Source organism: Longicatena sp., from assembly GCF_982403165.1.
This window is the reverse complement of sequence record NZ_CEVYEL010000010.1, coordinates 1-57,671: the sequence shown is the minus strand read 5'-3', so window position 1 is coordinate 57,671 and position 57,671 is coordinate 1. Positions and strand designations below refer to the sequence as shown.

At 37.9% G+C, this 57,671-nt stretch carries 59 protein-coding genes (1 of these 59 running past the window's edge); 53 read left to right on the top strand and 6 right to left on the bottom strand.

The window, feature by feature from the left end; genetic code table 11:
- Together AC1VS3_RS03650 and AC1VS3_RS03645 are read right to left on the bottom strand one after the other, a co-directional pair.
- Positions 1–406: the 5' portion of an ECF transporter S component gene (locus AC1VS3_RS03650; protein ID WP_034798014.1), read on the bottom strand. Its footprint begins 89 nt before the window's first position; only the first 406 of its 495 coding nucleotides appear in the window; it begins with the start codon at positions 404–406; its stop codon lies beyond the left edge, outside the window.
- A 5-nt stretch (positions 407–411) separates the two neighbouring features.
- The gene (locus tag AC1VS3_RS03645; RefSeq protein WP_008688908.1) at positions 412–927 is read right to left on the bottom strand and encodes an ECF transporter S component; all 516 of its coding nucleotides are present in this window, start codon (positions 925–927) and stop codon (positions 412–414) included.
- Positions 928–1,046: 119 nt separating this feature from the next.
- Between AC1VS3_RS03645 and pdxR the strand changes: the two genes are divergently transcribed.
- The 29 genes from pdxR to AC1VS3_RS03500 all read left to right on the top strand — a co-directional run bounded on the left by pdxR (position 1,047) and on the right by AC1VS3_RS03500 (position 28,223).
- Positions 1,047–2,414, top strand: coding sequence for a MocR-like pyridoxine biosynthesis transcription factor PdxR (gene pdxR / locus AC1VS3_RS03640; protein WP_008688905.1), 1,368 nt, complete (start codon positions 1,047–1,049; stop codon positions 2,412–2,414).
- 280 nt (positions 2,415–2,694) lie between these two features.
- Positions 2,695–3,366: an MgtC/SapB family protein gene (locus AC1VS3_RS03635; RefSeq protein ID WP_008688903.1), complete on the top strand. Its 672-nt coding sequence runs from the start codon at positions 2,695–2,697 to the stop codon at positions 3,364–3,366.
- A 164-nt stretch (positions 3,367–3,530) separates the two neighbouring features.
- On the top strand, positions 3,531–4,922 hold the full coding sequence (locus tag AC1VS3_RS03630) for an MATE family efflux transporter (RefSeq protein WP_008688902.1): 1,392 nt from the start codon (positions 3,531–3,533) through the stop codon (positions 4,920–4,922).
- 127 nt (positions 4,923–5,049) lie between these two features.
- On the top strand, positions 5,050–5,727 hold the full coding sequence (locus tag AC1VS3_RS03625; RefSeq protein WP_008688900.1) for a response regulator transcription factor: 678 nt from the start codon (positions 5,050–5,052) through the stop codon (positions 5,725–5,727).
- A complete protein-coding gene (locus AC1VS3_RS03620) occupies positions 5,724–6,722 on the top strand; it encodes a sensor histidine kinase (protein ID WP_008688898.1) in 999 nt (332 codons plus the stop codon). Before AC1VS3_RS03625 ends, AC1VS3_RS03620 begins: the two co-directional genes overlap by 4 nt.
- 90 nt (positions 6,723–6,812) lie before the next feature.
- A complete protein-coding gene (locus AC1VS3_RS03615) occupies positions 6,813–7,496 on the top strand; it encodes an ABC transporter ATP-binding protein (protein ID WP_008688897.1) in 684 nt (227 codons plus the stop codon).
- On the top strand, positions 7,493–10,084 hold the full coding sequence (locus tag AC1VS3_RS03610) for an ABC transporter permease (protein WP_008688896.1): 2,592 nt from the start codon (positions 7,493–7,495) through the stop codon (positions 10,082–10,084). Before AC1VS3_RS03615 ends, AC1VS3_RS03610 begins: the two co-directional genes overlap by 4 nt.
- Positions 10,085–10,178: 94 nt before the next feature.
- A complete protein-coding gene (glpK, locus tag AC1VS3_RS03605; RefSeq protein ID WP_008688895.1) occupies positions 10,179–11,660 on the top strand; it encodes a glycerol kinase GlpK in 1,482 nt (493 codons plus the stop codon).
- A 203-nt stretch (positions 11,661–11,863) separates the two neighbouring features.
- On the top strand, positions 11,864–12,283 hold the full coding sequence (locus AC1VS3_RS03600; RefSeq protein WP_008688894.1) for a hypothetical protein: 420 nt from the start codon (positions 11,864–11,866) through the stop codon (positions 12,281–12,283).
- Between the two features lie 190 nt (positions 12,284–12,473).
- On the top strand, positions 12,474–12,893 hold the full coding sequence (locus tag AC1VS3_RS03595; protein WP_008688893.1) for an FMN-binding protein: 420 nt from the start codon (positions 12,474–12,476) through the stop codon (positions 12,891–12,893).
- 456 nt (positions 12,894–13,349) lie between these two features.
- Entirely contained in the window at positions 13,350–13,730 is a 381-nt protein-coding gene (locus AC1VS3_RS03590; protein ID WP_008688891.1) for a NusG domain II-containing protein, read from the top strand.
- The gene (locus tag AC1VS3_RS03585) at positions 13,730–14,224 is read left to right on the top strand and encodes a Gx transporter family protein (RefSeq protein WP_017144630.1); all 495 of its coding nucleotides are present in this window, start codon (positions 13,730–13,732) and stop codon (positions 14,222–14,224) included. Before AC1VS3_RS03590 ends, AC1VS3_RS03585 begins: the two co-directional genes overlap by 1 nt.
- A gap of 17 nt (positions 14,225–14,241) precedes the next feature.
- A complete protein-coding gene (locus AC1VS3_RS03580) occupies positions 14,242–14,508 on the top strand; it encodes a TIGR03905 family TSCPD domain-containing protein (RefSeq protein ID WP_008688889.1) in 267 nt (88 codons plus the stop codon).
- Between the two features lie 64 nt (positions 14,509–14,572).
- Positions 14,573–16,384 (top strand): ABC transporter ATP-binding protein, encoded by a 1,812-nt coding sequence (locus AC1VS3_RS03575; protein ID WP_017144631.1) that lies wholly within the window; start codon positions 14,573–14,575, stop codon positions 16,382–16,384.
- Positions 16,353–18,200: an ABC transporter ATP-binding protein gene (locus AC1VS3_RS03570; protein WP_008688884.1), complete on the top strand. Its 1,848-nt coding sequence runs from the start codon at positions 16,353–16,355 to the stop codon at positions 18,198–18,200. The genes AC1VS3_RS03575 and AC1VS3_RS03570 overlap by 32 nt, the downstream gene beginning before the upstream one ends.
- Positions 18,201–18,513: 313 nt before the next feature.
- A complete protein-coding gene (locus tag AC1VS3_RS03565; protein ID WP_008688883.1) occupies positions 18,514–19,029 on the top strand; it encodes a dCTP deaminase/dUTPase family protein in 516 nt (171 codons plus the stop codon).
- Positions 19,030–19,294: 265 nt separating this feature from the next.
- Positions 19,295–20,011, top strand: a complete 717-nt coding sequence (locus tag AC1VS3_RS03560) for a C39 family peptidase (RefSeq protein WP_008688882.1) — start codon at positions 19,295–19,297, stop codon at positions 20,009–20,011.
- Between the two features lie 217 nt (positions 20,012–20,228).
- Positions 20,229–20,558, top strand: coding sequence for a PadR family transcriptional regulator (locus tag AC1VS3_RS03555; RefSeq protein WP_008979005.1), 330 nt, complete (start codon positions 20,229–20,231; stop codon positions 20,556–20,558).
- Positions 20,545–21,540: a DUF1700 domain-containing protein gene (locus AC1VS3_RS03550; protein WP_008688880.1), complete on the top strand. Its 996-nt coding sequence runs from the start codon at positions 20,545–20,547 to the stop codon at positions 21,538–21,540. Before AC1VS3_RS03555 ends, AC1VS3_RS03550 begins: the two co-directional genes overlap by 14 nt.
- Before the next feature lie 4 nt (positions 21,541–21,544).
- Positions 21,545–22,006, top strand: coding sequence for a hypothetical protein (locus AC1VS3_RS03545; RefSeq protein ID WP_008688879.1), 462 nt, complete (start codon positions 21,545–21,547; stop codon positions 22,004–22,006).
- Between the two features lie 101 nt (positions 22,007–22,107).
- The gene (locus tag AC1VS3_RS03540; RefSeq protein WP_026006710.1) at positions 22,108–22,671 is read left to right on the top strand and encodes a GNAT family N-acetyltransferase; all 564 of its coding nucleotides are present in this window, start codon (positions 22,108–22,110) and stop codon (positions 22,669–22,671) included.
- Positions 22,672–22,764: 93 nt separating this feature from the next.
- Complete coding sequence (locus AC1VS3_RS03535) at positions 22,765–23,094, top strand: PadR family transcriptional regulator (RefSeq protein WP_008688877.1); 330 nt, start codon at positions 22,765–22,767, stop codon at positions 23,092–23,094.
- Positions 23,091–23,474, top strand: coding sequence for a DUF2812 domain-containing protein (locus AC1VS3_RS03530; RefSeq protein ID WP_008688875.1), 384 nt, complete (start codon positions 23,091–23,093; stop codon positions 23,472–23,474). Before AC1VS3_RS03535 ends, AC1VS3_RS03530 begins: the two co-directional genes overlap by 4 nt.
- A 63-nt stretch (positions 23,475–23,537) precedes the next feature.
- Positions 23,538–24,293: a hypothetical protein gene (locus tag AC1VS3_RS03525; protein WP_008688874.1), complete on the top strand. Its 756-nt coding sequence runs from the start codon at positions 23,538–23,540 to the stop codon at positions 24,291–24,293.
- Positions 24,294–24,714: 421 nt separating this feature from the next.
- On the top strand, positions 24,715–25,194 hold the full coding sequence (gene lspA / locus AC1VS3_RS03520; protein WP_008688872.1) for a signal peptidase II: 480 nt from the start codon (positions 24,715–24,717) through the stop codon (positions 25,192–25,194).
- Entirely contained in the window at positions 25,182–26,099 is a 918-nt protein-coding gene (locus AC1VS3_RS03515) for an RluA family pseudouridine synthase (RefSeq protein ID WP_008688870.1), read from the top strand. Before lspA ends, AC1VS3_RS03515 begins: the two co-directional genes overlap by 13 nt.
- Positions 26,100–26,103: 4 nt before the next feature.
- Positions 26,104–27,348, top strand: coding sequence for a rhomboid family intramembrane serine protease (locus tag AC1VS3_RS03510; RefSeq protein ID WP_008688869.1), 1,245 nt, complete (start codon positions 26,104–26,106; stop codon positions 27,346–27,348).
- A 5-nt stretch (positions 27,349–27,353) separates the two neighbouring features.
- Positions 27,354–27,839, top strand: a complete 486-nt coding sequence (locus tag AC1VS3_RS03505; protein WP_008688867.1) for a deoxycytidylate deaminase — start codon at positions 27,354–27,356, stop codon at positions 27,837–27,839.
- A gap of 228 nt (positions 27,840–28,067) precedes the next feature.
- Positions 28,068–28,223 carry a hypothetical protein gene (locus AC1VS3_RS03500; RefSeq protein ID WP_008688865.1) on the top strand — a complete coding sequence of 52 codons (156 nt, stop codon included), beginning with the start codon at positions 28,068–28,070 and terminating at the stop codon, positions 28,221–28,223.
- Positions 28,224–28,406: 183 nt separating this feature from the next.
- Here the strand turns inward: AC1VS3_RS03500 and rnhC are convergent, their stop codons facing one another.
- Complete coding sequence (rnhC, locus tag AC1VS3_RS03495; RefSeq protein WP_008688863.1) at positions 28,407–29,300, bottom strand: ribonuclease HIII; 894 nt, start codon at positions 29,298–29,300, stop codon at positions 28,407–28,409.
- A gap of 293 nt (positions 29,301–29,593) precedes the next feature.
- Between rnhC and AC1VS3_RS03490 the strand changes: the two genes are divergently transcribed.
- The 17 genes from AC1VS3_RS03490 (at position 29,594) to AC1VS3_RS03410 (ending at position 48,207) form a co-directional block, all read left to right on the top strand.
- Positions 29,594–30,253, top strand: a complete 660-nt coding sequence (locus AC1VS3_RS03490; protein ID WP_008688861.1) for a CvpA family protein — start codon at positions 29,594–29,596, stop codon at positions 30,251–30,253.
- On the top strand, positions 30,250–32,577 hold the full coding sequence (locus AC1VS3_RS03485) for an endonuclease MutS2 (protein WP_008688859.1): 2,328 nt from the start codon (positions 30,250–30,252) through the stop codon (positions 32,575–32,577). Before AC1VS3_RS03490 ends, AC1VS3_RS03485 begins: the two co-directional genes overlap by 4 nt.
- A gap of 4 nt (positions 32,578–32,581) precedes the next feature.
- Positions 32,582–34,363, top strand: coding sequence for an excinuclease ABC subunit UvrC (gene uvrC, locus AC1VS3_RS03480; protein WP_008688856.1), 1,782 nt, complete (start codon positions 32,582–32,584; stop codon positions 34,361–34,363).
- Positions 34,356–34,604: a helix-turn-helix domain-containing protein gene (locus AC1VS3_RS03475; RefSeq protein WP_008688854.1), complete on the top strand. Its 249-nt coding sequence runs from the start codon at positions 34,356–34,358 to the stop codon at positions 34,602–34,604. The genes uvrC and AC1VS3_RS03475 overlap by 8 nt, the downstream gene beginning before the upstream one ends.
- 232 nt (positions 34,605–34,836) lie before the next feature.
- The gene (locus AC1VS3_RS03470; protein WP_008688853.1) at positions 34,837–35,328 is read left to right on the top strand and encodes a hypothetical protein; all 492 of its coding nucleotides are present in this window, start codon (positions 34,837–34,839) and stop codon (positions 35,326–35,328) included.
- A gap of 126 nt (positions 35,329–35,454) precedes the next feature.
- A complete protein-coding gene (locus AC1VS3_RS03465; protein WP_008688851.1) occupies positions 35,455–36,522 on the top strand; it encodes a M15 family metallopeptidase in 1,068 nt (355 codons plus the stop codon).
- Between the two features lie 305 nt (positions 36,523–36,827).
- A complete protein-coding gene (locus tag AC1VS3_RS03460) occupies positions 36,828–37,640 on the top strand; it encodes a hypothetical protein (protein ID WP_008688848.1) in 813 nt (270 codons plus the stop codon).
- Positions 37,641–37,921: 281 nt separating this feature from the next.
- The gene (locus tag AC1VS3_RS03455; protein ID WP_008688846.1) at positions 37,922–38,890 is read left to right on the top strand and encodes a GerMN domain-containing protein; all 969 of its coding nucleotides are present in this window, start codon (positions 37,922–37,924) and stop codon (positions 38,888–38,890) included.
- 157 nt (positions 38,891–39,047) lie between these two features.
- Positions 39,048–39,533 (top strand): metallophosphoesterase family protein, encoded by a 486-nt coding sequence (locus AC1VS3_RS03450; RefSeq protein WP_008688843.1) that lies wholly within the window; start codon positions 39,048–39,050, stop codon positions 39,531–39,533.
- Between the two features lie 57 nt (positions 39,534–39,590).
- On the top strand, positions 39,591–40,781 hold the full coding sequence (locus tag AC1VS3_RS03445; RefSeq protein ID WP_008688842.1) for a coenzyme F420-0:L-glutamate ligase: 1,191 nt from the start codon (positions 39,591–39,593) through the stop codon (positions 40,779–40,781).
- 167 nt (positions 40,782–40,948) lie between these two features.
- On the top strand, positions 40,949–41,686 hold the full coding sequence (locus AC1VS3_RS03440) for a sigma-E processing peptidase SpoIIGA (protein WP_008688839.1): 738 nt from the start codon (positions 40,949–40,951) through the stop codon (positions 41,684–41,686).
- A complete protein-coding gene (gene sigK / locus AC1VS3_RS03435; protein ID WP_008688838.1) occupies positions 41,686–42,402 on the top strand; it encodes an RNA polymerase sporulation sigma factor SigK in 717 nt (238 codons plus the stop codon). The genes AC1VS3_RS03440 and sigK overlap by 1 nt, the downstream gene beginning before the upstream one ends.
- A gap of 267 nt (positions 42,403–42,669) precedes the next feature.
- A complete protein-coding gene (locus AC1VS3_RS03430) occupies positions 42,670–43,419 on the top strand; it encodes an N-acetylmannosamine-6-phosphate 2-epimerase (RefSeq protein WP_008688836.1) in 750 nt (249 codons plus the stop codon).
- 16 nt (positions 43,420–43,435) lie between these two features.
- Positions 43,436–45,706, top strand: coding sequence for a pyruvate formate lyase family protein (locus AC1VS3_RS03425; protein ID WP_008688833.1), 2,271 nt, complete (start codon positions 43,436–43,438; stop codon positions 45,704–45,706).
- Positions 45,699–46,595 carry a glycyl-radical enzyme activating protein gene (locus AC1VS3_RS03420; protein ID WP_008688831.1) on the top strand — a complete coding sequence of 299 codons (897 nt, stop codon included), beginning with the start codon at positions 45,699–45,701 and terminating at the stop codon, positions 46,593–46,595. The genes AC1VS3_RS03425 and AC1VS3_RS03420 overlap by 8 nt, the downstream gene beginning before the upstream one ends.
- Before the next feature lie 545 nt (positions 46,596–47,140).
- Positions 47,141–47,920 carry a SigB/SigF/SigG family RNA polymerase sigma factor gene (locus AC1VS3_RS03415; protein ID WP_008688829.1) on the top strand — a complete coding sequence of 260 codons (780 nt, stop codon included), beginning with the start codon at positions 47,141–47,143 and terminating at the stop codon, positions 47,918–47,920.
- Positions 47,921–47,964: 44 nt separating this feature from the next.
- Positions 47,965–48,207, top strand: coding sequence for a PRC-barrel domain-containing protein (locus AC1VS3_RS03410; RefSeq protein WP_008688827.1), 243 nt, complete (start codon positions 47,965–47,967; stop codon positions 48,205–48,207).
- Between the two features lie 96 nt (positions 48,208–48,303).
- Here the strand turns inward: AC1VS3_RS03410 and bcp are convergent, their stop codons facing one another.
- The gene (gene bcp, locus AC1VS3_RS03405; protein ID WP_008688826.1) at positions 48,304–48,777 is read right to left on the bottom strand and encodes a thioredoxin-dependent thiol peroxidase; all 474 of its coding nucleotides are present in this window, start codon (positions 48,775–48,777) and stop codon (positions 48,304–48,306) included.
- A 133-nt stretch (positions 48,778–48,910) separates the two neighbouring features.
- Here bcp and AC1VS3_RS03400 point away from each other — a divergent pair, with 133 nt between their 5' ends.
- Positions 48,911–49,783: an HAD family hydrolase gene (locus tag AC1VS3_RS03400; protein WP_226896919.1), complete on the top strand. Its 873-nt coding sequence runs from the start codon at positions 48,911–48,913 to the stop codon at positions 49,781–49,783.
- Between the two features lie 37 nt (positions 49,784–49,820).
- A complete protein-coding gene (locus AC1VS3_RS03395) occupies positions 49,821–50,840 on the top strand; it encodes a LacI family DNA-binding transcriptional regulator (RefSeq protein WP_008688821.1) in 1,020 nt (339 codons plus the stop codon).
- 107 nt (positions 50,841–50,947) lie between these two features.
- Here the strand turns inward: AC1VS3_RS03395 and AC1VS3_RS03390 are convergent, their stop codons facing one another.
- On the bottom strand, positions 50,948–51,811 hold the full coding sequence (locus tag AC1VS3_RS03390) for a choline/ethanolamine kinase family protein (protein ID WP_008688819.1): 864 nt from the start codon (positions 51,809–51,811) through the stop codon (positions 50,948–50,950).
- Between the two features lie 51 nt (positions 51,812–51,862).
- Between AC1VS3_RS03390 and rdgB the strand changes: the two genes are divergently transcribed.
- The 3 genes from rdgB (at position 51,863) to AC1VS3_RS03375 (ending at position 55,210) form a co-directional block, all read left to right on the top strand.
- Positions 51,863–54,121 carry an RdgB/HAM1 family non-canonical purine NTP pyrophosphatase gene (rdgB, locus tag AC1VS3_RS03385; protein WP_008688817.1) on the top strand — a complete coding sequence of 753 codons (2,259 nt, stop codon included), beginning with the start codon at positions 51,863–51,865 and terminating at the stop codon, positions 54,119–54,121.
- Between the two features lies 1 nt (position 54,122).
- Positions 54,123–54,632 carry a tRNA (cytidine(34)-2'-O)-methyltransferase gene (locus tag AC1VS3_RS03380; RefSeq protein ID WP_008688815.1) on the top strand — a complete coding sequence of 170 codons (510 nt, stop codon included), beginning with the start codon at positions 54,123–54,125 and terminating at the stop codon, positions 54,630–54,632.
- A gap of 71 nt (positions 54,633–54,703) precedes the next feature.
- Positions 54,704–55,210: a hypothetical protein gene (locus tag AC1VS3_RS03375; protein WP_226906226.1), complete on the top strand. Its 507-nt coding sequence runs from the start codon at positions 54,704–54,706 to the stop codon at positions 55,208–55,210.
- 25 nt (positions 55,211–55,235) lie between these two features.
- Here AC1VS3_RS03375 and AC1VS3_RS03370 read toward each other — a convergent pair whose 3' ends face one another.
- Positions 55,236–55,481, bottom strand: coding sequence for a DUF3892 domain-containing protein (locus AC1VS3_RS03370; RefSeq protein WP_008688812.1), 246 nt, complete (start codon positions 55,479–55,481; stop codon positions 55,236–55,238).
- Between the two features lie 381 nt (positions 55,482–55,862).
- Between AC1VS3_RS03370 and AC1VS3_RS03365 the strand changes: the two genes are divergently transcribed.
- Both AC1VS3_RS03365 and AC1VS3_RS03360 read left to right on the top strand, forming a co-directional pair.
- Complete coding sequence (locus AC1VS3_RS03365; protein ID WP_008688810.1) at positions 55,863–57,119, top strand: hemolysin family protein; 1,257 nt, start codon at positions 55,863–55,865, stop codon at positions 57,117–57,119.
- A gap of 13 nt (positions 57,120–57,132) precedes the next feature.
- Positions 57,133–57,603 carry a RidA family protein gene (locus AC1VS3_RS03360; protein ID WP_481275516.1) on the top strand — a complete coding sequence of 157 codons (471 nt, stop codon included), beginning with the start codon at positions 57,133–57,135 and terminating at the stop codon, positions 57,601–57,603.
- Positions 57,604–57,671: the final 68 nt, after the last annotated feature.

Sequence of the window (57,671 nt, the reverse complement as noted above, 5' to 3'; positions counted from 1 at the left end):
CACCGGTGAGTGATAATTGCCAACTATCATTTATAAAAGCATCTGCCATAAAATAGCCTATGACCATCCATACGCCGGCCAATGCATATATACCATAGCGTAAGAGTGGTTTTGTGACCTTGTGAAGCAACAGGGATACCAGTACAGCCTCTATTCCTTTGATAAAAAGTGTGGGAATGAAATAAATACCATAACCTCCGGCAATATCCGCCAAACCACTTCCAATACCACCTATAAGAAAGGCATAAAAAGGATTTAATAAGGATGAAAATAATAAGATAAAACCATCTCCAAGATTGAAATATCCCTGAATACCATTCGGAACTTTTATCAAATAGGTAGCCAGAAAGACCAAAGCGATGCCTAATGCCGCCAATACCAGTTCTTTTACTTTCTTATTATCCATGATCATTACGCTTTCTTTAATTTCCGTTGGCGATAGAATTGGCGCTGTATCAGTGGTAAGGCAACGATGGCAATCACGTAACCGACACCACTCTGTAAAATATTTTCGGCTATGCCACTCAAAGCGATAATCATACTTCCTTTTAAATACCATTTTGCGAAAAAATAACCAATAACCATGATCATACATCCAAGGAAATAAGCAATCCATTTTATTTTGTTACCATACTTTTGGAACAAGTAAGCAACCATACAGCCTTCCAATCCTTTGATTAATAAAGTAGGAATGAAATAATATGCATACCCACCTGCAACATCTGCTAAAGCACTGCCTAATCCACCGATCAAAAAGCCGCCAAGCGGTGAGACAATACTAGAAAATAACAAGATGAATCCATCACCTAAATTAAAATAACCATCAATCCCATTAGGTATCTTAATAAACATCGTGGAAACAAAGACGATGGCCATACCTAATGCATATAATACAATTTGCTGCGTTGTTAATGTTTTTTTGTTCATATAATATACCCCTCTTTCTTACTTGTCAGTATTCTAACAAAAATCTGTCATGATAAAAATAGACAAAAATACATAAAAAATAAAGGTCAGTTCATGTTATACTAAAATGGGTGATATATATGGAAATGCAAACAAGCACATTTGAACGACAAAAAGGAATGGCTTTATATAAACAAATCTATTTGAAATTGCGAAAGGATATTATGCAGGGTTATCTGAAAAAGGGAGATCGTTTGCCTAGCATACGTAGCTGTGAGCAATTGTTTAAAGTATCGAAAACAAGTGTTGAGCGAGCTTATCAATTATTATTAGATGAAGGCTATATCAGTTCCAGACCGCAAGCTGGATATTATGTGGATGTAGATGAAGAACATGTGCGTATGCGATTATCTTTATTACAAAATGTTCAAAGGAATCCCACCTATCGTATACGGTATGACTTTCGTAGTCAAAGCATGGATCATGATGCTTTTGATATGACTTTATGGAAAAAATATCTGAAAGAAGTTTTGGAACTGCATCAGGTGATTACGACATATGGTGATGCCCAAGGCGAAGTTTCACTGCGCGAAGCTTTACAAAAATATGCATATTCTATGCGAGGTGTCTTATGTGATGTGGATGCTATCTTGATCGGTGCCAGTTTTCAATCTTTATTATTTTTGTTATGTGGCTTGCTTGATAAACAGATGATCGTCGGTATGGAGAAGAGTGGCTTTTCCCAGGCTGAAGAAGTATTTAAAAGCTATGGTTTTCCAATTGTGTATTTATCCTTGGAGGAAGATGGGATCTCCATTGCTGAATTGCGTAAGCATCATGTACAGGTATTGTATATAAATGCGGGGTCATTGGGAAAAAATCATCAGCCGTTATCTAAAAAGAATAAGGAGGAGCTATTGCGCTGGGCAAAACAGGCAAACGCATTCATCATTGAGGATGATCATAATGGAGAATTACGTTACGCAACCAAGGTAACAAGTGCAATGCAAGGTTTTGATATGGGAGAGCGTATATTTTATATCGGCTCGTTTTCACGTTTGCTTTTGCCATCGTTACGTATCAGTTATCTGGTTATGACACAAGATATCAAACAGCGTTATATTAGCAGAAAAGACAATTATGCGCCGACGTCCAGTAAAATTGAACAATTGGCATTGGCACGTTATATCACGGATGGTCATTTGGAACGCCATATCAGACGATTAAAAAAAAGGTATGAAAAGAAAAGTCAGCATATGTTTGACTTACTGCATACCTATTTACCAGAGGCTAGTTGTATATTAGAAGAAGCTTCCTTACAATATGTGCTACGCTTTCCTTATGAGTTGAACTATGCAGAAATTCTTGTCGAGGGTGAAAAAAAAGGGATAGCTTTTAATATAAATTCCTGTCAAGAACTTGTGATTTCCTTTGCGGCTATTGCGGAAAAAGATATGGATGAGGGGATCTATCGATTGCGTCAGCTTTTGCATGAGAATGCGATATAGATTTGATTACATGCATATCGTAAAATAGGGGGGGATTGAAGAAGTAAATGCCAAATAAACAAGGAAGGTTTACGAAACAGCGGTGGAACTAGATATAATAAATGAATGTGTAACGTTGTAAGATAACGGTATGGATACAATCATAAGTTTATTATTGACAACTGAATGCATCTATCATAAATTAACTCACGTGTATGCAAATTTATAACAACAAGCGTTCCTTTTTCTATGGAAATAGGTGTATAATATAGTGATAAGATAAGGAAAAGGAGGTATTTCTATGCAGGCATTTTTATGGCAACAAGGCGAATTTCTACTACGTATTTTATTAGCCGGTGTATGTGGGGCGATGATTGGCTATGAACGCAAAAGCCGTAATAAAGAAGCAGGCATTCGTACACATATGATCGTCGCCATGGGAGCCGCTTTGATTATGATTGTATCGAAGTATGGCTTTGGCGATCTGTTAGGAAAAGAAGGCGTTGCTTTAGATCCATCGCGTATCGCGGCACAAATTGTCACCGGGGTAGGCTTTTTAGGTGCCGGGATGATTTTTATGCGTAAAAATACCATTTCCGGACTTACGACTGCAGCTGGCATATGGGCAATCAGTGCTATCGGTATGGCGATTGGAAGTGGCTTATATCTATTGGGAATCCTAACCGCTTTTGTAATCTTGTTAATTCAAATTACGTTGCATTCCAATCATAAATGGCTGCGTGAGACTTATAAAGATGATGTATGTTTTGTGATTGAAAAGGATAAAAAAAATATTGAAGACTTGCAGAAGCGTTTGCAACAACTGCATATGGAAATATTGAATGCTAAGGTCGAGGAGAAGGATGATTGTTATCATGTAGATTTTGTGGTAAATTATCCTAAAAATTATGATGCGGATGTCTTGATGAAGCTGTTTCAGGAAATCAGCTATATCAAAGAACTGGATGTATGATTCCTAGCGTTCATTTGAAATAAATCTTGCCATTTTGCAAAGAGTATAGTAAAATAAGCAAGGTTGTGATGAGAATCATCACATACAAACAAGTTCATAGGTTTTAACAGCCTCCATTTTTCACTGATTTCATGTAACTAAATCAGTCATATGGAGGCTTTTTTATGAGAAAGCAGGTGTTTTATATGCAAGTACAAGAAACTAATAAAATGGGCATACGTCCCGTATTTCCATTATTGATGTCCATGGCCTTTCCACCCATGCTCAGCATGCTGATCCAAGCTTTATATAACATTGTGGATAGTATGTTTGTGGCGCAAATCGGTGAGCATGCCCTTACAGCGGTATCTTTAGCCTTTCCTATCCAGACCCTTATCATTGCCTGTGCAGTAGGTATTGGTGTCGGTGTAAATTCATATATTGCCAGAAAGTTGGGAGAAAAGAAACAGGATGAGGCAAACAGCGCTGTGCTGCATGGCTTGTTACTGGCATTGGTAGGATCGTTGTTATTTATCCTATTGGGTATTTTTGGTATACCGGCCTTTTTTAAGATGTTTACAAGCGATGCCTTAATATATGAGGAAGCCTGTGCATATACATATATTTGTGTCTTCTTTTGTTTTGGCTGTTTCTTCCATATTTGTATTGAAAAGGTATTTCAATCTACCGGAAAGATGATCTTTCCTATGGCGATTCAGGCAATTGGGGCTATTATCAATATCATTTTAGACCCAATTATGATCTTTGGCTGGTTTGGTTTTCCGGCATTGGGCGTTCAAGGGGCAGCGATTGCTACCGTCATTGCCCAGATTACTTCTATGGCAATGTCATTTTTTGTGTTATTAAGCAGAGAACATGATGTCAAAGTCGATGTGAAGCATTTCCATTTCCATATGGATTGTATCAAAAAGATCTTGGCTGTAGGTGTTCCAAACGCGTGCATGAATGCATTGAATAGCTTTTTGGTGATGGGATTAAATACGATATTGATTGGTTTCTCTAATGCTGCTGTTGCTGTGTTTGGTATTTATTTCAAGCTGCAAACCTTTGTATTCATGCCGGCAAGTGGCTTAACGCAAGGGGCTATGCCATTGATGGGGTACAATTATGGAGCAGGGTATCATCAACGTCTGCATGAAGCGTTGAAATATGCTATTTCAGTGACCGGAATCATCATGCTATGCGGCTGTCTGCTCTTTGAAATCTTCCCAACCCAACTATTAGGTTTGTTTGATGCCAATGCGGAAATGATGAATATCGGTGTTCCTGCCTTACGTATCATCGGTATCAGTTTTATACCGGCAACCTTCGGTTTTATTTTACCAACCTTGTTTCAGGCTATGGGATTAGGCTTACAATCATTGATTATCTTCTTATTGCGTCAATTGATCATCACCTTGCCATTAGCTTTCCTTTTTGCGAATTGGTTTGGTTTATATGGTATTTGGGTATGTTTCATTCTTGCCGAAACTATAGCAGCTATCGTGGCCTACTTGCTCTATCTGCGTATTCGCAAAACGGATCCGATTCTTTCTCGCAATTGGGAAGCGGCATAAGATTGTGACAGTTTCGTCATCCTTTTGTTTCACATAGACGAAAGGATGCTTTTTTTTGTATAATAGAAGAAATGAAAGACCGTTATGTTATCAGTGTCCTACCATCAAGTAGAAAGCAGGGTGTCTTATGAAAATTTTATTTGTTGAAGATGATCAGGCAATTGCCTTAGGTCTAGTATATTCTTTAGAAAAAGAAGGCTATGAGGTCATACATTGCGTTTCTCAAAAAGCCGCCTTGGGTTTGCTGGAAACACAAGTATTTGACCTATTGCTACTGGATGTCAGTTTGCCGGATGGCGATGGTTATACCATATGTAAACAAGCCAAGCATCTACATGATGTACCTGTTATTTTCTTAACTGCTTTAGATGATGAAGTCAATGTTGTGATGGGCTTAGATCTTGGCGGGGATGATTATGTCACAAAGCCATTTCGCATCAAAGAATTGTTAAGCCGCATAAAGTCAGTTTTACGCCGTTATCAAAAGGATGCTTTAGACATTGTGCAGATACAGCATCTGGAAATCCACATCAGAGAAGGGAAAGTATATCGTAAAGGCAGTGAAGTATTCTTAACAGCGTTGGAATATCGCTTATTGATGGTGTTTGTTAATCATCAGGGACAAGTCTTATCGCGTAGTCAGCTATTGGAAGGCATATGGGATGTCGCCGGTGATTTTGTGAATGATAATACGTTGAGTGTATATATCAAACGTTTACGTGAAAAGTTGGAAAAAGATGCCGCAGAACCGGAAATTATTAAAACAATCAGAGGACGCGGGTATCGGATGGAGAAAGGATCATGAAACTATTACGCAATAAAGAAATACGAAGAAGCGTGTTGAGCTGTGTTTTATACAGCTTATTATTGTATGTTTTAAGCTTACTTTGGAACATTCCAATCTTGCTTCTCTTGTTTTTCCAAGCCGGTGGTTTTCTAGCTATTTTCTTATGGTATCAAAAACAGCGCTATGCACATATCACAGCATTATCCACATATCTGCAGGCAGTATATGAAGGCAATGAGCTGTTGGATATACGCGATTATGAAGAAGGAGAGCTTAGCATATTAAAAAGTGATATTTATAAGATTACCAGTATCTTGAAACAACAAAAGGAATTGCTAGAGAAAGATAAGACATTTCTGGCGGATACCTTAAGTAATATTTCGCATCAGCTAAAGACACCTTTAACCTCAATGATCGTCATGAACGATTTATTAGCACAAGAAGATCTGCCATTGATTAAGCGTAAACAGTTCCAGCAACAGATGCAGCATCAACTGCAGCGAATCGAATGGCTGATTGCGACCTTACTTAAGCTTTCAAAGATTGATGCGAATGCGATTATCTTTGAACCAGTTGATGTTGTTGCCCATACGTTGCTTGAAGAAAGCATAGAACCACTTTTAATAGGCATGGAGCTAAAAAACATCACTTGTACGATACAGTGCGCAACGGATATTCATTTTACTGTTGATCGCAATTGGATTAAGGAAGCCATTGTAAATATCGTGAAAAATTGTATGGAGCATACTTCTGAAAACGGTCATATCTGCATCAGCTGCAAGAATACACCTCTTTATACCTTCCTTGTGATCGAGGATGATGGCTGTGGCATTGCTACATGTGATTTAGCGCATATCTTTGAACGATTTTATAAAGGGGAAAATGCCGGTCAAGACAGTGTGGGCATAGGCTTATCTTTAGCTAAAGCTATTCTTATGCATAATCATGCGACGATTGAAGCAGAAAGTGAAGTAGGAAAAGGCACACGGTTTTTGATTCGCTTTTATAAATAAAAGCAGGCAGTTTCATGACAGAATTGTAAGACATATTGTCATGAAGCTGTCATTTCTTTCGCTTATACTTAAGCGTAGGAGGAAATACATATGGAATTGTTAAAGGTAGAGCATGTAAGTAAAATTTATGGGGCGAAAGAAACGCAGGTAAAGGCATTGGATGATGTTTCTTTTACGGTAGAAAAAGGAGAATTTGTGGCAATTGTTGGCCCAAGTGGCTCAGGTAAGTCTACGCTGCTGCATATTCTTGGCGGTGTGGATCGTCCGACAAGTGGTCAGGTAATCTTAGATGGTAATGCGATGTATCAGATGGATGAAGATGGATTGGCTATTTTTCGACGTCGTCAGATTGGCCTTATCTATCAGTTTTATAACCTGATTCCGGTATTGAATGTGAAAGAAAATATTACTTTGCCTTTGTTGTTGGATCAGCGAAAAGTAAATGAAGATTACTTTCAGAAATTGGTACAGCAACTCGGTTTGCAGGATCGTTTAAATTATTTGCCCAATCAATTATCAGGAGGACAGCAGCAGCGCGTATCTATCTGCCGTGCCATCATGGCATCACCGGCTGTCGTTTTAGCGGATGAGCCAACAGGAAATCTCGATCGTAAGAACAGCGAAGAAATTGTCGGGTTATTAAAACAGCTGCATCTAGAACAAAAACAGACGCTGATCATGATTACGCATGATGAAAGTATTGCCCTGCAGGCAGATCGCATCTTGCAAATAGAGGATGGTAAGATTGTCAAAGACGAGGTGATACGGCGATGAAGGTAGAATATCGCGTCACTTTGGAAAGCATGCGGCGCAATCGCAGAAGAACTAGAATTACCATCTTCGGAGTTGTGCTTTGTATCGCGATGCTATCCGCAATTGCGACCATGATGACTTCATATCGCAGTGCCATGATCGAAGGTGTAATCGCACGCAATGGCTTTTATCATTATAGCTTTAATGAGATATCTTCATCGGATGTTCAAAGGCTGCAAGCAAATCAAGATGTTGCACAAGTTGCCATTACCTATGCGGATAAAGCACGATATGGAACAAAGGATGACAATGCAGAAATGCAGACTACCATTCAGATAAATGGTGTAAAAGAAAAAGACTTAGCGTTAAAAGGCAATGCATTGATTCAAGGAAGCTATCCTAGCAATGCACATGAAATTTTAGTCAGTGAGCAATTTCTTAAAAAATATGAGAAAGCGATTGGTGATCCTATTACTTTACGCATTGGCGATTATCCAAAGCAGCATTGGCAAACCAAACAGCAACAAGACTATCGCATTAGCGGTGTAATCAAAAGCTGGTGGGATGATGTAGGCTATATGAACACCATTGTGGCCTATGATACACAACAAGAAGCTTTGCATAAGAATAACTTATCCGCCTATCTCTGCTTGGACTCTTTGCGGCATAAAGAGGATAAAATAGCACGCATTCAAAGCCAACTGCATACAGAATATGGTAGCAATACCAATCATGACCTGCTGCAGTTTTATGAAATTACCGATTCAGAGTTTATGAAAACGATGTTGATTGCAGGCAGTATCATGGCCACTTTGATCTTATTAGGCGGAGGCTCTCTGATTTATAATGCATTTGCCATATCATTAAGTGAGAGAACCAGATATTTAGGTATGTTATCCAGCGTTGGAGCGACGCGAAAACAGAAAAAACGCTCAGTACGCTTTGAGGCTTTCGTCATCGGATGTATTGCCTTACCGATTGGTTTATGCTTAGGAATCGGCGGGGATGCTATTGCCTTTCATTTGTTTGACGGCCTCATACGTTCATCCAGTTCTTCTGATCTGGATTTAAAAGTTGTGGTGAACTGGCAGATTCTGTTACTAATCGTTATGTTTACCATTGTACTATTGCTTTTTTCATCCTGGTTACCGGCAAGGAGAGCTTCCCGTATTTCGGCAGTTACGGCAATACGTCAGAATAGTGATGTACGCATACGTAAAAAGGATGTTAAAGTAAGCCGTATCACACAAAGATTGTTTGGCTTTGAAGGTACTCTTGCAATGAAAAACATGAAGCGCAATCCTTTCCGTTATCGTGCAACGTTGTTATCGTTTATCATTTGTATGGTTTTATTTCTTAGTGCCATCACCTTGATGGGACTTGTGCAGACGACTATCTTGATGAGCATACGTACCAATGCAGATGTTACCTTAAACATCTATAACAACACCGATGACCAATTGCCTTATAAACCTTATGAGGAAGCAAAGTTGTCTGCGTATAAACAAGTGCGTTATGCAGATCATGCGACATTGACCTTAGAAAGTTTTTTGAAATTAAACGATAGTCGCTACCTAAGTAAGGCGGGAAAAGAACAATTACAAAACTATGAAAAAAATATAGATGTCAATACCAACTTTCACGAGAGCAGTCTATCATTCCTTGATATCTATGGTTTACAGGATGAAGAATTAAAAGCCTATTGTAAACAAGTAGGGGTCGATATAGAAAAACTGAAGCAGCATCAGGGGATGATCTTAGTAAATGCTCCAGTAAAAGATGCTTATAAAACAAAGCATATCGATTGGCTAAAGGTTGCAAAAGGCAGTCACTTATCAGCGGAATTTGATAAGAAAGAGGATCCTTATAAAGCCTATGAAGATGGAGATGATATACCAGACGTTTTGCCAACACCGGTCTTAAAACATGCCGTGTATATTGAAAAAGTGACGCAGCTAACGCCAGACTTTCTTGAGGCAGCTTATAATAATCCAACAAGCTATCTGATAACATCCTTTGATGCTGTGAATGCCTTAGCAAGTACGCTTGATAAAAAAGGTGGAAATGCGCATGCTACCTGTATGATCTACTATCGCAGCATGCATCCAAATGAATTACAGGATGAACTTAGCAAGCAGCAGTCAATGAATATGTATGTAAATAATGTTGCCAAAGATAATGAAAAAACAAAAAGTTTAAGCTTAGTAATCTCCTTATTTCTTTATAGCTTTGTCGGTTTATTGATTTTAGTTTCTATTACCAATATCATCAACACGATAGCTACTAGCATGCAGTTAAGAAGAAGAGAATTCGCAATGTTGAAATCCATCGGCATGACAAAAAAACAGTTTCATCGTATGATTGGTTATGAAAGTATCTTTTATGGTTTCAAGACATGTTTGTATGGACTTCCTATCGCCTTTTTGATCATGGTAATCTTATCAAAAACTTTTTCTTTAAGTTTTGAAAATAAGCTCTATATTCCATGGTTGGGAATTGGTATCACGATTTTCGTGTTGTTCCTATTATTGATCTTAATCATGTTCTTCTCTATTAAAAGAAGTGAGCAGGAAAATATCATCGAAACGATACGACAGGAAAGTATCTAAGGTAAAAAACGGTTGAGGAAGACCGTTTTTTTCAGGAATGGAAAACGGGTAGCGGCAATGGTATAATAAGAGTAACGATGCAGGAGGCAAGGTTATGCAAAATTATGTTATGGCAATTGATCAAGGAACAACCAGTACTAGAGCCATCCTTTTTGATCAGCAAAGCAATATCATCGGAATTGCTCAAAAGGAATTGGAAAATTACTATCCTCATCCTGGTTGGGTAGAACAGAATGCAAATGATATTTGGGCAAGTACAGTAGGGGTCATGTTTGAGGTATTGGCAAAAACAGGTATCAAAGATACACAAATTGCGGCAATCGGTATCACAAATCAAAGAGAAACAACTGTTGTCTGGGATAAGGAAAGCGGACAGCCCATCTATTTTGCCATTGTATGGCAATCTCGGCAAAGCGATTCTTATTGTGAAGCATTCAAAGCCCAAGGCTTAGAAGAAATGATCAAGGAAAAGACGGGATTATTGTTAGATCCGTATTTTTCTGCCAGTAAGATTCGTTTTATCTTAGATCATGTTGCGGGGGCTCAGGAAAGGGCAGAACGTGGTGAACTGCTGTTTGGGACGATGGATACATGGTTGTTGTGGAAACTGAGCCAAGGGGCAAAGCATATGAGTGATGTGTCGAATGCATCACGAACGATGTTAATGAATTTAAAAACTTTGGATTATGATGAAGAATTGTTAAAACTGTGGAACATTCCAAGATGCATGTTACCGGAAATTCATGATACCAGTGAAGTCTATGGCTATACCAGTGGATTATTTGATCATCCGATTCCGATTGCGGCTTTGGTTGGCGATCAGCAGGCAGCTTTATTTGGTCAGACTTGTTTTGATGCGGGTAATGTTAAGAATACGTATGGTACCGGATGTTTCCTGCTTATGAATACGAAGGAGAAAATTATCCACTCTCAACATGGCCTGTTAACATGTGTAGGCTGGCGTATTAGGGGGCAAACCGCTTATGTTTTAGAAGGTAGCGTGTTTGTGGCCGGAGCTGCTATTCAGTGGCTAAGAGATGGTTTGGCTATCATTTCCAGCAGCAGTGAAAGTGAAAGCAGAGCCAAGCAAGTAAATGATTGTGATGGTGTTTATGTAGTGCCTTCCTTTACCGGGTTAGGTGCGCCTTATTGGAAGCCACAGGTAAAAGGGGGCATCTTAGGATTAACCAGAGGCACAAAGCAAGAGCATATCATACGTGCTACCATAGAATCTTTAGCTTATCAAACCAGTGATGTCGTATTTGCTATGCAAGAGGACAGTGGTTTAGCCATTAAAAAGATGCAGGTAGATGGCGGTGCTAGTCGTAATGATTTCCTCTTACAATTTCAAAGTGATATTCTAAATACGCAAGTAATTCGTTCAACCATCAGTGAAACGACCGCATTAGGAGCGGCTTATCTGGCAGGTTTAGCCGTCGGTGTTTGGAAACATCAGGATGATATCCGTAAGCAATTTCAAGTTGCCAGCATTTTTGAACCGATGATGGAGGAAGAAAACCGCATTGCTCATTTAAACGGCTGGAAGCGAGCAATCCATGCGATTATGGAGTTTTAAATAACTGCGGCAAGCAATTTGCAAAAGATAAAATCACAGGGTCATCACGACATACAAGAAAATGGTAATTTTTGCTTGTGAAAATGTTAGTAAATCAATTGACGTATATCCTTACCTTTGTTAAAATATCTTTGGTAAAGAGGGAATATTTCTTCTAAGTCGTAATGAACGATTTACCAGAAAGAGAAAAGGAGATAATGAACATGAAAAAACTGACAGTATTACTGGCAGCATTGTTTATGCTGACGGCGTGCGGTAGCAGCGAAGAAGCAAAAACGGGATCTGCCGAAACAGCAAAAGATGCCAAAGGTGATTATGCAAGTGCTAAAATCACAGTAAAAGGCGATGCAGTTGAGTCTATTACATTAGATGAGACAAAGGATGGCAAATCAAAAAAAGAGCTTGGTGCTAACTACAACATGAAGCCACACAGCAAAATCAAAAAAGAATGGAATGAACAGGTAGAATACTTGGAAAAGTACATTGTTAAAAACGGTATCGATAAGGTCGAATTAACAGATCAAGGCTACCCTAAAAATGACGATGTATTGGCAGGATGCACCATCAACATCACAAATCTGATGCAAGCAGCTAAAGATGCAGAAGCTGCAGCAAAGAAATAAACAACCGACAGATAGTACAGTTCTCATAAAACTGGACTATCTGTTTTTTTAACGAATTCATAATGTTATCTTTATGCGTAAACTAAAACAATGCCTAGGTTTATAGTTTTATGGTAGTAGCGCATATGGCAGGATGTATGGTTGCACAAAAAGCGGTAACACTAAAATTAAGCAGAAAGGATGCGAAAGAATGAAAAAAATAACAGTGTTACTGCTTGGTGTATGCATGCTGTTGAGCGGTTGTGCAAAAAGCGAGCAGAAAGAGGGAACAGGAACTTATACAAATGCAAACGGGGAAACGACAACGGCTAAAGTAACTTTAAAAGATGGTAAAATCAGTAAGGTTTCCATTGATGAAACCGCGAAAGACAAAGACAAGACAAAAAAAGAACTTGGCGCTGACTATCATATGAAAACAGCAAGCGGTATTGGCAAAGAATGGAATGAACAAGTGAAATTCTTTGAAAACTACGTAGCTAAACATGGTATTGAAAAGTTGGAATTAAAAGATAATGGAAAGGCAGCTAACGCAGATGTTATCAGCGGCTGCACCATTAGTGTTGAAGGGTTTGTAAAAGCAATCGCCGATGCTAAGGCAAATGCTAAATAAAAAGTGATGCTCCTATATTTGTATAGGGCATCACTTTTTTCAAGCATGGAAGTTTATTTCTTATTGATTCTGGCATTCGCAATAACGATGACATCGCCCGAATTTAAAGTTACTGTTTCACTATTTAGATTATATTCCTGGCATAAGGATAGTCATTAAAATAAGAGTTTTCATACACGTAATAGGAAGCTGTGTCTTTATATTCATTACTGGATGGTTTTAATATGTGATAAAGGAATTCAATAAAAGGAATTTCATAGGATGATTTGATATATAATAAGTGATTTTCTTTTTTATCCATGTTCTACCTGCATATTCTGCATCATTTTTAAGCGTTATTTAGAATGGTACAGTCTATTAAGGGCAATCTATACGATGATAATCATAAACAGCTGTACAAAAAGCGATTGCAAATGTGAAATCTTATGAGTATAATATAAAATAATGGAGGAATTTATGAACAAAGCAGATAAGATATTTATTGGACTCATCGTAGTAATTTCATGCTTGTTGTATGTCCCTTCGTTATGGTATGCCTATCAGAATCAAGGCAGCGTGAAAGAAGTCGTCGTCAGTTATAAAGATAAAGTGGTATTACAAAAACGTTTGTCATTAGATCATGTATATGAAGTAAAAGGTACATTAGGACCTGTAAAGGTAGAAGTAAAGGATGAAAAAGTGCGGGTGGAAAAAGAAACATCCCCTTATCATCTTTGTTCTATCCAAGGATGGGTGGATGACGTTAATCGTCCAATCGTCTGTCTGCCGAATAATATTGTTGTAGAGATACGTTCTGCATCTGATGAGGAAGCAGACATAGATACGGTGATTCAATGATGAGCAAAACTAAGAAAATGACGACTATTACCATGTTGATTGCTATCAGCATCTTATTTCACATGATTGAATCGATGATACCCATTCCTGTTCCTATTCCAGGTTTTAAGCTGGGCTTAGCGAATATCGTTGGTTTGATAGCCTTGTACTTGTTTGATGAAAAAGTCATGTTGGAAGTAAATCTGATGCGTGTTTTATTGGCATCTTTATTGCGAGGTGTGCTATTTGGGACAGGTTTTTGGTTGTCCCTGTGTGGAACGTTATTAAGCTGTGTTGCATGCATTATCGCAAAGCGGTATACACCGATGAGCATTTATGGTGTCAGTGTCGCCGGCAGTAGTTTTCATGCTATTGGACAAGTCATCGCGATTACGTATATATATCAGCAATTTTTTATGCAGGCCATTCTGCCTGTCTTAATTTTGCTTGGTATACCAACCGGCTTATGTATGGCATTGCTTGCTAATCAAGTGTTAATACGATTACAAAGGTAAAAAAGGAGGACATAAAGATGGAAACATTTGTATATAGACCAAAGGGAGTATGCTCACAGCAAATGACATTTACCATGGATGGCGATATTATTCGTGACGTTAAGATCGTTGGTGGCTGTGCCGGCAATTTACTGGGAATTTCCCGCATTTTGAAAGATAAAAAGATCAGTGAAGTTATGGAGGCTTTCCATGGAGTGCGCTGTGGCATGAAGGCGACCTCATGTCCAGATCAGATTGCGACGGCTTTGCAGGCATATGCAAAGCAGCACAATATGGATATTTAACAAGAAACCTTTAACCATGACAGGCACATGACGCCTGTTTTTTTGTACACGAAGGGGTGAGAAAATGAAAACTATAAAATTTTTATGGACGTATATGCGTCCTTATCGTTATCAACTATTGTTATTGGTAGTGGATGTGGCATTGTATGCATTGTGTATGTTGCTAGCACCTTTGTTAATATCCTTTGTAGTAGATAATGTGATTCAGGGAGTACCATTTGACAATGCGTTTCTGCAAAATCTAGTTGATGCTTTTGGGGGTATGCAGGTGTTGCAGGATAATTTATGGATTTGGTCTTGTATGATCGTGGCAGCTTACATCATCGTTGCGCTTGCCATCAATCGACGCAGTTTGCATAGTGGCAACGTGGCAGAAACACTGGCTTTAAATATTCGTAACGCCATGTATGATCATTTGCAAAAACTGCCTTTTGCCTATCATAAAAGCCGTGACAGCGGTGACTTGATACAGCGCAGCACTTCTGATATTGAAACCATTCGCCGCTTTTTTGCGACCCAGCTATCCGAGATGTTGTTTGCTATTTTAAATGCGACCATTGCTGCGTTGATCTTATTTCGCCGCAGTGTAAAACTAACCTTATTGTCGATTTGTTTAATTCCTTTTATTCTGTTAGCCAGTTATATCTTCTTTTCAAAAGCTAAGAAGATCTTTTTAGAGTGTGATTTGGCGGAAAGTACAATGACGACAGTATTGCAGGAAAATCTCAATGGTGTTCGTGTTGTAAAAGCATTTCATCAGGAAAAACGAGAGATTGCTAAATTTTCATCCAGCAATGAAGCATTCGCCAAAAAATATTTTGATTTGATGCATGCACTTGCATTATTTTGGAGCAGTACCGATTTGTTAGGACAGCTGCAGATCCTTTTGATGATTGCTGGAGGTATCTTCATGGCTTTGCAAGGAGAAATCACGACCGGTACGTTCTTTGTCTTTTTAATGTATGAATCTACCATTGTTTGGCCACTTCGACAGCTTGGACGTATCTTATCTGATTTAGGTAAGGTGAGTGTTTCTGTGAAACGTGTGCAGGAAGTATTGGAGGAGCCATGTGAAGATCTTGTCAGTGGTTATACGCCCGAAATTCATGGTAACATTCAATTTGAGCATGTAAGCTTTCGCTATGCAGATGGCGCGCAGGATACCTTAAAGGATATCAGTTTTACAATACCAAAAGGCAGTCGGGTTGCCATCATGGGACCTACGGGAAGCGGTAAATCTTCCTTGGTGCAGCTATTAAGTGGTATCTATGCATACCATGAAGGAAGCATTCGCATTGATGGTGTGGAATTAAGGGAAATTTCTAAGAACTGGCTGCGTCGTCATGTTCAGATTGTTTTACAGGAGCCATTCTTGTTTTCCAAAACAATCTATGAAAATATTCATGTGGCATCAGAAAAAGCAAGCCACAGTGATGTGCATAAGGCTGCCAGTATGGCAAGTATCCATAAGGATATCGAACAGTTTGATGAAGGCTATGAAACCATGGTAGGGGAAAAAGGTGTTACCTTATCCGGGGGACAGAAACAACGTGTTGCCATTGCCCGCTGCTTGTTGGCAAAAAGTCCCATCATCATCCTCGATGATTCGCTTTCTGCTTTGGATACACAAACCGATCGCATGATTCAAGAAGCTCTGGATGATTATCAGCAGGAACTCACTATGCTGATGATTACCCATCGTATTTCTTCTGCAAAAAAAGCAGATTTCATCATTGTGTTGGAGGATGGTCAAATCACACAGCAGGGAACGCATGCCCAACTCATCCAACAAGAAGGTCTTTATAAACGTATTTATGAATTGCAAAATGAAGGAGGTGAAAGCGATGGAGATGAAAGAACAAGAATTCAAAAGTGATGTGTTTGATGCGCATACATGGAAATATGTGTTTCAGCTCTTATGGAAGCATAAAAAACATTTAGTTTTCTTAATCCTATTTAATATCGCCTTGGCTATCAGCGATGTCATCATGCCCATGTTAAATCGTCATGCCATCAATACGTATGTCGATGATGCACATAGTGCCGCAGGTTTAGGCAATTTTATAGCAATCTATGCCGCCATGATCATCCTGCAATGTCTGTTAGTTTATCTCTTCTTTCGATTTGCGGCAAGAGTTGAAAGTGATTATGGAAAGCAGTTGCGCCTGCTTTGTTTTGAAAAGCTGCAAAACCAAACCTTTTCTTATTTTGATAAAACAGCCAATGGCTGGCTGATGGCAAGAATTACTTCCGATACGGCCCGTTTGGCTGAAACGTTAGCTTGGGCTTTTGTCGATGTGGTATGGGGCATTTTTGTGATGATTGGTATTAGTATCGTCATGCTGATCGTGAATTGGCAAATGGCCTTAGCGGTATTGATCATGGTGCCGCTATTATGGCTAATATCACTATATTTTCAAAGAAGGATATTAAAGGCACAGCGATTGTCTAGAAAAGCGAATTCCAAGATAACAGCCGCTTTTGCCGAAGGCATTAACGGTGCGCAGACAACGAAGACCTTGGCAATTGAAGAACAGAACTTTCGCGAATTTCAAACAAAGACAGCGGATATGAAACGTTACAGCATGTCTGCCTTGCGTATCAATGCTATCTTTCAACCTGTCGTATATTTATGCAGTGCTTTAGTGATCGCTATGCTGCTTTATATCGGTGGACAGCAAGTTTTATTGCATACGATTCAGTTTGGTACCTTAGCGATGTTTATCAATTATGCTCAATTATTTTTTGATCCGTTGAAACAAATTGCCAGAGTCTTGGCAGAAATTCAAATGGCACAAGCCAGTGCGGAACGTGTCGTTGCCTTGTTAGAAGAACCAATTGCGATACAGGATAAAGAAAGCGTCAGAAAGATTTATGGAACGTTGTTGGATGAGCATAAAGAAGCGTATGAACCATTGTTAGGAGATGTAGCTTTTCATCATGTGAGTTTTGCTTATCTTCCAAATGAGCCCATCTTAAAGGACTTTAATTTAGAGGTAAAACAAGGGCAGATGGTAGCCCTTGTCGGGGAAACCGGTTCGGGGAAAAGTACGATTGTGAATTTGCTTTGTCGTTTTTATGAACCGAAAGAAGGCTATATTGCTATTGATGGTCATGATTATCGCGACCGCAGCGTTGGCTGGCTGCATTCTCATATCGGATATGTGCTGCAGACACCGAATTTATTCTCAGGAACGATTGCCGATAATATTCGCTATGGCCGACCGGAAGCAAGCGATGCCGAAGTGATTGCTGTTGCAAAACAAATCCATGCCCATGAATTTATCATGAAGATGGAAAAAGGCTATGAAAGTCAGGTGGGGGAAGGCGGCGATTTATTATCGACCGGACAAAAGCAATTGATTAGTTTTGCCAGAGCTATTTTGGCTAATCCAAGTATTGTTATTCTTGATGAAGCCACTAGTTCTATTGACACAGAAAGTGAAAAAGCTATCCAACATGCGATTACAAAGCTATTAGAAAAGCGCACCAGTTTTGTTGTTGCCCATCGTTTATCGACCATTGTGCATGCGGACATCATTGTTGTCTTGTCCCATGGTCGCATTATTGAGCAGGGCACCCATGCGGAATTGATGGCACTGCGAGGGCACTATCATAAACTATATACTGTTCAATACCAAGAAGAGAAAGAGCGTGTATTGCTTCATAGAGAGGATGGCTTGGCTACCTAAAATATAAAAGTCGTTGCTGTTTTGTAGCAGAAACGACTTTTTTGCGTGAAGTATTATAACGATCAAAGGATTTAAAGATAGCGCTTGCCTCTCATTATCCTTGATTATGAAAGCACATGGATTGCGGTGAAAGCTACAAAAGAAGCCAATATCCATGAGGAAGCAAATGATTATTTTGAATTTTTGAATCATATAGTATCATAAAATTGTATCATTTTGCGTTATCAAACAAGGCGCTAGAATGCTTTTTTGACTGACAGCAAGCGCAAGGTATGTTATAATTTAAGACGTAAAAATATGAGGTGAGAGGACTATGCAAAGAATTGCGAAATTTCATAAAGTAAGCTTTCAACAATTTGAAAAGGACTGGAAAGACACCTTTGCTGGCAGTAACAGTGTTGAAATTCAGAATATCTATGACACGTTAAGGCTGCCACAACGAGCAACAGCAGGTTCTGCCGGCTATGATTTTTATGCTCCTATCAGTTTCACCCTACATCCTAGGGAAACGATTAAGATTCCAACAGGAATACGTGCTGAAATGCAGGAAGGATGGGTTTTATCTTTATATCCAAGAAGTTCGCTGGGGTTTAAATATCGTCTGCAATTAAACAATACCGTTGGTATCGTAGATAGCGATTATTTTTATTCAGATAATGAAGGACATATTTTCGCGAAAATAACCAATGATGCTAAGGAAGATAAAACCTTGTATATGAAACAAGGAGAAGGATTTTTACAGGGAATCTTCTTGCCATTTGGTATTACAGAGGATGATGAGGTCGCAGCAAAACGTAATGGAGGCTTTGGTAGTACCAATACACAATAAGCAGCAGGTAAGCATATCTGTTGTTTTTTTATTGAATTTGGTAGTTTAGGTATAAAAAAGGCTAGACTTGTATTACAAGATGAAAAAAGGTAAAATTATTTTAGGCAAATAACGCAATATTATTTTTACATAAGAAGCAGAAAGGCAGTACAGTATGAGAAACCTCATGTAGATAGCTTTCATCACTTTTTTATGCATCCTTTGTATCGGATGTAGTACACATATACCATCCACTACAGATAAAAAAGAGCGAGCAGCGTATCCTATGGCCCATTTTCCTAAAGCATATAAATTGGAAGACAAGGTAAAAGCCAAATTAGAACTATATGCCATGCTAGATCAGCGACTGGCTCCCATTATTGAGCATCCGCAGACATATCCTGCAATTTTATTTCAAATGTTGTATGTGAATTTTGAAACACTTGGCTTTGTCGCCAATTATCCCCAGCAAAAGGATAAAGTGATATCGGATACGATTGGTCAAGTAACAAAAGGGGAAATACCACTTTTATTACAGTGGGATAAACGTTGGGGATATGGTCAGTATGGAGATGCTTTTTTAGGAGCTACCGGTTGTGGACCTACTGCTTTAACGATGGTGATAGCAGGTTTAACGAATAGAACGGATATCACGCCGTATACGGATGCTCAGTATGCTAAAAAACATCATTATTATGTGAATGGCATTGGCAGTAGTTGGGATTTGATTAGTGAAGGCGGTAGTGCTTTTGGAGTGAAGGCACATGTTATGGGTACGGATAAAGGTAGTATTTATTTACGTTTAAAACAAGGATATCCTATTATCTGTAGTATGGGCAAAGGTGTGTTCACAACAAATGGGCATTACATTGTGTTAAGCGGTATTGAAAAAGGAAAAATCAAAGTAAAGGATCCTAACAGCATCATTCGCAGCAATGTCCTTTGGGATTTTGAAACTTTTGATGATCAAATAGAAGCATGCTGGTATTTTAGTAAAAAGTAAAGTTCTTAGAAAATTGTAACGATTTTACTCAATCACAGACAAATAGGAAGTTTAAAATCATCCATCAATGATTTCTTACTTCCTTTTTTTCTTTTTAAATATGTGTACTCACTATTGTCATAGTTCTTTACTTATAGGTAATACTTAGTATTAAATTAAATTTAGTATTTGACAATACCAAGTAGTAGGTATATCATAATAGTAGGAGGTGATGCCAGTGAACACCCAGTTTAAGAAAGGGGTATTGGAACTGATCGTCTTATTGTCGGTTTATAAAAAAGACATGTATGGCTATGAATTGGTATCTGAGGTCAGCAAGGTAATAGATGTTAATGAAGGAACAATCTATCCTTTGTTAAAACGTTTGACCAATGAACATTACTTTGAAACATATCTGGTAGAATCGAGCGAAGGACCTCCGCGCAAATATTATCGCATCACAAGCTTAGGAAAAGAACGTGGAAGATTATTGCTTAAAGAGTGGAATGCCTTCCATGAAACCGTGAATAACTTTATTAAGGAGAGTGAAACGTATGACGAAAGATGAGTTTCTTCGCATTTTAGACCGTAAACTACAGGTCATTAATGAACGCGAACGCAGAGATATCATAGATGAATATCGCACGCATATTGAAATGAAGGTACAGGAAGGGAAAACGGAAGCTGAGGCAATTGAAGATTTTGGGGATATTGATGAATTGGTGAATGAAATTCTGGATGCTTATAAAATCAATACCAAACAAGTGAATAACAGTTTTGATCATAAGTTTAACAGCTTTATGGATGATTTGTTTGAAGGCTTCCAACGTTTCTTAGGATCATTTACATCCTTAGATGTTGAAGATGTTGTGCGTTTGGTTTTTGAAATATTAACGATTTTAATTTTATTGCTTATTTTACGTATTCCGTTTGCGTTGGTATCAAGTTTAGGTTATGAACTCTTACATTCATTGATCGGCTTTGGAATAGGTAATGTATTAGCACATATTTGGGAATTGATCATCAGTATTGCTTATATTGTACTGTTTATTGTTGTTTTCGTTAATCTGATTGGCAAACGTGTACAACGTTACCGTCAAAAAAATCCTAATAGTAAATCAGTCTTTGATGATTTTAAAGATAGTGTGCATAAAATGAATCGCTCACATGCCCAAGACACCATCTATGATGAAACAAAAGATGCTAGTTATCAGAAAGAACAGTATCAAGAACATCCTTATCAGAAACAAGAGGACAAAGAACAAGCTGAATTTGAACAAGATCAATATCAATCCGTTCATCGGGAAAGTGATAGTATAGGTGAAGGCGTTGGCAGTCTGGTTTCTGTGCTTATGAAAATTTTCTTCTGTTTGATGATGATACCAGTCATCGGTATCATGGTGGGATTATGTTGTGCCCTTGGCGCAATGGTCATCTTAAGTTTAGAAGGACTGACCTTGTTTGGCGCTTACTTCATCGTTATCGGTGGTATTATTTTAGTAAGTGCCTTCCTTACTGCCATGTATCGTGTATTATGGAAAAGGGGGTAATGAAATGAAACGTTTTCTAGTATCCTTTATCATTGGGATGACATTATTAGCTGCGGGTGTCACTACGTTAATCTTTGAATTACGTGATTTTCGTTTTGTTGATGCAAGTAGCGAGGAAATTGAACAAAATTCATTGAGTGATGAAATCACCATTGGCAAGGAAGATGTAAAACTGTATTTTGACGATGGTATGTCTTATGATATTCATATTGATGATACGGTAAAAGACAACGTCATCCAACTGAATTATGCAGAAACGATTGCATTTCGCAATGAACGAACTTCTTTGTATTTCAGCTATGCCGATCATGCGCATATTACATCCTTTCATGAGGGATGGGAAACTTTTCAAAAGGTCATTGATGGTTTGAAAAAGCATGAAATTTACAGTTTTGATGCTTGCTTTGCAATTCGCATCACATGCAATGAAGCGACACGGAAACATTTGCAATTTTACCAGAATTAAAAATGTTCATAGCGTATGAAATAAAAAAAAGACGAGGAGGTATTGAGATGAGGAGCACTGTACGATCATAGGTAACATAAAAAGAAATGAAGAAAGGACCTATGAACATGACAAAATTTCTTGAACATAAAGATATTTACCTACGACCTCAGCAAGAGGAAGATGCAGCTTTCTTTTATACTTGGAATAACGATGCACTTACGCGTGGGAAGATCGGAGAAAAACGCAGTAAAAGCTTGTTGCAAATACAGCAAAGTTTAAACAAGCAGCGAAGTGACAGTATCTGGTTTAGCGTGGTGAAAAAAGATAGCGATGAAGTGATTGGAGAAACCGGCTTTTTGCGGATGGATCCGGATAATGGTTGCAGTGATTTTTCTATCATCCTTCCCTATGCTGCCCAGCAACATAAAGGCTATGGAAAGCAAGTTGTGGAATTGATGTTTGCATATGCCTTTGGCTATCTTCATTTGCATCGTTTGGCAATCGGTGTCGTTGATTTCAACACAGAAGCCTTACAATTTTATAAACGGGTTGGTTTTCAACAGGAAGGCATCTATGAAGAAAGCTATTATTATGATTTCAAATATCATGATTTTATCATGATGCGCATCTTAAAACAGGAATATCTAAGATTATATCAAGCAGAATGCAAGAGCAGAACATGAGACGTTCTGCTTTTTTTTTGGCTGACAATATCGTTTAACGATATTATACTAAAAATGAAGGGAATATCGTTAAACGATATTGGAGGTGAGAACATGCCGAAGAAACAGTTGGATACATTAACGGAACCGATGTATTATACACTGATTGCGTTAATGACACCAAAATGCGGTATTGAAATCACAGAATTTGTAAGAGATTTAACACAAGGGCGTGTCCGTTTAGTTCCCGGTACACTGTATGCTATTTTATCAAAGTTTGAAAGTGAAGAGCTGATTGATGAAGTCATGCTGGAAGGGCGTAAACGTATTTATCAGATTACCGAGAAAGGAAAAGTGATGCTGATGGAAGAACATCAGCGTCTAGAGACAATGCTAAAAGAAGGAGAAATTGGTTTAAAGTTGCAGAAAGGAGATTCCTTATGAAAACTCGCTATGCTTTTTTGTATTTCAATATTTGTGAATATAAGGTATTAGAAACCTACTTACGCCAGATGGCAAAAAAAGGTTGGGCATTAGATTCCATATTTGGCTATATTTTTATCTTCACTAAGAAAAAACAGCCCAAGCATACATATTATGTTGACTTTAATATGAGCCGTGATGCAAGCAAGAATGCGCAGTTTCACGATATGATTGAAGAATATGGCTATGCGTATGTTGCCGGAAACAGTTTGTTGAGTGTTTTTGGCAGTGATGAGGATATGGAAATACCAATCCGTGGTGATGATGAAATAACATATCAACAATTGAACAAAGCAGGAAGATGGCTGAATTGGGGAAATCTTATAGTTGGTTTGCTTTAGATCATCATCGGCTTGCTAAGTGTTTTTCAGTATTATGATCATGTTGTATACAGGATTAGTTTAATGAGCGTCGGTTTTACACAGATATTAATTGGCATGATCTGGTTGAGTGTAAGTTATCCTTTTATTCAATGGCGAATGTTTAAAAAAACGTCCTTTACCTTGTGGAGCATACAGCTGCGATCCTATTTTGTAATCTTATGTACATGTGCTTTCTTTTGTACGTTGCTTCTTTTTTTACCAATAGTTGTCTTTTGCAGCATACTTATTTTATTAAGCTTACTGCTTTTATTAAAATCGCTATGGGAAGCTTCTGGAAAACGTTTGTCACGCATATTTGCGGCATTGTTTGCTCTTATTCTCACTTGTGTGTTAATGGGCAGCAATCTTATCTCTGCTTATTATAAAGCACGTGCGAACACAACCTTAGAGGCAATGAACACGATGGTGAAAGAGTATATGGTAGAGCAGGGATATCAATATGAGCCAGGTATGACATTGACAGATAATTCCATTATTTTTTCGCAAAAAGAAAGTAGTTTTATGGCACAAGAGAAAACATGGCTGACTCGTTTGTATCTGCTTGAGCATAGTTTATGGAAAGAAGATGTTCGTAAAGATATTTTAGATCAATTAGGTGCAGATGCACCACATTTGCAGAAAGAACAGCTAGGGGATATGCAAATATATAAGAATGCAGATACTGCAATTTATGTAAAAGGTGATTTCATCGTTTATACGTATAGTGAAGAACAAAAAGAACTATCAAATGAATTTGTGCAAGCATTGTTTGCGGAAGCTGTAAAGAAAAGTGGTTAATGTAAATTTGTTTCAGAAATAAAATGCAAAATAATGTAAATAATACTTGAAAAGTATGTAACATCATGTTATAGTATAGACAAGATTTAATACTAAATCTGCGAAATGCTTTTTATAAAAGATTTCCTAACGAATGAACGTGTCAGTTCATCCTCCTTATTTATAAACTTTCCTAATTACCGATTTACCATTCTTTTGTAAAAAGTATCATAAAAGCTGCTGACAGGCAGCTTTTTTCAAGTTATTCATATTAAAAGCACGAATATTCTTTTTCATGTTCCTTATTTACATGCTGCATATTCGCTTTTTATATTGTTTTACATAAAAAATGTAAGAAAAACAAGTTAACTATTTGTATGACTGCGTAAATCTTGGTATAATAATTTCGATTGCGCTTGAATAAGCAAGAAGGGTGAAAAAGATGAAAGTGAAACATATTTTGCTGTTTGTAAGTGTCGTATTGTTAGATCAGCTTAGCAAATGGCTACTTGATATAAATATGCAGATAGGAGATAGTATAACGTTGATTCCGGGATTTTTCCGTATTACGTATTTGCATAATACGGGGGCAGCTTGGAGCATGTTTGAAGGGAAAATGGGATTTTTCATGATTGTGACAGTCATTGCTCTCATTGTGATGGGATATTTCTATTATTGTGCGGAGAAAAAGGATGCGTTAACAAAGTATGGATTAGTCTTAATGATGGCAGGTACTCTTGGGAATTTTATTGACCGCCTATGTTTCCAGCATGTACGTGATTTCTTAGACTTTGTAATCTTAGGATATGATTTTCCTGTATTTAATGTGGCCGATATCGCATTGTGCGTCGGAGTCTTTTTGATTCTGGTATCTGTCTTTTTAGAGGAGCGTTTTGGAGGTGTGAAAAAATGCGAGAAATAGATGTAATCGTAACAGAAGAAGAGGCTTTTCAACGCATTGATAAATATATTAGTGAAAAGGAAGATGATTTATCACGTAGTCGTGTTCAGCAGCTGTTGCAAGAGGGCATTGTCTGTGTGAATGGTAATGCTTGTAAGGCAAATTACAAAATAAAACCTAAAGATCATATAACGGCAGTATTTTGTGATGAGATAGAAATGGAAGCGAAACCTGAACAGATGGATTTGGATATTCGTTATGAAGACCATGATGTAATTGTCATCAATAAGCCAAAAGGTATGGTCGTTCATCCGGCAGTAGGCAATCAGACGGGAACATTAGTCAATGGATTGCTGTATCATTGTAAAGATTTATCCGGTATAAATGGTGTCTTGCGCCCCGGTATTGTCCATCGTATCGATAAGGATACAACAGGGCTATTGATTGTCGCCAAAAATGATAAAGCACATACAGCTTTAAGTAAGCAGCTTCAAAATAAAACGGTAAATCGTCTGTATTATGCGCTTGTTCATGGCGTTATTGAACATGATTTTGGTACGATTGATGCACCGATTGGAAGAGATGTGAAGGATCGCCAGAAAATGGCAGTAACGGCCACCAATGCCAAGGATGCTCGTACCCATTTTAAGGTCATAGAGCGTTTTGCCCACTATACACTTGTGGAATGCCGATTAGAAACAGGTAGAACACATCAAATACGTGTCCACATGCAATACATTAAGCATCCGGTTGTCGGTGATGAGAAATACTCATATCGTAAAACTATGCAAACACAAGGACAGCTATTACATGCCCATCAATTGACCTTTGTTCATCCTACAACGAATGAGAAAATAACAGTTGAAGCAGAACTTCCTAAACAGTTCGCGGACATTTTAGAAGAACTGCGCAGTCAACAGAGGTGAGGATATGGAGATTTCCAAATATGATATTTATGCTTATCAGATCATGCATTATCTGATTACGGCATATCAATATCAAGTTGTGCGCGTGGATCAGTATAAAGAAGATCTGTGGCTGGCTAATCCAAAACAGGAACAGTATCCAGTGATTCGCATCAGCTCACAGCGTATGGAAAAAGTAGATGAAAATATTGCCTATCTGCGTAATGTACATCGTAAGATATTAGATATGATTCATCGCGAAGGACATCTTCTTTTATTGAATACATGTCCGGATTGTTTCTTATTGGATAATCCTTTTATAAAACAGATTCGTGTTGGCCCTCATAGTGTCAGTGATATTATGATCTTACAAACGTTTCGCAATCTGGCAGAGGTCGTGCACGATGTAGAAGATCCTAAAGAAGAAATGGCGCGGTTGGCACGTTCAATAGAAGAAACCCAAATTCTTCAACAAAAAAAGTTCATTGCGAAAGTCAAGCGTTCCTTGCGTCCGGATATCACGATTACGGTCATGGCTTTTTGTGTGCTATATGCGCTTGTTAATTATATCATCAGTATGGCTACAAAGGGCAGTATCGCTTCATGGATTGCCGCGGGTGCGTATTATAAGATGAATGTGGTCGCGGCACATGAATATTGGCGTTTATTAAGCGCTGGCTTTTTACATGCAGATATCATTGTTTTGTTATTTTCCATGTATGCGTTATATCAAATAGGAAAACTGTGTGAACCATTGTTTACTAAAGGACAATATCTCGCGGTATTGATCGGTTCTATTTTCACTGGTTATGTCTGTATGTTGATTGGCAATGGCAATGCTATCGCTTATGGCATCAGTTCAGGTATCTGGGGCATTAGTGGGGCTTATATTGCAAGTGTTTTCGGGAATGGCAGCTATCATTTGCCAATGATACGTTATATGGTTTTGAAGGTTCTGCTGTTCGATATATTTGTCTGGTTACTGCCGGGCATGTCCTTTTTAGGAAATCTGGGGGGGATGGTGTTTGGTATGGTCATAACAATGTCTTTTGTTAAAAATAAAAAATGGCCAAAATTACGCACACATGCGAAAGCAGCTACCTCTTTATTATTTGTGAGTTTATGTGTGCTAGGGCTTTCCATTCAAACGGTAACACCATTGCAGCCGGAGATGGACCAAGAAATTATTCAAATCTTTACACATACACCTATGGATGGCTATGCACGGTATTTAAAGTCGTGTTATAATAAACAATATAGATTGGAGTAATGGTTATGAAAAGAATGGACGTATTAAGTTGGGATGAGTATTTTATGGGTTTGGCACATTTGAGTGCTATGCGTAGCAAAGATCCCAGCACACAAGTTGGCGCTGTGATTGTCAGCGGCGAACATCGCGTTGTAAGCATTGGTTATAATGGCTTTCCTAATGGATGTAGTGATGATGAATTTCCCTGGGATCGGGAAGGAGACTTTGGTGCTACTAAGTATCCTTATGTCGTTCATGCGGAATTAAACGCTATTCTGAATAGTAAAAATGATTTGCGTGGCTGTAGCATTTATGTATCTTTATTCCCATGTAATGAATGTGCAAAAGCAATCATTCAAAGCGGAATCAGCCGCATTGTTTATGAATCCGATAAATATGCGGATACCGATGCGACCATTGCCAGCAAACGGATGTTGCGAGCTGCTGGAGTGGAATTATATCAGTTGCCATATCGTATACAGATGCAGGTGCAAAAAGAGGAAAACGAATAAAGGTATTTAAAGAAACGTGATGATAAGTCACGTTTTTTTTTAAAAGAATAGGAAAATAACAGTATCTTTAGAAATGAATCCGTATGCCCATAGGGAAGGAGAATGGATTTCTTATTATTCTTATAAAAATTATTAATTTGATACAAATGCATTGACAGATGGTATAAGATAGCATATGATAAAGGTGAAGAAAGGGAATGAGCAATTCTCTTAGAAAGGAGTCTTCTTATGAAAGCATCCGTAAGAAAACAAGTGAAGGCTCTGGAAGAAGAAGGCAAACGCTATGACCTTTACAAGTATGCGAAAAGTTATAATATTGGTCGTATTGTGCTTGCAATCCTTTTAGTGGCATTCCTTATCGCTGCCCATATTTGGCATTTCTAATCACTACACTACAGTTAACGCTGTAGTTTTTTTCTGGCTCGTGGAAAGATTATGGAAGATATTGTCGTTAGAAGACATCGGCTGTTTTATTGCGTAGGATTGGTGTGAAAAAGCTTTTAGGCGGATAACAGAAAAGAACCTCCTTCACTGGTTTATCCAGTGTAGGAGGTTCCTAGCAAAACTTTATAAATAATCAGGGAACGCTTTTTTGGTATTCGCAAAATGAAGTTTCCCGACATTTGCCAATTCTGCTTTTCCATATTGTTTTACAAAAGCACGTATTGCCTGATCCACTTTACTTCCAGCTCCTTTGACAAAGGGAAATTCATAATGTTGACACATAGCATCAAATGCCTGTAAAAAAGCGTAACGGGCAATGATGGAACCGGCAGCAACACTGAGATACTTATTTTCGGCCTTTGTTTCAAAATGGATAGTATGCACCACTTCCTCTACATCGTGTAAATAACGATAATAAGATTTCGCCTGTACAAATTGATCAATGATGCATAAGGAAGGAAGACTGCCTAGTTTTCTTCGTAAGTGTACATATGCTTGATTATGCAGTCTTGATTTAATAGCTACCATATTGTATTGGGGATGGATAGCATTATATTTGGCGTTATCTAATACTAAAAGACTATAGGTTAAACGTTCACATAAGATAGGGCCTAATTCACGAATACGTTCATCCGTAACGGCTTTGGAATCCTGTATGCCAAGCTCACGTAAAAAAGGAACATCCTCTTTTTTTACATAGGTTGCACAAACCGTGATAGGTCCAAAATAATCTCCGGTACCGACTTCATCACTGCCACACTGCGGATACCATTCGGTATGGGGATTTTGTGGTTGATCGGATGGTTGCGAGGACTTTTTATCGTATGCATCTGCATAAAAGTCAGCACCCTCTCCTTGAAACTCGACTTTTCCTGATGTATATGCCGTAATGATACAGTCACTTGTTTTTATCTGAAATTGGGCATAAGGAGGAGTCTTACGTTTTTCACCTTTTTCTAATTGTTTCGCTAAAGCCTTTATTTGTGCATCTGACATCGTAATGGTCCTAGTACTCATGAAAATCACTCCTTCTCATAGTATTCTTTATTTTACCATGGAGCAATTATGAAGAAAAGCAGAAGTTTTAACAAATCTGTTTCATAAAGAATAGCATACAAAGAAAAAAGATTTTTCTTACTTTTCTAAACAAACGATATTTTGATGGTTTACTCATCTGAATTGCAGATAATTACCAGGCATGAACAACAATTTGTGTCATATCCTAGAATATATGCCCTTATCCTTGAGGTTTTCTTAAGCATTTTCGATGCAAATGTGGTAAAATAATACAACGGAAAGGATGGATGTCAATGTATGAGATCATGATTATTAACGTTGTTGTCGTCATAGTCATGCTATTGTTTCTATACAGTGGTTATAAACAAGGCTTTTTATGGAAATTGATCAGTATCCTCGGCTTTTTCGTTGTAGGCTGGCTGGCATGGATGGCAAGTGATCCGGTCTCTAGCATATTGGCATTATATCCGAAAGATCAAATACCGTTACAAGGGACGATAGTAGAAGGTGTTTTCTATGATTCGATGAATCGTTTGTTACTATTCGCCATTTTATTCGCGGTATTTGAAGTCATCTTATTGTTGTTAAAGCCAATTGCAAAGCTTGCTGACATGATTCCTGTTGTATCAACACTAAACAGATGGTGTGGATTGATATTAGGTGGTGTGCAGGGAATCTTGTTAGTTAGTGTGTGCGCCTTGTTTTTAACATTTCCGTTCGTGCATGAAGGAAAACGTTATGTGCAAGAATCTGTGTTACAGTATTGTCAGCCAGTGTGTACGGCAATATGGAAACTCGTTGAAAAACCGTTATTGCAAGTGCCGGTATTCCATGAACAAACAGAATCCATAAAACCTTTGAAGGAAGATGAAAAACAGCAACTTAAACAATGGCTGCTGGATATAGAGTTAGATAAGGAGAGTGTAGATGCCATCTTAGGGGCATTACGATGAAACATATGAAAGAGCGTTATGAAGAATTAGAATTAGATGCGGTCAAGGAACAAATCATACGTCATTGTTCCTTTTCCCTGGGAAAACAAAAAATTCGACAGCTTTCCCCACGTTTTGAAGAGCTGTGGGTAAGGCGAGAATTAACAAGAACACAAGAAGCATTAACTTTAGTATACCGTTATGGAAATCTTCCTTTTCAGGGGGTACACGATATAGGAAATGCTATCGAAAATGCCCGACGAAACCGAACCCTTTCATGCTTAGAATTACGCCAAATTGCGGACAGTATTCGGGCGGTAGAACATGTCGTTTCGTATTTTAAAGCGAGTGAGGTAGAAACACCGCGCTTAAAAGAATTGATTGCTTCATTTGACCAGCCTATGCCTGTAGCTAATGCCATTGAGACATGTATTTCCAGTAGCTGTGAGGTCATGGATCAAGCAAGTGGTGAATTAAAAAGTATCCGAAAATCCATTCGCATGTGTGAAGGAGAAATTAGTAAAGAAGCACAACGCTTTATTGCCTCTCATAGCACACAATTGATGGATACCATCACAACCATGCGCAATGATCGTATTTGTGTGTTGGTTAAGATAAGTGAGAAAAACAGTGTAGATGGCTTTATACATGGAGAAAGTGCATCTGGGCAAACGGCATATATAGAGCCGAAATCACTATTAATATTAAATAATCGTTTGGCTAGTTTAAAAAGTCGGGAACAAGAAGAAATTGCTCGTATTCTCTTTGCCTTGAGTCAGAAGGTTAAAACGGTTGCCCATGCATTAGAAGGTAACTTAGAAACCTTTGCCCTATTGGATGTCATTTTTTCTAAGGCCTTATGGGCAAAAGAAAAAAATGGCTGTATCGCTCAATTGGACAATCAGCATCACCATTTATATTTAAAGCAGGCAAAACATCCGCTCATCGATGAACAATATGTAGTAGCCAACACGTATGAGATCAAAGAACCATATCGCAGTTTATTGATCACCGGTAGTAATACCGGAGGAAAGACTGTCACCTTAAAAACCATTGGTTTATTTGTAGTTATGACAATGTGTGGAATGGCCGTAAGTGCACAAGAGGCCATCATACCTGTTTTCAATGGGGTATATGTGAATATTGGCGATGATCAATCTATTGCGGAATCACTATCAACATTCTCTTCTCATATATCACAATTAGCGGCTATATGTCATAAAGCAGATGCGAATTCTTTAGTGTTACTAGATGAATTAGGCAATGGCACAGACCCCAAAGAAGGAGAGCCATTAGCCGTAGCTATTTTAGAAGAACTATCCAGACGCAGAGCCACCATCATCGCCACAACACATTATTCTGCTTTAAAGAGCTATGCAGCCGGTAAGGAAGATATGCTGGTATCCAGTGTGGAGTTTGATATGGAAGCATTACGTCCGACATATCGTTATATCGAAGGTATCAGCGGTCAATCTAACGCTTTTGCTATCGCAGAACGTTATGGCTTAAGTAAGCGTATCATTGCAGATGCCAAACGTCGCAAGGATGAACAAGCCAGTGTAAATGATATTGCAATGGAAAAGCTGGAACAGCTTACGATGGAAGTTGAGGAAAAGAAACAAAAAATGGAACAACGGCTACAAGATGTACGTTTGTTACAAGAAACATTAGCTACGCAAAAAAGTAAGTTTGAAAAGGAAAAAGAACAGTTGTTGGAGCAGGTGAAAGCGGATGCTAAAAAGAAATTGGATGAAGTACAGGAAGAAGCTGAGCTGTTATTAGAAGAATTGAAACAAATGAAAGCAAACGCCAAGCCACATGAGATTACAGAACTGAAATCCGCTATGCGTAAGCTGCAAATAGACGATGAAGAATTAGTGGAAGAAAGTGATGAAGTCTTTGCCGTCGGCGATTATGTTAAGTTGAAAAAGTTAAATTATTATGGTGAGATCATCTCCATGAATAAAGATAAAGTGTGTGTATTAGCAAATGGTATGAAAATGAATACGACCACGAAGGACATCACACATGAAAAACGTAAGATCGTTAAAAAGAAAACGAAGGGCTATACAAAAAGCAGTATCACATCTTTCTCTATGGAATGTAATGTCATTGGTATGCGTGTAGCAGAGGCAATACCAATCATCGATAAATATTTAGATAATGCGTTATTGGCTAAGGTATATCAGGTGCGCATCATTCATGGTATGGGAACAGGAAAGCTGCGTAAGGGCGTGCATGATTATCTGAAACATAATCCTCAAGTGGAAAGCTATACGATGGGCGGCCAAGGGGAAGGCGGCTTAGGTGCAACAGTTGTAAAATTGAAACAGAAAGGAAAGTAACGAAATGGCAAATATGGCAAAGATACAAGATAAACTGGCCATTCTGCCAGCACTGCCCGGCTGTTATCTGATGAAAAATATAGATGGGGATATTATCTATGTCGGTAAAGCAAAAAAGCTGAAAAATCGTGTACGACAGTATTTTGTCGGTGCGCACGATTTTAAGACGACTAGATTGGTAGCCAATATTGATGATTTTGAATATATTGTCACCGGTAGTGAAAAAGAAGCATTGTTATTGGAAATTAATCTGATTAAGAAACACACTCCGCCTTACAACATCATGTTTATGGATGATAAGACCTATCCTTATATTAAATTGACCAAGGAAAAGGCACCGATTTTGCGTGTCGTGCGAAATACCAAAGACCGCAAAGCTGAATACTTTGGCCCTTTTCCTGATAGTGGTGCGGCTTGGGAAACAATGAAACTGTTAAATCAATTATACCCCTTACGGAAATGTCGCCATCTGCCTAAGAAAGCCTGTCTTTATTATCATATGGGACAATGTCTGGCACCATGTGAACAAGCGATAGATGAAAAGGTGTATGCCGATATGGCAAATGGAATCCGTAAATTTTTAAAGGGTGATGTTAAAGAAATCCTGACACAGTTAAAAGCCGACATGCAGCAGGCAAGTGAAGAACTGGCATTTGAAAAGGCGCAAGAAAAATTAAATCTGATTCATGCCATTGAGCATGTGACAGCGAAACAGCAGATTGATTTTAAAGATCATAAGGATCGAGATGTGTTTGGGTATTATGTCGATAAAGGGTATATTTCCATTCAAGGATTCTTTGTGCGTGGAGGGAAACTCTTAGAACGTGAATTATCAATACAACCATTATATGAACAGCCCCAGGATGCCTTTATTTCTTTTATCCTGCAGTATTATACAAAGAATCCATTGCCTCAGGAAATACTGTTACCAAAGGAATATGAAATAGAACACTTACAAGAAATATTAAGCGAAGCAAAAATCTTACAGCCGCTACGTGGTGATAAACTGAAACTGGTGGAAATGGTTTTGGCAAATGCTAAAAACGCGCATCAACAGAAATTTGAATTAGTTGAACGAAAAGAAAGCCGACGTGAAGAGGCGATGCAGCAATTATGTCAATTATTACATCAAGATATTCATCGCATTGAATTATTCGATAACTCACATATATCGGGTGCATTTAATGTTAGCGGCATGGTAGTCTTTAAAGATGGAGAACCATCACGACAGGATTATCGCACCTATCGTTTAGGCGAATATGTATCTGATTTGGACTCAATGAAGGAAGTTGTGTATCGTCGTTATTTTCGTTTATTAAAAGAAAAAGGACGTTTTCCGGATTTATTGATTGTCGATGGAGGCTATTTACAGATAGAGGCGGCAAAAGAAATTATCGAAGCATTAGATGTGCCTGTTACGTTGTGCGGTCTGGTAAAAAATGACAATCACAGAACAGCAAATTTGATGAATGCGGAAGGTGAAATTCTTCCGGTAGAACGTGACAGTTCTTTGTTTTTCTTATTGACACAAATGCAGGATGAAGTTCACCGCTTTGCAATCAGTTATCATCGCAAATTACGAGGAAAAGCGATGACGAAATCAATTTTAGATGAAGTAGAAGGTATCGGAGAAGTACGAAAAAAAGAAATTTGGAAACATTTTAAATCTTTAAAGCGTTTAAAAGAAGCTGATGTAGATGAGATTGCGCAGGTTGTCCCGCGAAAGGTAGCACAAAATATCTTTAATATTTTGCATAGCACAGACCAAATTGAAAGTGATGCATAACATAAAGATAGGTAGGAAATGTATAGGGGGGCTGCTTACGCAAAATATACTGACTCCAAGAGAGAAAGAAGTATTTGAACTTCTTATCGCGAACTACAGTACAAGAGAAATTGCCAAACGTATGGGAATTTCAGACAAGACAGTGCGCAATCATATTTCCAACGTCATGTTAAAACTTGGCGTAAAGGGACGTGCACAGGCGGTTGTGGAGCTGCTGAAATTAGGTGAATTGCAGCTGTAGATATGCTTGCAAAAGGCAGATGATGACACATATGGAATCTGCCTTTTCTTCATTACCAATAAGGTAACAGGCATGGTATAAGAGCAAGTTACATAAAAAGACGCTGCACATGTTTGCTAGAATAATAAAAATGTAAAATGGTTTAATTTTTTATAATGGACTATGAAATATCTTTCGCTTTTCATGATTTACCCTTGTCATATCGTATACATCAGTGAAGGGAAGTGATGTTATGGCTGAAAGAATTATCACATACCCATTGCATGTCAATGCGATGCAATACCGTTATATATGTCATGAGGTACAACGAACACGACAGGTTTATTTGTATTTTCGCAACATGATCTTAAAAAATTATGAAAAAGTCAAACAGCATCAATGCCAGCAGCTGTTAACAAAGGATGAAATAGCTATACAACTACATACGTATTTACAGAAATATGCTCCTATGATCACATGGTTAGAAGAACAATCCATGGTAAAAGACTTATGGCAGTTTCGACTTGCATATACTACTGCTGAAAAGACTCCATCTACGTATTATCGCTGTGAAAATATCACGAATACTTTATATTGGCGTCATCTAAATTTGCGTGCGCTCATTTATGATGTAGCCTACTGGCAATTAGAACCTATTCTTTTCCATTGGGAAATCATTGGCAGCTGTTTGTGGTATCATAATGGACGTGTTTTCTTAAAACTTCATTTCCAAACATTGTTGTAAATGATTATAATATGGAAACGTCTACTATGGGGAATGATGAAAAGCTATTTGCAGACATGATTTCGTAAGGAATTTACATGTGTTTCATTGCAAAGTCATGGTATAATAGAAAACGAGGTGTAGCCTATGAAAGTAAAAAGAACTATATTTGTCCTTTCTCTTATCGTTTTATTTGTTTTTTGTCTGTGGAAGATGAATGAACATTATGATGAATTGGCAAGATATCCATATGAATTAACAGATGAGCAACGTAACTTAGTGTTGGAACATTTTGATACAGAGGAAATTAATTACTTAGTAACGCAAAAAATTGAACCAAAAGAATTTCTTCCTTACATAACAACAGAAGGCTTTGAATTAACAAATACGTTATGGTATGATACAGCTTACCATACACGGAAAGAAAGTAAGTCATACGTCGTTTCTTTTATTAACAAATATCGCCAGCAAATGGAATATGGAACGTTAAAGGATATGTTAAGCAATTATTCTTATAATGTGCTGACTCGTTTCTTTGATGAAGGGGATGGTTTTGAGGATGATGCAAAATTGATTGCGGATCCTAAAGATATCTTAACAACAATAGGCGATAAAGAAACATTATATATCTATGAACCTAATGATTTGGTTTCGATTAATGATTTACCTCATGATTCTATCACGAATAGCAATGATGTTACAATTCGCAAAGAAGTTGTAAAACCACTTCATGAATTAGCCAAAGCCGCTAAAGAAATTAATCAAAAAACCTTTGGGGATATGGAAATCGTTGCCGGATATTTATCGTATGAAGATCAATTTCCTTTATATGATAAGGCTTTGACAAAATACAAGGACGAGGTGTTTTCTTATTGGGATTATCCAGGTCGTAATGAATACCAATTAGGATATACGATTCAATTAAAGCCAAAAGAAAAAGCGAAGACGAATAAAAAAGATAAAGACAAAAATACTTCTTCAAAAGATACAAAGACAACGAAAGCACCGAGTGAAGAAGAACAAGAACAGGCGATTTGGTTAAAGGATAATGCTTATAAATATGGTTTTATCGTTCGTTATCCTAAACAGGCTGATGATGTGACCAAGAAGAAATACCAGCCATATACATTACGTTATGTAGGAAAAGATTTAGCAAAGTATATGCATGATAATAATAAGGTGTTAGAAGAAGTAAATGCTGATGATGTTTCTTAAAAGATATCATTACGACATCTTTTAAATTTCTCATAAGTCATCAAGGGCAAAAGGCAAAATTGTATCTATGAAAAAATCAATCATATATAAGAGGCTATAATAGATAAGATTAAGCCTTTAGGATAAGAATACACCAGATGGAAGTGCACCTTCGTTCATTGGATATTGAATGAAGGTGCGCTTTTTATGAGATTTATGTATGCTAAGTACACGAATATGCATAGTTATTCCTTAGCTGGCCTTTCTTCAATTGAATGTTGGATAAGAATTTGATATAGTAAAGTTGTAAAAGGTAGGTAAATATCATGATGAAAAAAAAGGGGAATTTAATCAAGCTGTTTCCTATGATAGGTATGGTGATTATTGTTGCAGGTATGATTGTTAGTTTTCTAAAGATTGATAAGATACAATTGGAAATTAAAAGCGGAGATTTCGTTATTGTTTCTTATGAACTTGATAATGAGAAAAAGGAAATGAAAGCTATCGAAAATAAAAAAGAGGAACTTGCGGAAATTTTAAAAACACATAATATACAAGCAGAAATTTTCACAATAGCTATACCTGATTTTACTGCTTATAAAACATATGGGAAGAATAACGTTTCACCATATTCAATACAGATAGCGGATGATTCATTTTTTAATTATTATGGTATTAATAATCCTAAGGATTCTGTTTTATATCGTTATGATGATGAGGAATCTGGAAATCTCAATTTGAAATTTCTTATAGACAAAGATAAGGCTGAATTTGAATCATTTCCAATAGAAGGTAAAGCCATTTTAGATAGAAACAAACTTCCTAAATTTGTTCCACAAAAATCTACGATACCGAGTGGTGATTATATAACGATGCGTACGTTTGACATGCTAAAAAAGAAAGTAAACGTCATTCAAGACACACATATCAAAGATTATTATGTTTATATTAAATCTGCCAATACTGATCAAATAGCACAGTTACTAGATAAAGAGGAAAGGGTAGTTGTCAGTGATCAAATGTCGGAGTCTTCCATATTCAGTAATTGGTATAAATTTATGATTCTGGGAACCGTGTGTTTACTTGTACTGGCTGTTCTTGAAATTGTTATAATTGTCAAAAGAAAGAAAGTATCCTAAGTAGTATGATTTCATGATAAAGAAGAATTAGACTTTAATTATATTACAAATATTGGGAGAATTTCGCAATGCGTAGTTCATGTTGCTGCTCAATAAACTTTTATATTATACGTTGTTTTCAAATTAGGGAATAAGTTCATTAAAAGAGCAAGAAACTATGGGTGATCGATCTATCTTTAGACGATTTACTACATAGTTTCTTATTGGATTCTTTTTATGAAAGTTCTATAAGCAGTTCTTATATAAAAAGGCAATACATAGAATATAGCAGAGGTGATCAAATGCCGAAGTATAAGAAACCGCTGGCTTTTTTATTTGGAGCGATAGCGATGATCAGTTACCTGTCAATCCGCTATTTTCCAAGAACGGAAGATACACAAACAGTGTTATCTGTACAAGATGAAAGTACACATATGCAAGTGTATCTAAAAGATCATGATCATAGTCTGGTACCTTTAAGCATTCCTGTAAGTGAAGAGATGAATGAAGAAGACAAATTACAGCTGATGGTATCCTATATGAGCGGTAAGCAAAATATTAAAGGTTTTTTACCTTTATTTACTAAAGAGTGTACGGTGAAAAAGGTGATGATTGCTAATGGCAAGGCCGTTATGGATTTTGATGATAGTTTAAAAAACTATCAGAAAGAAGATGAACTACGTGTACTGGAATCGCTAACGTGGGGAGCCACCCAGTTTCATGATGTAGAACAACTGGAAATACAATTGAATGGCGTAAAATTATCTAGTATGCCAAATGCGCAGACACCGATTCCCGATGTATTGAATCGCGGTATCGGTATTAATCATTTTGAAACAGCCACCAGTGCGTTGCATACTTCGGATAGTGTTACGGTATATTGCGCAAAGAAAATTGAAGGCCAGCAATTTTTGATACCGCGCAGTAAACGTGTGATGCATGCAAGTGACAGCATTAAAGAAGGGGTTTTACAAGTTATCAGCGATGTGAGTGCAAGCAGCGAATTATCACAACCACTATATCAGGACGATGTTAAAATAAATAATTTTCAATTTTCTAATGGTACTTTGATCGTGGATATCAATAAAAATTTACTTTCTTCAGATAAAAGTGTAAAGGAAGATTTGTATGATTCTTTGATTTTATCATTAAGCGCTTTAAGTGGAGTCGATAAAGTACAGGTAAAAGTAGATGGTGTCAGTGTGATGCCACAACAGCAGGAAAGTGCTGTTTCGGTATATGATCTATCTTATAATGAAATAGCTTTTTAATAAATATTAGGATAATCGCTAAAAGCCAGTTTTTTCCCATCAGGACTGGTTTTCATTTGGATATAGGTAAGGAATCAATTGTTATGTATTGACAACAAACATAAGAAAATATAGCATGAATATCATGTTTATGCTATACTAATAACAGGTGGTTAAGATGAAAATTATCGTAGTAAGCGACAGTCATGGAAAACAGGGAATTCTGGAACAGATCGTTGAAAAACATCCGGATGCGGATGCCTACCTACATTGTGGTGATATTGAGGATTATGCGGAAAACTATCCGTCTTATATCGTCGTACAGGGGAATAACGATATTTATTATGATTATCCAGATGAACGTGTAATAACGGCTGGCAGTCATCGTATCTATATGACACATGGTCATCATTTTTCTTATATTAAACGATTGGAACAAATGGCAGATACGGCAAAAGCAAAAGACTGTGATATCGTTTGCTACGGACACACGCATGTTGCTGCAGATGATGTCGTTCATGGGATACGTCTGATCAATCCCGGTTCTTTATGGAGAAGCCGTGATGGCAGAGGGCCATCCTATGCAATATTGACACTGCAAGAGGAACAGGTTGATGTGGAATTCATTTTTCTCCCACAGAAGAAAAGCAAGTTTTTCTGGTAAGGACCGTACATAGATACGGTTTTTGTGCGGAATGCAAAGGAAAGGTATTAGGGTATTATGGAAAGAAAAGTTGGAACTATTTCAAGAGGTGTCCGCTGTCCTATCATCCGTGAGGGTGACGATCTTGCAGGCATCGTAGTAAACAGTGTGGTTGAGGCTGCACAGGCAGAAGGCTTCGCCCTTCGTGATCGTGATGTTGTGGCAATTACAGAATCAATCGTTGCCAGAGCACAAGGAAACTATGCATCAGTAGATGCCATTGCACAGGATGTCAAACAAAAACTGGGCGGTGAAACCATTGGGGTAATCTTCCCGATTCTTTCACGTAACCGTTTTGCTATTTGTTTGAAAGGTATTGCAAAAGGCGCTAAAAAAGTTGTCCTGATGTTAAGCTATCCAAGTGATGAGGTAGGTAATGAATTAGTAAGCCTGGATCAGCTGGATGAAGCTGGTATTAACCCTTATAGTGATGTATTGTCACTTGAGAAATATCGTTCACTGTTTGGAGAAAATCCACATCCTTTTACAGGCATTGATTATGTGGAATATTATGGTAATCTAATTCGTGAATGTGGTGCAGAGGTTGAAATCATCTTCTCTAATAACGCGAAAACAATTCTAAAGTATACCAAAAACGTATTAACATGTGATATCCATACACGCGCTCGTACGAAACGCATCTTAAAGGCAAATGGTGCTGAACGTGTATGTGGGTTGGATGATATTATGACTTCCTCTATAGATGGTAGTGGATATAATACTTCCTATGGTCTTTTAGGCTCTAATAAATCAACAGAGGATATGGTCAAATTGTTTCCACGTGAATGTCAGGATCTAGTAGAAGATATCCAAAGTCAGCTGTTAAAGTTAACAGATAAACATATCGAAGTTATGGTTTATGGTGATGGAGCATTTAAAGATCCTGTTGGTAAGATCTGGGAATTGGCTGATCCATGTGTTTCACCTGCATACACGGCAGGTCTTGAAGGAACACCAAATGAGTTGAAGCTGAAATATCTGGCGGATAATGATTTTGCGAACTTGAAAGGTGAAGCTTTACAGAAGGCAATCGAGGCGAAAATTAAAGAAAAAGATGATGACTTAAAAGGCGATATGGCATCACAGGGTACAACGCCTAGAAGATTGACCGATTTGATTGGCTCTTTATGTGATTTGACGAGTGGATCTGGTGATAAAGGAACGCCAATCGTATTAGTACAAGGATATTTTGATAATTTTACAAACTAAAAACGATGTTCTAATACTGTATATCAGGCATCTCTATTGTTAAAACAAGAGAGATGCTTTTTTTAATGAGACATGTGTCACATTAATGAAAATGGTTTTTACAGATAAAGCATTTCTCGACAACATGTGTACGCAAGGATGACTATAATATGCATGAGGTGAGGAAGATGGAAAGCTATGTTGAGGTATCTTGGCTGAACGGTGTTTTGTTATTGTATCTATCGGCGCTTTTTGCTAGTTATGCTATGTTTCAGCCATTAAAAGATCTGCATCTTCTTTTCTATGCGGCTGTAATATCTATGCTGAGTGTCAGCTTGTGGCAAGATGGTAGTCTTTTCATCGTCATACTTGTTGAGCTTCTTTTTTTTCTAACCCTTTTTCGGTATGCTAGAAAAACATATATAGTTGCTTTCTGTTTCCGTGTGCTTTGTATGCTAACAAGTTATGTTATTTATCAAGGCAGCTTTCATAATGGTTTTTGGTTTGTGCCCATTCAGGCATCAATCATACCCTGCTGGCTATTGTATTTGTTATTTCTATTTTTCTGTAAAAGTCGTTGGCGGATACGCTTTAGTGAAAAAAATTGCTTATATCCCTTGACGCTTTATGTAGGTAACAAACATTTTAAGGTTATTGGGTATTTGGATAGTGGAAATCTGCTTAGTCATGAGGGGATACCGGTTGTCTTTCTACAACGTCGTTATCTGTCATATTTTGTGGATGAACGCATACAATTAGTAGTAATGAAGACAGTTCAGGAAGAAAGCAGTTTACCGTGCTATACATGTGAATTGAAGTTGCACGGTTGTCATAAAAGAAAGGTACTCGTACATCTGCAAGAAGATTTGAAACTGCCTATGCACAGTGAGTTGCTGTTAAATATGAAAGTGATGACGATGGGGTGATGAGAATGAAGAAACTTTGGACATTTTTAAAGTGGCTGTTTGGCAGTCGCGATGATTTACAAGTTTGGTATATCCAAGGCAGTGATGTTTTACCAAAGCCATTAGAGAAAGATGAAGAATTAGCAGCGTTGATTGCTTTGGAAAATGGTGATGAAGAAGCACGCAATAAGTTAATTGAACATAATTTACGCTTGGTCGTCTATATTGCGAAACGTTATGAAACCAATCCGATTTTTATGGAAGATCTCATCAGTATCGGCTCTATTGGTTTGATTAAGGCGGTCAATACATTTAAACGTGATAAAAATATTAAGCTGGTAACATATGCTTCCCGTTGTATTGAGAATGAAATTCTGATGTTTTTACGTAAGAAAAGTCGTCGTAAAGTGGAAGTAAGTTTTGATGAGCCTTTAAATATTGATTATGATGGAAATGAATTGTTATTGTCTGATATATTAGGAACAGATGATGATATCGTTACGAAAGAGTTTGAGAAGCAAGAAAATAAGCGTGAATTATTGGCGGCCATGGCAACCTTAAAAGACAGAGAACGTCAAATCTTGCAAATGCGGTATGGTATTGAGCACGAAGAGTTAACACAGAAAGATATCGCGAAACGCTTGGGAATCTCTCAGTCTTATATCTCACGCTTGGAAAAACGGATCATTCAAAAATTAAAGGTACAGATGAAAAAGAATCATAGTATGCAAGAATAGGGTAAGTAAAAGTAATCTGTAACCATACATGATCTAAATGGTTGCTATTTCCTTAATACTGTCAAAATTTATCATATTATGTTAGGGCTTTCCGCATAGGAAGCTCTTTTTTAACTTAATCGAAGAATCATATCAGGTCACTAGTAAAATAAGAAAGTTTGAATGATTCAAAATGATTCAAAAAGAATAAATATGAATAAATATGATTGACAAGCTACAACGTGAAGAATATAATGAAAGCAAAGAAAAGGATGCAGGAGGATTGTTATGAAAACTACAGATGAAAGAAAAAAAGCGTTGCTGGAAAGCTTTAAAAACGGATTAATCGTATCTTGTCAGGTACAAAAGGATGATCCTATTTATACTGAGGATATCGTTGTAAAGATGGCAGAAGCTGCCAAATGGGCCGGTGCGGTCGGAATACGTGCAAATTCACCGGAACAAATCAAGGCCATCAAGGAAAAAGTTGATTTGCCAATGATTGGTTTATGGAAGATTTGGCATGAGGATACAGATGTTTTTATAACGCCAACTTTGGAAGCAGCAAAAGCGGTTTGGGAAGCTGGTGCTGAAATTATTGCTTTGGATTGTACAAAACAAATCACACATGAAAAAACGATTGCTTGGGATTTGCTGGATATCGTGAAAAAGGAAATTCCCGAAGCTATTATCTTTGCGGATGTATCAAGTTATGAAGAGGCAGCACATGCGATTGCGCATGGTGCGGATATTGTTGCACCGACGTTATATGGCTATACCAAAGAAACTGCTCATATTGAAGGTGCTGATTACCGATTGTTTGCGAAGATGTGTCGTGATTTTAAGGATGATGTTTATATGATGATGGAAGGTCATCTGTATACACCGGAAGATGCGATGAAGTGCATATATTTAGGAGCGCATGCCGTTGTTGTAGGAAGTGCAATCACACGTCCGCATTTGACTGCTAAGCGTTTCGTAGATTTGTTAGGTGGCTATCAGGATAATTGGAGAGAGGCTGAAAAAGCAAAACATTAAGATAGGAAGTGTGAACATGAAACACAAGATCAATATAGATGGGGCACAGAATGTGGAAGTATCCAAACCGATTCCCTGTGAAAAGAGTATCGAAGAACAACTGAATATCATGGAAGCCTATACCAAAGCACACAAGGATAGCGCAGGACTTGATAAGGCAGAAAGAGAAATTCGTTGTCTGTCTACCATTTTTCCGGTGTTGTTTCGCTCTCTTGAAGATGATGATTTAATTGCCGGCCGCTTAGATTTTCTGCCTATTGGGTTTGGCAGTGTAACAAGTATAGGCGGTGTTGGTCATTATTGCGTATTTCATAAGCTAAGAGCATTTAAAGAACAATTAACGAATACGGAAGATAAGAAACGCGTAGATGCTTTATACGACTATTGGCAAGAGCATGATGTCAAAGCTATTTATTGTCAGGATGTGTTAACGGAGGATACAACAGGACGTTTTATTGACTGCCATTATCCTTTTATGGCAACGGCTCGTTTAAGCGGCATGATGTTGAATTATAAACGCTTAATGCGTGAGGGGATCGAAGGATTAAAGAAAGATATTCGCCAACAAGGAGATAATGCGTTTTTGTGTGCCAGTTATGAAGCAATGGAATTATTGCAGAAAGTAATCGACAAACAAATTGCATTGGTACAGGATGCCAAACAAAACGCAAGCAAACAACGCTTGCTGGATTTGCAACTAATGGAAGCCGATTTACGTTTTATTCGTGAACAACCGCCAACAACGTTTCATCAAAGTCTCCAGCTGTTTTGGATCTATGCATTATGTGCCGGTGTTATAAATTATGGACGTATGGATGATGTGCTGGGTCCTTATTTACAAAACGATCTGGATGCAGGAAGACTTGATGAGGATGAGGCATATCGCTATCTGAAATCTTTATGGAAGATGATTGAAAATCGTCGTACGACGGTAAATGGACGTATCATCGTCGGTGGTGTAGGACGTGAGCATCCTAAAGAAGCAGATACCTTTGCCCGTATTGCATTACGCGTTTGCCGTGATACACGATATGTAGAACCACAGTTTACATTACGCTTTTCTAAAGATACGCCAGTGGATATCATGGATATGGCATACGATTGTATCGGCAGTGGAGCTACGTATCCTACTTTGTATAATGATGATGTGAATGTGCCGGCTGTCATGCATGCCATGCGCGTGGAAGAAGCAATTGCCCAGCAGTATGTACCTTTTGGCTGTGGTGAATATGTCATTCAAGGGAAAAGTGTGGGAACACCGAATACCTTGCTGAATCTGTTAAAACTATTGAATATAACTTTGAATAAAGGCATTGATCCTAACGATCAAAAATATAAAGCCGGACCTGTACACGTACCGCCTTGTGAAGAATTTAAAAGCTTTGATGATTTATACAATACCTATAAAGAAGTGTTGGATTATTATTTTGATTTAAGTGTCGATGCCCAACTGCACTCCTATGAAGTCATGAATCAAGAAGTGTCCTTCCTCTTTACATCAATTTTAATGGATGATTGTATTCATCGTAAGAAAGCGCTATTGGATGGTGGTGTAGAAATTTTAGGTGGTACAAATGAAACCTATGGCAATATCAATACCAGTGATGCCTTATATGCCATTAAAAAGTTGGTGTATGAGGAAGGAAAGTATACACTTGCTCAACTCCATGAGGCGCAGATGGCAGATTTTAATGGTTATGAGCATATTCGTAAGGAGCTATTGCGGCAAGATAAATACGGCAATGATGCAAAAGAATGTGATGCATTAGCAAATGATTTATATGAATATGTTGCAAAAGGCATTCGACAAAGAGGCATCCAAAAGGGACTGGGCTATTATTTAATCGTTATATCCAATAATCAAACGAATACCGATTGGGGACATCAAACATGGGCAAGTTTAGATGGACGTAAAGCCGGAGTGTTTATGAATCCGGCAAATAATCCGCAAGGTGGGGCTGCCAAGAATGGACCAACGGCTTGTTTAAATTCGTTAGCAAAATTTCAGGCAAAGTATCATGGAGGCAGTGTGCAGAATATCAAATTTACCCCACGGATGTTTCGAGAAGATCGTGAAAAGATCAAAATGTTGTTTCAGACATATTTTGATAAAGGTGGCTGTCAGCTGATGGTAACGGTTGTGGATCATGGTATCTTAGAGGATGCCCAAAAACATCCTGAGAAATACCCTGATTTGATCGTCCGTGTAGCAGGCTATAGTGCCGTATTTGTGAATTTGACGAAAGATATTCAGGATGAATTATTAAGCAGGTGCTTATATGATTAGCGTTACCCATATTGAACGATTCGCTATTCATGATGGCCCTGGTATTCGTACAACGGTATTTTTAAAAGGCTGTACACTTTGTTGCCCATGGTGTGCAAATCCGGAAACACAAAGCAGTCAACCGGTACTTTTGCATGATATGCGTAAATGTGTAAGCTGCCATACATGTGAACAAAGCTGTCCACAAAAAGCTATTCATTTCCAAAAAGGAAGGTTTCACCACGATGCCCAAAGATGTAATGGTTGTCAAAGCTGTGTAGAAATGTGTTTACAAGATGCTTTGCAGCTGCGTGGAGAAGATATGGAAAGCGAGGCAATTCTTCATGAAGTCATGAAGGATAAGGATTATTATGATATGAGTCATGGCGGTGTGACGTTTAGTGGTGGTGAACCATTTGTACAAGTAACATCATTATGCGAAATATTACAAGAAGCGAAAGCATTAGGTCTGCATACAGCTGTGGAAACAACAGGAAATTATCCGTTGGCTGATTTGCAACGAGCAGAGCCATTTATTGACTTATTCCTGTATGACTTTAAACATCTGGACGACGCAAAACTTCTGCAGTTCACGCATGGTAATGGACAACTGATAAAAACCAATTTGGCCTATCTGTTACATCAAGATGTTCATAAGGTCATCGTTCGTATGCCGATCATCACCGGCTTTAATGATGAGGCATCTTTGGTTTATCAGGAACTTGACTATTTACATGCATTGGGTGTGCAGAGCGTGCATTTATTGCCCTATCATTCACTGGGAAAAAGCAAAGCTGAACAAATGGGAAAGCCATATGTTTTTCCTACCGAAATCATGGCGAATGAAGTATTAGAGCCTTATCGTGCCTATGCATTGGCAAAAGGTATGTATGCCCAAATAGGTGGATAAAAAAGTGCTACTTAGCATGATGAAATGAGCTTCAATATTCACTAAAAGTAAAGAAACGAAAGCAAAGATTAATTTCTGTATTGTACAGAGGTTAATCTTTTTTATTATTCTATACGTATACTACTCAATATCTTCTTTTACGGTTTGCTTGAATTCATTTACTATCTTACATTCATCTTTATGACTATAAAATATCTCATTTTTTTATGATAAATTTCCATATTAGCGTGAAGTAGTACAGGATCTTTGGCTGATGAAAAGCACATAAAGCAACGACTACTTCACCCCAAACCCCTATTTCATAAGCGATGCTGCTTTGTTACTAGCTGATTATGATGACGTACGTTGTGCTGTTACATTTCTAACAATCTGTGCAGCATGTATAACGCATTTTTGCATAAACCTCATGGGCCTCATGCTATCTCTTTTTTTTGATTGTCAAGTCTTTTCTGTTTCCAATTACTTACAGTAGGATTCTGGCATAAGCAAATCTTGGCAAGGGAACACTTCTTGTATAGTCATTTAAGCAGGAAGGTGGAAGTTACATGAGTCGTTATAAAGTAGTAATCAGTGGTATTCATACGGCTGATTTAAAAGTATTAAGCAACGAGGAGATGAAAGAATTATTTAAAAAGTATCAAAGTGGGGATGAACAGGCAAAAGAGGATTTGATACAGGGGAATTTAAAGTTGGTGTTGTCCATCGTTCAGCGTTTTTCAAATCGTTGCGAGAATATGGATGACTTATTTCAGGTTGGCTGCATTGGACTGGTGAAATCCATTGATAACTTTGATTTAAAACATGAAGTACGTTTTTCCACTTATGCAGTCCCTATGATCATGGGAGAGATCAAACGCTATCTGCGTGACAATCAAGTAATTCGGGTATCACGGCATTTAAAGGATTTGGCCTATAAAGTTTTTCGCTTAAAAGAAGAGTATATCCATGAACATCAAAAAGAGCCAACGATTCATTGGCTGGCTGAACAACTACAGGTCAAAGAAAAGGATGTTGTTGACGCATTAGATTCTACGCAAAGTGTCGTATCGATATTTGAACCTGTTTATAATTCGGATGGTGATGAGCTGTATCTATTGGATCAGATTAAGGATGACAAGGACGAAATTGAGCGTTTATCGAATTATATGACATTAAAAAAAAGCATGCGAAACTTGAAGGGAAAAGAAAAGGATATTATTCAGAAACGCTATTATCAGGATAAGACACAAACAGAAATCGCCAATGAATTGGGTATTTCGCAGGCACAGGTATCGCGTCTAGAAAAAAATGCAATTGCCTTACTTAAAAAAGAATTTGAAATCTAGGCACCAAAATCGTTATTTCTCATATACTGATGGTAGGTGAGAAAATGCGCTTTAGTGATATATGCAATAAACAGGTCATTAACATAGCAGATGGTTCTTTAGTTGGACTTGTTGTAGATCTTGGCTTTGACCCTTGTACCTATGAGATTCATTCGTTGTTTGTTCAGCCTTTGCAGCCATTTGTTAAAAAGATGCTGCCGTGGTTTTTTAAATGTGAACAGATTCAGATCATGGTGAAAGAAATAGAAAACATAGAAGGTGATGTGATTCTTGTTCGCTTTTCATAAAAAAGAGGATATAACCATACATCGAAGATGAATATGAGCATCATCGAAGATGTGGTTATGACCTCTTTCTTTGTTTGTTAGTCTTATTTTTGTTGATTATTGCTCATTTGATAATTGCGCTAGATACTCTAGGATATCCTGTGCATTTGTTGCAGGATTTGCTTTTTCAAAGGTTTTGATGATCGTGCCTTCTTCATCAATTACATAGGTACTGCGCGTAATGCCCATATAGGTTTTACCATATAGTTTTTTCTCTTTCCAGACATCATATGCTTCAATGACTTTATGTTCCTCATCGGATAATAAAATAAAAGGCAAATCGTATTTCTCTTTAAAACGTAAATGCGAGCGTGAAGAATCCTTACTGATACCGATAACGATAATATCGTTTCTTTTATAAACATCATAAGCAGCTTTAAAGGCGCAGGCTTGCTTGCTGCATCCAGGGGTATTATCTTTTGGATAAAAGTATAATACAATTTTTTTTCCTTTAAAGGAATGAAGACTGATCAAATTGCCTTGTTCATCCGGCAGGGTAAAATCAATGGCCGTAGTTCCAATTTCTAACATCATCATACATCCTTTCTCATCTCATGATTTTATTATACGCGATGAATAAGAAGTGGAGCAATTAATTTGCATGAAAGATTGGCGAAACCAGGATATTAATGATACACTATATCCAGTAAGAAAGTAGGTAGAAATGATGAAATTAATTGCCTGTGATTTAGATGGCACCTTATTAGATGGCAACCATGGCTTATCGGATAAAAGTAAAGCAGTATTGCCCAAATTAGCAGAACAAGGTATTCAATTTATGGTGGCAACCGGAAGAATGGCACAAAGTGTTATTCCTATGTTTGAACACGTATTGCCAGATTGTGAGTATTTGCTGCTGAATGGGGCTTTGATTACGGATGCAAAGGGGAAAGCACTCTATGAAGTAACGATGAAAAAGGAGCATATCCGCTTGGTAGATGCCATTTTTCAAAAGTATGATATTTGCTATCATATGTTTACCGGTATAGGAACGATCACCTCTGATGAAAAACGTTGTGTAAAAGCTTTTTTAGAGCATTTACAACAGCAGGGATTGGATGAGGGGATTGCTATGAAAATGAAGGATGAATCAGGGTTTTGTCGCTATGCCAGAGAAGTAAAGGATATTTCTGCATTTTTGAGCGAAGAGATACCTGTATATAAGATGGAAGCTTTTGGCGGTTTATCGCAGAATTTAGAAAAAGCACGCAGTGAATTACAGGCATGTCAGGCGTTGCATGTGACCAATTCGATAGAAGATAATATTGAAGTGACGCAAAAAACAGCCCAAAAAGGCATTGCACTTGCGGCTTTTTGTAAGGAAAAAGGCATTGCGAAAGAGGATGTTTTGGTCATTGGGGATTCCTTGAATGATCTTAGTATGATTGAAGAATTTCCCAACAGTATTGCGATGAAGAACGGACATAGCTACATCCAAAAGGCAGCTGCTTATATCAGCCGTTATACAAATGAGGAAGATGGCGTTGCTGATATTTTGGAGCAGCTGTTGGAAACCTTGTCAATTCAAGAAAAGTAAGGTAAAATACCAATAGAAATGAAGTGAGGAAAAGATGATGAAAAAAGCTACTCTTGCGGATGTGGCAGCTCTTGCTGAAGTATCAAAAGCTACTGTATCCCGTTATTTAAAAGATGAAAACGTCAAAGAGGATATTGCGCTTCGCATTGCTAAAGCCATCGAAGAAACGGGCTATGTCGCAAAAGCTATGAAGAAAGCAGTCGAAGAAGAAGTAAAAATAGAAAAGAAAAAACGCGTCCTAAAAAAACAGAGCACTGTTAACAGAGGCTATCGTATCGCCTTATTGTGTGATCAGGTGATGTTGCCTAGAACACGTGAGATACTTGATGCGATCTGTAAGGAGCTATATACGCAGGGATGTCTGCTGCAGGTATATTTCACACAGAATCGGGAAGATCTGGAAGAAACGTATTTAACTTCCTGTATCGTCAATAATATGGATGCGATTCTTGTTATGAGCTGTTCCAGTGTTGAATTTATTCAAAAACAGATGCGAACAACGGCTATTCCAATCATTTATTTGTGTGCGAAAGGGGAAGGAATTACTAGTGTTACTATCCCTGAAACACAGGCTGCTGAAGTGTTAGGCAAGTATCTGATGCAGAAGCAGCATTTGATGATTCGCTACCTGGGTAGTAATGTACAGTTGGCCAACTTACATATGGAAGGTATAAAAGAGGCTTATCGTGAAGTGAAGCAACCACACGATTTTGCGGTTAAGATCAGTGATGGCAGCTATTTGGATACTTATGCCAGAATTAAGGAATTATTTGCCGAACAACTCGATTTATTGATTTTGCAGGACGATGCTTTGGCGATTCCTTTTGCTAAGTATGTGCAAGAATATCATATTAGCGTTCCTCAGAATGTTTCTGTGGTTAGCTTTGGCGGTCAGGACCTTACGCGTATCATGAGTCCAGTCATGACCAGTGTGGTATATGATTATCACGTATTTGCACAGGATGTTTTTGCGGCAGTACAAGCGCTGATTGAAAAAAAAGCGATACCCCAACAAAAAAATATGTTTTACCTTCAAGAAGGAGACAGTGTGCGATAACTTTTTATAAACAGCATGAATGCTTATCGTAAGACTAAATGTTCTATAGCAATAGAAAAAGCCATCTATATACGTTTACAGTAAAGTAAACAGTAGAATGGCTTTTTTTATTGATAAGCTTTCCATTTGTTAATAACGTTATTATAGCCTTGTGCTTTAGCTTTTGCTATGTGCATATAAACAGGATCTTGACGACTTTCAAACATCATTAAGGCCCAATGACACCATAACACATCTTCAAATGCTTCAAAGCATAACAAATCCTTACGCAGCTGATCGTCCATGGTATCAAAATAAACAGCATAAAAGCGTTCGCGCAACGTTTCATCTTGGATGTTATTTTCACTTAAAAAGGACATGACATCAAATAAAGGGTCGTTATCAGCGGCATATTCATAATCGATGAGATAAGTTTTAGCGGGCGTAAAAAGAATGTTGCCACTTACCCAATCATTATGACATAACACCTGCGTACGTTTCATGTGCTGCAGCTCTTTGATGAGATCATTTAACATAGGAAATGCAAAGGGCTGGTGTTTAACGTGACGAGCATATTGTACATAACGTCCAATGGGGTCAAAGGAAACACCAATGGTGGTGTGCAATCCATGAAATCGTTTCATTAGGGCGGCCACACGTTCTATCTTATCCTCATATATGCATTCTTCATAGGTTACCACATCTTTTAAATAACGGGTAACTTTATAGCCACTGACTTCATCATAATATATGGTATCTACATCAATGTCACTATCTTTTAATGCTTGTAAAGCAAGTGTTTCATGATGGCGGTCAACAACGTTTGCGGCATCGGCAAAAGGGATACGTAAAACATATTCTTCACCATCCAATGTTAACAGGTAGTTTTTATTTGTTAAGCCTTTCTGCATGTCTTTGAGTTGTAAATCAGGGTCAAAAAACAATGCGTCGAGGAAATTATTATCTTTCACAGGAATCACCTGTATAATCATAGCATATTTACGTGAAATTTGTTAAAATAAGTAGACGAAGAAGGTGGATATGTGAAAAAAACATTGCTTACAACCTGTAATGCAAAATATATACATAAAAATTTGGCATTGCGATGGCTGTATGTGGCATGTGAGCATCGCGAGGATGTGCTTTTGAAAGAATATGTCATCAAGGATGATCCGCTACATATTGTACAAGATATTTTATCTATGCAGGTGGAAGTTGTCTGTTTCAGCTGTTATATTTGGAATATCGAAATCATCAAAGCTGTCATACGATTATTAAAGGAAACAAAGCCTGACTTGCATATTCTTGTTGGCGGTCCAGAAGTGAGTTATGAGTCTTATGATTTGCTTGAGCAAGGCGTAGATGCCATCAGCATCGGAGAAGGTGAAAAAAGCGTCTGGGAATATATAGCAATGCTGGAAGAAGAAAGTCCTCATGAGGTAGAGGGAATTTATACAAAGGCATTTCCCAATAAAAACTATCAACGCGTTGCATTGTCGTGGTTGGAAACATTAGCGAATCCATATTTTTTAGCTATGGATAGCCAGCAGATGGCAAATCGTTATTTCTATTTGGAAACGAGTCGTGGTTGCCCCTATGGCTGTAGCTATTGTTTAAGCTCTGCGGATCGTTGTGTCCGTATGTTTTCAATCGACTATGTTATGGAGATTCTTAAACAAATCGCCAATAGTGATGTCAAGCAGGTTAAGCTTTTAGATCGTACCTTTAATGCCGATCCTAAACGAGCTTTGCGTATTGCACGTTATATCAATCAAAATTGTAAGAATCAGATTTTTCAATTTGAAGTGGTTGCAGAAACATTAAGTGAAGAGTTATTGGAATTTTTCACCAAAGAAGCAGATGTAACAAGATTTCGCTTTGAAATCGGTGTCCAATCGTTTCATGCGAAAACTTTACAGAGCGTAGGCCGTATCCAAAACAATGAACGTTTGCATCAAGTCATTAAACGAATGCGTGAAGCCGGCTGTATTCTGCATGTGGACTTGATTGCCGGCTTGCCTTATGAAGATTTGCCAACCTTTCGACAAAGTTTTAATACGTTGTTTGCCTTACAGGCAAGCGAGGTACAGTTGGGCATCTTAAAGTTGTTAAAGGGTACCAAGTTAAAAAAGGAAAGTTCTTCTTATGGGTTACAGGCCCAAACAACAGCACCTTATGATGTTGTGGCTACTTCATGGCTGAGTACAAAAGAATTGAAACAGTTGCATGCCTGTGGCGATGCTGTAGAAAAGTTTTGGAATAGCGGCATCGCCAAAGATAGTATACAAGCAATCTTAGAGCTAGGCTGGTATCAAAATCCTTTTGATTTATTCATGGCATTAGGTGAACAATATCAAAAACTATCGCATCCTTATCAGCCACATGAACTGTTTTCCTGTTTTTATCCAATTTTACAACAGTCCAAACAAGCGATCGATGCTGTCTTGCTACGATCTTATTATAAACGCTTTAAACAGAAACCACATCGCTTTACAGATTGTTGGATCACGCAAGAAGAAAAGAAAAAACTCTTATCCTTTGCCTTTTGTAAAGGCATCGCAAATCAAAAGGAATTATTTTGTTATGGCTTAGTTGATGTTGGTTATGATCATGGACAGTTTGGCTATCAACTGATCTTGTACAATGCGCGACAAACCTTGCCAAGACGTTGGTTTATGAATAAAGAACTTACTTATATAAAGGAGCTGAAAGATATGAAAGAAATGATGATTGCGACAAGCAACGCTCATAAAGTCGAAGAATTTAAGGCGATGTTAGAGCCATTGGGGTATCACATCAAAAGTTTGTTGGATCTTAACGAGCCTATTGATATTGAAGAAACCGGGACGACCTTTCAGGAAAATGCTTTGATAAAAGCAAGAGCCATCTATGAGCGATACCACATTGCTGTAATTGCCGATGACAGTGGTCTGGCTGTGAATGCCATGCATGGAGAACCAGGTGTTTACAGTGCCCGTTTCATGGGAAGGGATACTTCTTATGATGTTAAGAATCAATATATTATCGATCAATGTAAACATGTTGCAGATAAAGGCTGTCAATTTGTCTGTGCGATTGCCTATGTTGATGAAGATGGGAAAGAGCAAGTATTTACCGGGATCGTTGAAGGTTTGGTGGCTGATCATATGGAAGGGGCAAAAGGTTTTGGCTACGATCCGATTTTTTATTATCCACCATATCAGACAACATTGGCGAATGTATCTGAAGAAAAAAAGAATGCCGTTTCTCATCGCGGCCGTGCTTTAGCACAATTGCTTGCTTATCTGGAAGGAGATAATTAATATGCTGCACTTAGTTTTATATGAACCGGAAATTCCGCAGAACACTGGGAATATGATGCGCACCTGTATGGCTACCAATACCAAACTTCACCTGATACAGCCCCTTGGCTTTTCTTTGGATGAAGCCCATTTACGCAGAGCAGGCATGGATTATATGAAGAAATTGGTTTATCGCTTATATGAAAATTGGGACGACTTCACGAAACAAAATCCTAGTAATAACTATTATTATATGACCCGTTATGGCAAACAGGCGCCTAGCCAGATTGATTTTACACAATGTGAAGGCGATATTTATTTAGTATTAGGTAAGGAGAGTACAGGAATTCCAAAAGCGATTTTAGCCAAACAATTGGATCATTGTATGCGACTGCCTATGGTGGCCAATGCGCGAAGCCTTAATTTAAGCAACTGTGCCGCCATTATCATATATGAAGTGTTGCGTCAGCTGGATTATCCAGGATTAAGCCCGGTGGAGGTTATTAAGGGAGAGGACTGGCTGAGTCAGTAATGGAATGGCTGGATCATTTTGTGGATACAAGAAAAAAACGATATCATCTGTTTTTTCTTATACTCCTTTGTTTGCTGTTGCTTTTAGTATTACCTTATGTGTATATCAGTGTGCGGTTGTTATCTTTGCAATCGTATGATGCACTTTATGCTATGTTGGATGATCCCATGCTATCTTATACGTATCTTTCCAGGCTAGTCCTAGAATTAATATCGCTTGCCAATATGTCCATTCTGCGCATTCTAGGATGCATGTTATCCTGTGTGCAACCGTTAGAAATACTAGTACTTCTCATGCTGATAATAGGTTTTCCCATTTTAGAACGAAAAAAAATAACCGGCATCACTTTGTTGGTACTAATCATGGAAATCTGCGTCATGTTTGGGTGTGTCATGTTGGGACTTCGGGCATCTTCACTTGCGCAAGCTATTCTTTATATACGAATGTTGGGAGCTTTTCTCCTTGTAGGTAGTATTTTGATAACAGGGGTTTTGTTTTATCATTTATATCGACGCATCCTTTATTATCGTCATGCGTTAAGTTATCTTTGCATTGAAGAAAAAGAACATACGGCATAAATCGTTAGCCATATGTTCTTTTTGCTTAGAATTCTTTTAGATTACGTAGGTTGGTTGATTTGTCTCCATCGTTGACGCCACGGATATGACGTGCACCATCACGGCCGGTAAAAGGCAGGGCATTTTCAATCATACCTTGTTCAACAGCCTCTAATGCCTGTTCGTAATCGTAAACATTGCCATTTTCGTCTTTAAACTCACTTAAGGTTCCATCAGAGTTACGACGGGCAGCTACGAAACGTGTTCTTTCACTGTTTTTTGATTTTTTCATTTTTACTTACCTCCTGTCATTATTGTGAGCCTCACATGTCGAATTATACTGGAAATAACCTTGAGAAAAACTGGAAACGATAGCGTTTTGACTATGGTTTTCCCTATATAAGTTCTTCACCTTTCAAAAAGGCAAACATGTTTCTAGATTAGCGGTACCATAAAAAGATAAAATGTGGTTATCGCAAAGAAAATAAAAGAGAAAGATAGGCGAATTCCTAAGGAAAACAGGCATTGTGATTGAATTTTTTTAAATTTACGCTATAATAGTTACCATAGTAAGAGGATGTTCCATGCCTCTTACCTCTTATACTTAAGAGCAAATGCGAATCGACATTACAATAGGGAGTGGTTATACTTGGACGGATCGCGAATATGCCTCATGATTGCATTAGTGGCTTTGATTGCTTTATCAGCTATTTTCTCATCTACGGAAACTGCATATTCCAGTGTGAATATGATACGTTTGAAACAGATGGCGAAAAGCGGCAATAAAAAAGCCAAAACAGCTTATACTATTTCTAAGAACTTTACAGCGGTGATCACTACAATCTTAATTGGAAACAATGTAGTGAACATTTTAGCTACTTCATTGGCTACAGCATTATTGACCGATATCTTTGGCACCAGCGGTGTTGCTTTGGCAACGGCTGTGATGACTATTCTGATTTTAGTGTTTGGCGAAATTGCCCCTAAAATCGTAGCAAAGGCAAAGGCAGAATCCTTTGTGCTCTTGGTTGCGAAACCATTATCGGTAATGGTGACGATCTTTCGCCCGATTTCTTTTGTGGTTGAATCTTTGGAAGGACATTGGGAAAAGAAGATGGACATTGAGAATGTTACAGCTACGGAAGATGAACTGCTGGAAATCGTTTCAACGATTGAGCAGGAAGGAGTTCTGGAACAGGAAGAGCGTGAATTGATCGAAAGTGTCATCGAATTTGATGATAAAAATGTTCGTGATATCATGGTGCCGAAAGATCAGGTTGTCTTCTTGTATGATAATGCAACTTATGAGCAGTTAAAAGCGGTGCTGAAGGATCATAAATTATCACGATTACCGGTGATTTCTTATGAGACCTTAGAGGTCGTGGGAATCTTACGCGTTCGTGATGTTTTAGATGCCTTATTAGAAGAGCGGGAAATCGTCATAAAAGATATGATGCAGGAACCAATCTTTGTCACTCAACGTAAAAAACTGCCGGATGTATTAGAAAATATTCAAAAGTCGCGAGAGCATATGGCAATCGTTGAAGAATCACAAACATCCCATGTATATGTTGGTATTGTAACGTTGGAAGATGTCTTGGAAGAACTGGTTGGAGAAATCTACGATGAATATGACCCTTTGCCAAATCATGTAGTGGAAATTGGACATCACACATTCGTGATTGATGGGAAAGTAAATTTGATCGATTTCTTCGATAAATATGTCGATGATCAGGATGCCCCAATCACCAAGGCCAGAAGTTTTGCGGCTTGGATATATGAATTAAATGCGCATCGCAAGGTACGCAAAGGTCGTGAACTTGAATTTGAAAATCTTGAGATCAAGGTACTGGATACCAAGGATGGCATGGCTGCCAGACTTGAGTTACAGATAAAGTCATTAAATGATGACGATGAATTGCTAGACTAGGAGGTTACATAGCATGAATATCTTTTTAAAAGCATTTAAGCCAGAAACGGCTCCAAAAGCATTAGGACCTTATTCTCCAGCGGTAAAGTTGGGTGATTTCGTTTATTTATCAGGACAAATTCCTTTGAATCCAGAAACCGGTGAAGTCGAAGGTACTACTATTGAAGAACAGACACATCAGGTTATGAAGAATATTAAGGCTGTTTTAAATGATATGGGACTTGATTATAAACATATCGTGAAAACAACAATTTTTGTCAGTGATCTAAACGATTTTGATAAGCTGAATGAAGTGTATGGTTCATACTTAGAAGAACCATATCCAGCAAGAAGCTGTGTACAAGTAGCACGTCTGCCTAAGGATGTAAAATTAGAAATTGAATGTATCGTAATTGATACTTTGGTTTATGAACAGCAGTTGGCAGCGCAGCAAAGCGGATGCTCAAGCTGTGGCGGTGGCTGTGTTGGGGGCTGCTGCGACTAATTGGTATATGTCGTATCATATAGGTATTGTAAACATTAGGGAATCTTGATTTTTGAAGGATCAAGATT

Coding starts and splice junctions, on each gene's coding strand:
- AC1VS3_RS03645 (WP_008688908.1), bottom strand. CDS start 927: ATGAACAAAAAAACATTAACAACGCAGCAAATTGTATTATATGCATTA.
- pdxR (WP_008688905.1), top strand. CDS start 1,047: ATGGAAATGCAAACAAGCACATTTGAACGACAAAAAGGAATGGCTTTA.
- AC1VS3_RS03635 (WP_008688903.1), top strand. CDS start 2,695: ATGCAGGCATTTTTATGGCAACAAGGCGAATTTCTACTACGTATTTTA.
- AC1VS3_RS03630 (WP_008688902.1), top strand. CDS start 3,531: ATGAGAAAGCAGGTGTTTTATATGCAAGTACAAGAAACTAATAAAATG.
- AC1VS3_RS03625 (WP_008688900.1), top strand. CDS start 5,050: ATGAAAATTTTATTTGTTGAAGATGATCAGGCAATTGCCTTAGGTCTA.
- AC1VS3_RS03620 (WP_008688898.1), top strand. CDS start 5,724: ATGAAACTATTACGCAATAAAGAAATACGAAGAAGCGTGTTGAGCTGT.
- AC1VS3_RS03615 (WP_008688897.1), top strand. CDS start 6,813: ATGGAATTGTTAAAGGTAGAGCATGTAAGTAAAATTTATGGGGCGAAA.
- AC1VS3_RS03610 (WP_008688896.1), top strand. CDS start 7,493: ATGAAGGTAGAATATCGCGTCACTTTGGAAAGCATGCGGCGCAATCGC.
- glpK (WP_008688895.1), top strand. CDS start 10,179: ATGCAAAATTATGTTATGGCAATTGATCAAGGAACAACCAGTACTAGA.
- AC1VS3_RS03600 (WP_008688894.1), top strand. CDS start 11,864: ATGAAAAAACTGACAGTATTACTGGCAGCATTGTTTATGCTGACGGCG.
- AC1VS3_RS03595 (WP_008688893.1), top strand. CDS start 12,474: ATGAAAAAAATAACAGTGTTACTGCTTGGTGTATGCATGCTGTTGAGC.
- AC1VS3_RS03590 (WP_008688891.1), top strand. CDS start 13,350: ATGAACAAAGCAGATAAGATATTTATTGGACTCATCGTAGTAATTTCA.
- AC1VS3_RS03585 (WP_017144630.1), top strand. CDS start 13,730: ATGAGCAAAACTAAGAAAATGACGACTATTACCATGTTGATTGCTATC.
- AC1VS3_RS03580 (WP_008688889.1), top strand. CDS start 14,242: ATGGAAACATTTGTATATAGACCAAAGGGAGTATGCTCACAGCAAATG.
- AC1VS3_RS03575 (WP_017144631.1), top strand. CDS start 14,573: ATGAAAACTATAAAATTTTTATGGACGTATATGCGTCCTTATCGTTAT.
- AC1VS3_RS03570 (WP_008688884.1), top strand. CDS start 16,353: ATGGAGATGAAAGAACAAGAATTCAAAAGTGATGTGTTTGATGCGCAT.
- AC1VS3_RS03565 (WP_008688883.1), top strand. CDS start 18,514: ATGCAAAGAATTGCGAAATTTCATAAAGTAAGCTTTCAACAATTTGAA.
- AC1VS3_RS03560 (WP_008688882.1), top strand. CDS start 19,295: ATGGCCCATTTTCCTAAAGCATATAAATTGGAAGACAAGGTAAAAGCC.
- AC1VS3_RS03550 (WP_008688880.1), top strand. CDS start 20,545: ATGACGAAAGATGAGTTTCTTCGCATTTTAGACCGTAAACTACAGGTC.
- AC1VS3_RS03545 (WP_008688879.1), top strand. CDS start 21,545: ATGAAACGTTTTCTAGTATCCTTTATCATTGGGATGACATTATTAGCT.
- AC1VS3_RS03540 (WP_026006710.1), top strand. CDS start 22,108: ATGAACATGACAAAATTTCTTGAACATAAAGATATTTACCTACGACCT.
- AC1VS3_RS03535 (WP_008688877.1), top strand. CDS start 22,765: ATGCCGAAGAAACAGTTGGATACATTAACGGAACCGATGTATTATACA.
- AC1VS3_RS03530 (WP_008688875.1), top strand. CDS start 23,091: ATGAAAACTCGCTATGCTTTTTTGTATTTCAATATTTGTGAATATAAG.
- AC1VS3_RS03525 (WP_008688874.1), top strand. CDS start 23,538: ATGAGCGTCGGTTTTACACAGATATTAATTGGCATGATCTGGTTGAGT.
- lspA (WP_008688872.1), top strand. CDS start 24,715: ATGAAAGTGAAACATATTTTGCTGTTTGTAAGTGTCGTATTGTTAGAT.
- AC1VS3_RS03515 (WP_008688870.1), top strand. CDS start 25,182: ATGCGAGAAATAGATGTAATCGTAACAGAAGAAGAGGCTTTTCAACGC.
- AC1VS3_RS03510 (WP_008688869.1), top strand. CDS start 26,104: ATGGAGATTTCCAAATATGATATTTATGCTTATCAGATCATGCATTAT.
- AC1VS3_RS03505 (WP_008688867.1), top strand. CDS start 27,354: ATGAAAAGAATGGACGTATTAAGTTGGGATGAGTATTTTATGGGTTTG.
- AC1VS3_RS03500 (WP_008688865.1), top strand. CDS start 28,068: ATGAAAGCATCCGTAAGAAAACAAGTGAAGGCTCTGGAAGAAGAAGGC.
- rnhC (WP_008688863.1), bottom strand. CDS start 29,300: ATGAGTACTAGGACCATTACGATGTCAGATGCACAAATAAAGGCTTTA.
- AC1VS3_RS03490 (WP_008688861.1), top strand. CDS start 29,594: ATGTATGAGATCATGATTATTAACGTTGTTGTCGTCATAGTCATGCTA.
- AC1VS3_RS03485 (WP_008688859.1), top strand. CDS start 30,250: ATGAAACATATGAAAGAGCGTTATGAAGAATTAGAATTAGATGCGGTC.
- uvrC (WP_008688856.1), top strand. CDS start 32,582: ATGGCAAATATGGCAAAGATACAAGATAAACTGGCCATTCTGCCAGCA.
- AC1VS3_RS03475 (WP_008688854.1), top strand. CDS start 34,356: ATGCATAACATAAAGATAGGTAGGAAATGTATAGGGGGGCTGCTTACG.
- AC1VS3_RS03470 (WP_008688853.1), top strand. CDS start 34,837: ATGGCTGAAAGAATTATCACATACCCATTGCATGTCAATGCGATGCAA.
- AC1VS3_RS03465 (WP_008688851.1), top strand. CDS start 35,455: ATGAAAGTAAAAAGAACTATATTTGTCCTTTCTCTTATCGTTTTATTT.
- AC1VS3_RS03460 (WP_008688848.1), top strand. CDS start 36,828: ATGATGAAAAAAAAGGGGAATTTAATCAAGCTGTTTCCTATGATAGGT.
- AC1VS3_RS03455 (WP_008688846.1), top strand. CDS start 37,922: ATGCCGAAGTATAAGAAACCGCTGGCTTTTTTATTTGGAGCGATAGCG.
- AC1VS3_RS03450 (WP_008688843.1), top strand. CDS start 39,048: ATGAAAATTATCGTAGTAAGCGACAGTCATGGAAAACAGGGAATTCTG.
- AC1VS3_RS03445 (WP_008688842.1), top strand. CDS start 39,591: ATGGAAAGAAAAGTTGGAACTATTTCAAGAGGTGTCCGCTGTCCTATC.
- AC1VS3_RS03440 (WP_008688839.1), top strand. CDS start 40,949: ATGGAAAGCTATGTTGAGGTATCTTGGCTGAACGGTGTTTTGTTATTG.
- sigK (WP_008688838.1), top strand. CDS start 41,686: ATGAGAATGAAGAAACTTTGGACATTTTTAAAGTGGCTGTTTGGCAGT.
- AC1VS3_RS03430 (WP_008688836.1), top strand. CDS start 42,670: ATGAAAACTACAGATGAAAGAAAAAAAGCGTTGCTGGAAAGCTTTAAA.
- AC1VS3_RS03425 (WP_008688833.1), top strand. CDS start 43,436: ATGAAACACAAGATCAATATAGATGGGGCACAGAATGTGGAAGTATCC.
- AC1VS3_RS03420 (WP_008688831.1), top strand. CDS start 45,699: ATGATTAGCGTTACCCATATTGAACGATTCGCTATTCATGATGGCCCT.
- AC1VS3_RS03415 (WP_008688829.1), top strand. CDS start 47,141: ATGAGTCGTTATAAAGTAGTAATCAGTGGTATTCATACGGCTGATTTA.
- AC1VS3_RS03410 (WP_008688827.1), top strand. CDS start 47,965: ATGCGCTTTAGTGATATATGCAATAAACAGGTCATTAACATAGCAGAT.
- bcp (WP_008688826.1), bottom strand. CDS start 48,777: ATGTTAGAAATTGGAACTACGGCCATTGATTTTACCCTGCCGGATGAA.
- AC1VS3_RS03400 (WP_226896919.1), top strand. CDS start 48,911: ATGATGAAATTAATTGCCTGTGATTTAGATGGCACCTTATTAGATGGC.
- AC1VS3_RS03395 (WP_008688821.1), top strand. CDS start 49,821: ATGAAAAAAGCTACTCTTGCGGATGTGGCAGCTCTTGCTGAAGTATCA.
- AC1VS3_RS03390 (WP_008688819.1), bottom strand. CDS start 51,811: ATGATTATACAGGTGATTCCTGTGAAAGATAATAATTTCCTCGACGCA.
- AC1VS3_RS03380 (WP_008688815.1), top strand. CDS start 54,123: ATGCTGCACTTAGTTTTATATGAACCGGAAATTCCGCAGAACACTGGG.
- AC1VS3_RS03370 (WP_008688812.1), bottom strand. CDS start 55,481: ATGAAAAAATCAAAAAACAGTGAAAGAACACGTTTCGTAGCTGCCCGT.
- AC1VS3_RS03365 (WP_008688810.1), top strand. CDS start 55,863: ATGATTGCATTAGTGGCTTTGATTGCTTTATCAGCTATTTTCTCATCT.
- AC1VS3_RS03360 (WP_481275516.1), top strand. CDS start 57,133: ATGAATATCTTTTTAAAAGCATTTAAGCCAGAAACGGCTCCAAAAGCA.